The organism is Spirosoma migulaei, from assembly GCF_054776855.1.
In genome coordinates, this window is sequence record NZ_BAAHBG010000027.1 from 115344 (window position 1) to 165340 (window position 49997).

Consider the following 49997-nt stretch of genomic DNA (forward strand, 5'->3'; position numbering starts at 1 on the left):
GATGAAGAGAAAACCAATCCAGCGGTCAAAGATTTTGCGATGAAAACGCTGCCCACTCTGCAAAAGCATATGGATGCGATCAATGCAATAGATAAGAAGATGAAGTAATCCGGTAGTATTCAGTCCGGACTACCAACGAGTTCCAACGGCCTTTGTGCAGTATATGGTTCAACCGATACCGCGCAAAGGCCGTTAGCAATTCAGATGGTTTACCCCTGCGCTATTATACCCTGATCTGGATAAGCCAATCTATGTAGTATACATTAATTGCTATATATCTTTCCACAAACGGGCGTCTATTGGAAAAGCGGACGTTCGGGCTACGGTTATTTGTCCGAATGAAGCGTGTGCCGGGTGAAGCAGGTAGTTAAAGGAGTCCGGTACTACCGCAGAAGGAACCCCAATCGATAGCACATCAGGCTTGGCCAACCAGGTTGCTATTACCTGATGATTCACACTAAAATCCGCTTCGTCCCGCCACTTTGTCGGCAAATCTGATGCATCGAGCAGACGTGGGTGCTCAGGTATTTCCAGCGTCAGTAAAACTAATCGAGGTAAGTCACTATAGGGTAATGATCGTAAGTGGACGATCTGTTCAAGCAAGGCTAATTCGGGACTAGCTGAGGTGTAAAGTATACCCACACCAGGCGGATTCCAGCGACCACCTAATCGTCGCGCTCCCTCTGCCGAGAGTGGTGTACTCAGAAAGCGCTCTTTAATAAGCCGGTACACTCGCACCGGCGATTCAATTGAAGTCATGCCAACTATTAGGAGTAGATACCATGCTCAATCCGCCCCAGCACGGTATGGACCATATTAAAACCAACGGTAGTATCTAAGAGGGTAACGGGTGCCTGCCTACGGAGTTCAGGCAAAGGTCCGTGTAGCCAGCGGCCCAGTACGTCGGTACGCCCATCAAATACGTCTAGACCGTGCTTAATCAATACTTCCAGTAATAATAGTCGCTCTGAGGCATTGCTATCCAATCGAGCATCTGGCCGAAGCCGATGAAGCGTCCGCTCCGAGAGATTTAGAATACGTGCCATCTCTTTGTCCGTTAGGCCAATTGGGCGGGCCACTTCATCGGCTTTTAACCGGCTTAAGCCCGCTCGCGACTGTTCAACAATGGCAAAGCCATCCCCTGTCCATTCTGCATCTGTGAGTAACTCCATTAGCTTATAGTTTAATGTCACTAAGGTAACCGCCATTTGGCAGACATGCAATTGAGCGCTGTTTATTAATAAGAGTTATCATGAGTAAATGTCCCATTCCCGTGATACTACATCCATGTTAGATATAAACTTTTCGAGCACCGTTAAAAGACTGACCGAGCCAGCCTGTTTATAAGAACCATCAATTTATATTTGCCCATTACTCTGGCGAATGTACCCAGAATAGGTTACCTGCTCAACTATGTTAACAATTGCCATTCTAAGTGATATCCATGGAAATTTACCGGCTTTTACGGCTGTTCTAAACGATATTGACAGCAAAGGTGCCGATCAGATTTTTTGTTTAGGCGATTTAGTTGACTTTGCCCCCTGGCCCAATGAAGTCATTGACCTGCTCAGGCGTATGCGCATTCCCAGCCTATTGGGTAATCATGACGAGCGAATTGCATTTGACCTACCGATTGTTCCATTACAAAAACATACTGCCGCCGAAACACAGGCTCGCGTAGCGGCTATTGCCCATACGCGCCAGACAATCCGTCCAGAAAACAAACTCTTTTTAGCCAGCCTGCCACGCGAGTTTAGGTTATCGTTTTCCTTTAAGGACAAAGTCTTTACTATCCTGTTGGTCCATGCCAGTACCCGCTCTATTGATGAGTACATCTATGAATCCCATGATCAGGAGGATTTAGTAGCAATGATGAACGAGCGTAAAGCCGATGTGTTGATTATGGGGCATACACATCAGTCCTATCTCCGACCTATTCCGATTGAGGAAACTTCAACCAGTCCGGCTACCTTCAAAATGGCGATTAACTGTGGATCGGTAGGCCGAACAAAAGAAGCGACACCTACAGCTACGTACCTCCTACTGACGGTTTCAGACGATCAGGCATCCTATGATGTCAATTCGATCAGGTACGAGATCGTTCAGGTAGCCTACCCGATTGCCCAAACTATTCAGGGAATTCTGGACAGTGATATTCCTGACTTTTACGCAGAGTTTTTTAATAGAAAGTTGGTAGGTTTAGAACCGGCTTAACTTATTGATTTCAAAAATCATCAGCTATACAAATACTATTTATTGGCATAGTTGCACAAAAGAAATCGCAGTATGCCTAAAATTTACGAATACTTCACATTTAGCCATCGTTGAGAAATAGAAAACCGTGATAGTGCTCAATCAAAAACCCGCATTTGAAAAAATAACGCAAAAAATATAAAGCCTTCACTCAAGATAGTAGATGCAACTTTCCTCGGTGATTACCTAATCGACATTCACTTCTCGGATGGTAAGCAACGAATTGTGAATGTCGCGAATGCCTTTAGCCAATTACATAGAAATCCGTTACCCAACCTCTTAAGGCGATGGCAGGCTACCCAACTAACTGTCGAAAAAAGTTCAGATAGTGATCCGGTTCCTTTCCCTTGAAATCTTTAAGGCCATTGGCTGCTTTATACTCAAACGAATAGCCACAAGGTACAACCGTCAGATAGCCGTTGATTTGACCAGGGATCAATATCCATTCTTCGTCAGCTCGCAGGCCAATATCACACGAGTTGCCTATCCCATCGAGGTAGAGTTCATCAGGAAACTTACCCTTGAAGTTTTCCAAGACCGGCCGTAGTGGCTCAGTTCATCTGACGGTTTCCCAGATTTGTAGCCATGAACTATTTATTCTCTTAAAAACGCTGATTTTTCTAGCTGTCCAACCCAATCCGTACCATACGATTGTCGATCAACGACTTTATTTTTCGTAAACGATTAATACCGATGGAAACGAGCGTTTATTGGACAATCATGTTAATTCCATGCTATGAGAGAAAGTAGTGACAGTTGTATGTGAGTTGAACAAACCACCATTCTAACTCACTTACAAACCATGACCTTCCTGCTAGTGGCCTAACCCTTTTCAGGAAATGAATTCTTTCGTAACGCCAGAAACCTAAGTTCTGCGCTGGGTCTGAACAGCTTGGACCCATTCCGTTTGCTGACAGCGCGGACACGTATGATGACTAGCTGTTATCTGCTCGATCTGGCCGCAAGTTGTACACGCATATTGTCCCCCTTGACTTAATGAGCTGCTTTTTTTGTGGTACAGTTTGGGCAGCACTGGTAAACCCGGCTGGACGTCTTCGTCGGCGTAGTAAAAAAAACTAAGATTCCCGTTCGTTTCTAGAATAGCGGTTTGTACCTGCCCCAAGTGCTCAATGTTCTGTTGTCGCATCTCAGCAAAAAACTCGTCCTTGGCAAATGTATTCTCCCCCGAATCCAAGACAAAGACACCCTCCTCGATTACATAGACCGGATCGCCTTCCAACAAGGTTTCAAACTGTTCGTTTCGGGAGGCCATCCAGGTGATGCACCGATAAAATAGTAGAATAGTGGCAAAGACTATCAGGGCGGGTACAATGGCATTATCTGGATTGGCCATCGGATCGCCTGCAGCCGAACCCAGCCCAATGATAATAGCGACCTCAAAGATTGACAACTGGCTAACCCCTTTTTTGCCTGAGAGCCGTAAGAAAATTAGAATGACTGAAAACATGATTAAGGTTCGCAGAACAATTTGTAGAGCTAAACTCCAGTCTAAATCAGCCAAGAACACGGTTTTGAGATCAATCATCATAAGGGCGATAAAGTGCATAAGGTAGAGTATCAATGACAAGAAGAACGCTAGCGGTGTCCGCTACTCTATAAGCCAGTTAACCCCGTATGCAACTAGCTTAGTTTGATAGAAAGTAAAAAATAATCATCTTCTAAAACGCTCTATCCGTGCGATAACAGTTTACACTTTAGGCAAACGACGAGTTATCTCCCTTTCCGCAGAACTACCCTACTTAGTAAGCCCAATAGTAATGAAGATTTTGTAAAAGCAAAAAGCCCCCACCTTCACCGGCAGGGGCTTTCACTTTTTATAAAATCAGATCAATCAGGATAATCAAAAAAATCCCGGTTCTACTTCACTTCTTCGTACGGAACATCCGAGACATTGTCACCGGCGGGTTGGCCTTGTCCGGCACCATCGCCGTTTCCGCCGAAACCGGCACCATCGGTTGGGTTAGCACCTGCCCCATTGGTGGCGTTATACATTTCCTGCGAAGCCGTTGCCCAGGCAGCATTCAGGCCTTCGAGTGCGGTGTCGATGGCGGCAGCATCACGGGAAGCATGAGCGCTGCGGAGTGTCGTCAGAGCCGCTTCAATGGCCGACTTGTTACCTTCCGACAGTTTGTCGCCATATTCTTTCAGTTGCTTCTCGGTCTGGAAGATCATCGAGTCAGCCGCATTGACTTTCTCAATTTTCTCGCGTTCCGCTTTATCGGCAGCTTCGTTGGCTTTGGCTTCTTCACGCATCCGGTTAATCTCCGCTTCGGTCAGACCGCTTGAGGCTTCAATCCGGATCTTCTGTTCTTTACCCGTGCCTTTATCTTTGGCCGTTACGTGCAGAATACCGTTGGCATCTACGTCGAATGTCACTTCAATTTGAGGAACACCACGGGGCGCTGGTGGAATATCGGACAGGATAAACCGACCTAATTGACGGTTTTGAGCTGCCATTGGGCGCTCACCCTGCAGGATATTGATTTCAACGCTCGGCTGGTTGTCCGATGCCGTCGAGTAGGTTTCCACTTTCTTGCTCGGGATCGTCGTGTTGGCATCTACCATTTTGGTAAATACGCCACCCATCGTTTCAATACCCAGCGAGAGTGGGATAACGTCGAGCAACAGAACATCTTTTACTTCACCCGTTAATACACCACCCTGAATAGCAGCACCAATGGCTACGGCTTCATCGGGGTTAACGGCTTTCGAAGGCTTCCGACCGAATAGTTTTTCAACCTCTTCCTGGACTTTTGGAATCCGGGTCGAACCACCCACCAGAATGACTTCGTCAATCTGGTTAGCCGACAAACCTGAGTTTTTCAGGGCACGACGGCAAGGTTCCAAACTCCGCTGAATCAGCGAATCAGACAGTTGTTCGAATTTCGCCCGGCTCAGTGTCCGCACCAGGTGTTTTGGAATCCCATTTACCGGCATGATATACGGCAGGTTGATTTCCGTCGAGTTCGAGCTGGACAGTTCAACTTTTGCTTTTTCGGCCGCTTCTTTCAGGCGTTGCAGGGCCATTGGGTCCTGACGCAGGTCAATACCTTCGTCTTTCTTGAATTCGTCGGCAAGCCAGTTGATGATTACCTGATCGAAGTCGTCACCACCCAAATGAGTATCCCCATCGGTCGATTTTACTTCAAACACGCCATCACCAAGTTCCAGGATCGAAATATCGAACGTACCACCACCCAGGTCAAATACAGCGATTTTCTGATCGTGATTTGTTTTGTCCAGACCGTACGCCAGCGCGGCTGCGGTTGGCTCGTTGATAATCCGTTTTACATCGAGACCGGCAATAGCGCCCGCTTCTTTCGTGGCCTGACGCTCGGCATCATTGAAGTAAGCAGGTACCGTAATAACGGCTTCTGTTACGGTTTGGCCAAGATAATCTTCGGCCGTCTGCTTCATCTTTTGCAGAATCAGAGCCGAAAGTTCCTGTGGTGTATATTGACGATCGCCGATACGAACGCGGGGGGTACCATTCGGGCCGTTCTCAACGTCGTAAGCAACGTTTTTAATTTCGTTGGTAACCTCACCAAAGCGTTTACCCATGAAACGCTTAATGGAGGAAATCGTATGTTTCGGGTTGGTGATGGCCTGACGTTTGGCGGGAGCGCCTACTTTGCGTTCGCCGTTGCCGTTATCCATAAACGCAACAACCGATGGGGTTGTGCGGGCTCCTTCGGAGTTGGGGATCACAACCGGCTCGTTGCCTTCCATCACGGCCACGCACGAGTTCGTGGTGCCTAAGTCAATACCAATAATTTTTCCCATGACTGGTTTAGTTTCTTTTTAATATGCTGTGTGTATTCTGACAGACAGAACCTATCTATCAATACAAATGCCAGCGCGGAAAAATGTTTGAATTGCTGTCAGATTGGCAGAATTAGGTGAGCAATTGGGTCAGTATGTCGCGTTGGGTGTAGTCACACCCTTACGATGTGGCAGACTTCTCCATTACGTTGTGGCCCCGACGCAGACACCTACTTATCTATACAAAAGCCTCGTATCGAAAATCCACTTTGATCGGATTTGCAATACGAGGCTTTTGTACCTAAAGAATTATAGACGCCCGTTCCTACAAGTTATTTCCCGAACAGACCACCCAGCATACCACCGAGTCCACCACCTGCTCCCCCCTGCGTAGCTACACGGAGCAGATCATTCATATCGAGTTTACCATCGGCCATGGCTGAGCCAGCCATACCCATCCAGTCAACACCCTGTTGGCCAGTAGCAGTTCCTAAGATACTATTGCCATCAACACTCGAATCATTCGGGTCAGCTGCTTTGTTCATCAGTTTGCTCAGTACAATGGGGACCAATGTACTTGCTACTGACATCGCTACCTGAGGTGAAATACCTAATTTCTGCATTAAGCTTTCCTCAACATGGCTCTGAACGCCTTGGGTAACCGGGCTTTGCTGAACATTACCACCTCCATTAACAACCATACCCAGCAAATTACCCAGGCCACCACCCTGCGCCTGTTGACCCAGACCGCTCATAATGCTGCTGGCCACTGTCTGCATAACACTATCGTTTTGACTATTTGGGATGGCTGGGTTGTTAATAACCGCCTGGCCTGCCTGTTGCTGAACCAGATTCATCAATGTTTCTAACATGACTCGTTTGTTTTAAACTGTTAAACGGAATAGGTTTAGTTGATACCCCGCATTAAAATTAGATAGATTCCAATGGATACGTCAACCTGAATCGGTTAATTTGTCCCGAATCTATTTTCACGCTTATGACGAACCAAGACCCGAAAAGTAGCGCTCCTGAATCAGAAAATATAGTGTTTACAGAACAAGCCAAACCATTACTTACGGATTTACTCTATCCCAGCGAATCCGACGAACCTATTGATACGGTAACCTGCTACTTGAAGCAGGAAGAACCACTAACAGTAAGTCAGATTAAAGATTGGCAGATGTTATCCCCATCGGTGTATGTCGAAGAAATACCTGAGGCCGACTTTTGGGAACCCGTCATTACGGAACAGGATTGGTATAGCGACGACGAGAAAACACGCACAGCCAGCTTTCAGAAACTACACAAGCTAGTACAGGACACATTAACCGTTCGGCAGGTGTTTCGGGTGGGCGAGTCAGAAATGGATGTCTACCTACTTGGCCGTCAGAGCGACGGCGAACGGGCAGGCTTAAAAACGAAGATGGTGCAGACGTAGGCAGGAGAGTAATAGGAGCGAGGAGTGAGTACTAGGAGATAATTTGGCTGTAGCCGCTCCTAGTACTCACTCCTATTACTTCTTTTTCTGTTTACTTTACCTGTGCCACAACAGCAGCAAAAGCTTCCGGATGGTTCATGGCCAGATCGGCCAATACTTTACGGTTGAGTTCGATACCTGATTTGTTCAGAGCACCCATCAGGGCCGAGTATGATAACCCGTTAATCCGGGCACCAGCGTTGATCCGCTGAATCCAGAGACCACGGAAATCGCGTTTTTTAGCGCGACGGTCACGGTACGAGTAGCCTAAACCTTTTTCGACAGCGTTTTTCGCAACTGTCCAAACATTTTTACGCCGACCAAAATAACCTTTGGCCAGCTTCATTACTTTTTTCCTACGCGCCCGTGAGGCAACGTGATTGACGGAACGTGGCATTGTATGTTAGTTGTTTTTTGACGACAGGCGGGAAGATGAATGTATAATGTATAATGAATAAAGTAAAATGGACGTAGCCAGCTTCATTATTTATTCATTTTGCATTATTCATTATTCATTCCTCTTGTAAAGCCCGGCATCGGGTGAAACGTGAAACCAGGATGCGACCGCATCCTTTTTTGTCCTTTAAACGTTCAGCAGCGCTTTGATGCGACGTTCGTCAGGAGCAGCAACCGTCGTATCATGCACTAAATTGCGCTTCTGCTTGGTTGATTTTTTTGTCAGGATATGACTGTGGAAGGCATGCTTCCGCTTGATTTTTCCGGTGCCGGTCAGCTTGAAACGCTTCTTGGCCGCCGAATTGGTTTTTACTTTTGGCATTGCAGTAAACCGCTTTGTACGGAAATTTAAGTAAACAGGCCGCAAAGATACAAAAAAAATAGGAGAAAAGGGAGTAGCGGAACGAAATGGGGAAAGGATTTTACAATTTCCTTCTTCCATTTCGTTCCGCTACTCCCTTTTCTCCTAAACTTTATTTTTTAGGAACTACCACTTTCGGTGATAGGAACATACTCATCCGTTTGCCTTCAAGTTTGGGTTCAGATTCAATCTTACCATAGTCTTCCAATCCTTTGGAAAAACGTTCCAGCAATTGAAATCCGCGGTCTTTAAAGACAATGGCCCGGCCTACAAACTGTACGTAGGCTTTTACTTTGGCACCTTCTTTCAGGAAGTTAATGGCGTGTTTAAGCTTGAACTCAAAGTCGTGATCATCGGTATTGGGGCCGAATCGAATCTCTTTGATAACAACTTTCGTCGCATTCGCCTTGATTTCTTTCTGCTTTTTCTTCTGCTCGTATTTGAACTTGGAGTAGTCCACGATACGGCAAACAGGCGGCACAGCATTGGGCGAGACCTCAACCAGGTCGAGGTTTTGCGCCTTGGCCATCGCCTGGGCTTTATTTATGTCGTAGATTCCCTGCTCTACATTTTCACCAACCACCCGAACTTCGCGGACGAGGATGCGTTCATTGACTTTGTAGGGTTCTTCAACCACGCGACGGGGTGGTCTGCGCTGGGGTAATGCCATAGATTGTGTTTAGGGTAACAAATTTGTTTGAAAATGACTTTTATAGCGTTTGGTCAAAAGTCGCTTGGATAACGTAATGGGTTCTAAAAAGTTCGGGAAACTATCGAAAATACAGATGTGAAGCAAGTTTAAACAGTTTATGGTATTCAGTTTATGGTTTACGGTTAGCTGACGAATAGTTGCTTTCGCTGGTGTGTGCGGCTAGCCAACCGTAAACCATAAACTGAATACCATAAACCAAATTTACATTTTCACTTCCGCCTGAAACGTTTTTACGAATTCGTCTACGCTCATACTACCCAGGTCGCCCTGGCCTTTCCGGCGGACAGACACTTTGCCATCAGCCGCTTCTTTCTCGCCAACAATGAGCATATAAGGTACTTTATTCACTTCGGCATCCCGAATTTTACGGCCAATCTTCTCGTCACGCAAGTCGACAAAACCGCGAATATCCTGCTCCTGCAAGCTAAAATACAGATCGTTGGCGTAGTCTTCGTACTTTTCAGAAATCGGCAAAATCGCGATTTGATCGGGCGAAAGCCAGAGTGGGAAATTGCCACCTGAGTTCTCAATCAGGATCGCAATAAATCGTTCCATCGAGCCAAACGGTGCCCGGTGAATCATAACCGGACGGTGTTTCTGGTTGTCTGCACCAATATATTCCAGTTCAAAGCGATTTGGCAGGTTATAATCGACCTGAATTGTTCCCAGTTGCCATTTCCGGCCCAATGCATCGCGTACCATGAAATCGAGCTTGGGGCCGTAAAAGGCCGCTTCCCCTAACTCCGTGACGGTTGGCAATCCTTTTTCAGCCGCAGCTTCAATAATGGCGGATTCAGCTTTTTCCCACAAATCGTCGGAACCGATGTACTTGGTATTGTTCTCCGGATCACGCAGGGATATCTGGGCACTATAATCAGAAAACCCGAGTGATTTGAAAACGTACAGTACCAGATCGATCACCTTCATGAACTCTTCTTTCACCTGATCGGGTCGGCAGAAGATATGGGCATCATCCTGGGTGAATCCCCGAACACGCGTGAGCCCGTGTAACTCGCCCGATTGCTCATAGCGATACACGGTACCAAATTCGGCCAGCCGCAAGGGCAGGTCGCGGTAGGAACGTGGTTTCGTTTTGTAAATCTCGCAGTGGTGCGGGCAGTTCATGGGTTTCAGCAGGAACTCTTCATTCGGATCAGGCGTCTTGATCGGCTGGAATGAATCTTCACCGTATTTCTCCCAGTGACCCGATGTAACGTACAATTGCTTGCTGCCAATATGGGGCGTTACAACTTGTAAATAACCCGCCCTCGACTGCGCTTTCCGAAGAAAATTTTCCAGTCGTTCGCGCAACATAGTACCTTTTGGTAACCACAAGGGTAACCCCGCTCCTACTTTCTCCGAGAACGCGAACAACTCCAGTTCTTTACCCAGTTTACGATGGTCGCGTTTTTTAGCTTCCTCGAGCAAATACAGGTAATCGTCGAGTTCTTTCTGTTTCGGGTAAGTAACGGCGTAAATACGCGTTAACTGCTTATTTTTTTCGTTGCCACGCCAGTAGGCCCCAGCCACGTTCATCAGTTTAACCGCTTTTATAAAACCCGTGTTAGGAATATGGGGTCCCCGGCACAGATCCGTAAAATCACCCTGCGTATAAAAGGTGATGCTACCATCCTCCAGCCCTTCGAGCAAATCGAGTTTATAGGGGTCACCTTTCTCCTCAAAGTAAGCAACAGCCTCAGCTTTGCTCATTGGTTTTCGGATGTACTGCTGTTTCTGACGAGCCAGTTCCAGCATTTTATCCTCTACCTTTTTAAAGTCTTCCTGCGAAAACGGCTGTCCACCCAGGTCAACGTCATAGTAAAATCCCGTTTCGATGGCGGGTCCAATACCGAACTTTGTACCTGGGTACAGGCTCTCCAGCGCTTCGGCCAGCAAGTGAGCCGACGAGTGCCAGAAGGTAGCTTTACCATCAGTATCATTCCACGTCAGGAGTTGGATCGTAGCATCCTCCTCAATAGGGCGCGTAGCATCCTGAACAACGCCGTTTACTTTGGCAGCCAGTACATTACGGGCCAGTCCTTCACTGATTTGAGTGGCAATATCCAGCCCGGTGCTCCCTTTGGGATACTGTCGAACGCTGCCATCTGGCAGCGTCACGCGGATTTGTTCGTCCTGCGCAATCATACTTTACACTAATTTATTTGTGGGCACCCGCAGCTTACCTACAACTGTAAGCTACTTATTTTTATGTATGATGTATGACTTATCGCGAGTTAATCATACATCCTATATAATACATCATACATCAATTTTGTCCAATCGGTTTCACGGTTCGTTTGAGCGAATCGCTGGCATTGGTGGTTACGCGTGCCCTCGGCTGAATCGTCGAAATATGAACGCGTGTCGTATCGAGCACGGCCCGACTTCGGGTTGGAGTCAGTGGTTTGGCAGTGGTATCCGGCAAAAATAAGGAGTTATATGAATTTTGTGCGTATTGTCTTCGCTGCGATCGCCATAAACCCGCAACCGCCTGTTGATCCGTTGCATTTTGCGTGGTCGCTTTAGTATAGGCGGCAATGGCCTGTTCGTACTGTCCCAACTGTTCGTGGCAATAGCCGATGTAGGTATCAATTCGAGGAAATTGGGGCCGTAGCTCCAGAACACGCTGATAATTAGCGAGTGCCGAATAATAATTCCGGTATTTCTGATTGATCAGCCCCATCTGAAAGTACACCTGATAATAAGTTGGTTGCAGTTTTATCGTCTGCAGATAATAGACCATTGCGCTATCGAGCTTCCCTTCTGTATGGTAGATCATTCCCCGCCCATAATAGAGCTTGGGGTTGTTGGGGAAGTAACGCAAGGCCTGTTCATTGTAAACCAGAGCTGAATTCAGATCACCCAACGTTCGGTAAACGGATGCCAGTTGATTATAGGTCTCCAGATAGCGCGGCTTTAGTCGTAATGACTGCTCATACAGTACGAGTGCCTGCGCGGTATCGCCCTGGCGAGCGGCCATAAGTCCGTTGAAAAAATAAGCTTCTCCGTCGTAAGGAGCCATTTGCAGGGCCTTGGCAACATACAGTTTTGCTTTATCGAACTGGTTTTGCTGTTGGAGTAAATCACCTTCCAGCGTATACAGCTCCGGGGTATCGACACCTAGAATTTCAGCACGCTGAGCATTTTGAAGTGCTTTGTCCGGTTGCTGCAACGCCCGTAAAATTTGGGCACGGGTTAGGTAGAACGACCCGATATTGTCATTGCGATTGATCGCTTCATCAATATCAGCCAATGCATCGCTTACACGCCCCATAGCCAGCAGAATAACAGCTCGTTTGGCATAGGCCGACGAGGAGGAGGACTGATTAATTGCCCGGGTCAAGGCACGCAATGCTCCTTCCGTCCGGCTGCTGTCATCCGACTTGGGGAAATCAGGAATATGTGCCGTTTGCCGATTATCGTCACTACAGGCGAACAACAAGAGTAAAAGAGCGTAAGAATGAAAGAGCGAAAAAAGCTGACGCCAGTTTTTCACTCTTTTATTCTTACGCTCTTTTACTCTTTTGCTCTTTCGCTCTTTCATAGTGTTGATGCGAACCGATAAAATACCCCCAAAGGTAGCCGTTTTTGGGCCTGGTCGTCAACGACTAATTCGCCCCATTCTGTACCCTCAATAGTGCCAAACAAGGGCTGCATCAGATTGTCCAGAATGAGCGATGAGAACCCCAGAGAATAGAGATTGATGATAAAGAAAAAATCGGAACGGTCGAGCAGATCGGCACAGGATTTAAGCAGATCATTGATCTGTTCTTCAAGCACCCATTTTTCGCCATCGGGTCCGCGGCCATAAGCTGGCGGATCGAGGATAATACCATTGTAGTGATTTCCCCTACGAACCTCCCGCCGAACAAACTTCACCGCATCCTCTACTACCCAGCGGATGTTATCCAGCTCGCTGTAGTCCATATTTTCACGTGCCCAGCTAATGACGGGTTTTACGGCATCAACGTGGGTTACGTCGGCCCCGGCCTGACGAGCGGCCAGCGATGCCCCACCTGTATACGCAAACAGGTTCAGCACTTTGGGTCGAGCAACGTTAGCCTTTAGAGCCGTTACTTTCTTATGGATATAAGCCCAGTTATCAGCCTGTTCGGGAAACAGTCCAACGTGCTTGAAGGTTGTCAGCGCAAGTTTAAATTTCAGACTTAATCCCTCCTGGCGGAAAGACACGAACCAGGGATCTCGCATCTCGGGTTTGGTTTGCCAGTCACCCCGTTCCGGCGATTGGCGGTCACGGCGAAAAATGGCATGAGCCTGACGTTCCCAATCCTGATCAGACAGTGATTTATCCCAAATAGCCTGCGGTTCGGGTCGGGCCAGAATAAAATCGCCGAACCGTTCCAGCTTCTGAAAATTTCCAGAGTCGATCAGTTCATATTCCGGCCAGGGTGCGGGCGTAATTAATTGTACGTTCGTCATTGATTAAATGTAAAATGGATAATGGGTAATGTAAAATGCGGGTACTGAATTCATCATTCTACATTACCCGTTATTCATTTTACATTATTCATTTCCCAGCTGTCCCATTTTTAGAATTAACTCAAATTCATCGGATCGAACGGGCATGACCGATAAACGGGATTGTCTGATAAGGCTGAGATTTGCCAATAATGGCTCGGCTTTTATCTGAGTCAGTGAGACCGGAATTTCTAACGCCATTACAGGCTCTAATTCAATGACAACCCAGCGTACATCATCAGGTGAAGTTGGATCAGGATAGGCCTCTTTAACCACCTTTGCCAGTCCAACAACACCAATGTTCTTTACACTATGGTAAAACAGCACCTGATCGCCCAGTTGCATGGCTTTCAGGTTATTCCGGGCCTGGTAGTTACGAACGCCATCCCAGACAGCACGCCCCTGTTCAATAAAATGATGCCACCCGTATACATCGGGTTCGGACTTTACAAGCCAGTAATTCATGGTAGTTTCGTGCAGAAAGTGAACTAGGTGGAGTGAGTGCAGTATATGTAGGATATACCTATTCCACTCATTACACTTACTCCACCTACTTCACTACCGATCAATAATAATCGTCGTGTTCGTGGCTGTTGCCGAAGGGGGACCCATATTCGTCAATATCATCATCCGCAAAACGCGAGCCAGCGCTTTTAAACGACAACGCTTTCCGGAGAATCATAATCTGGCCAGTGTGGTACATATCGTGGTTGATAATGCCATGCAGCATGTCATAATATGTATAATCCCGACCCGGAACAATATCTTCCAGGAACTCATCATCGTCTCGTTTGTCGAGTTCGTTAATAAGTTCTTCCTGGCTCAGGCTCAGTTCCATTTCGAGGGCTTCCCACTCGAAATCATCAATTTTATCGGGAAGGGCACCAAAATTTTTGTCAGGAGTCGTAATATCAAACGTCTCATCGCCCTGCATCTTTTTAACACAGAATATTCGCCAGCTGGTCATGTGAAAGACGAGTTCGGCAATACTGTGCGTGTTCGGTGCAATCCGCTGTCCGGCCATATCGGGCGTAACGCCCCGCAACACATCAACTACCGATGGGCCATGCCAGGCTTCCTCGCCTTCATATGTCGTATTCAGAAGGTCAATGATGCGGATCAGTTCGTCGTTTGGTACCATAGTTCAATGAATGGTTGAGTGATTAAATGCAAAAGATAGAGCCGTACGTAGGCTACTTATCGTCACAAATAGAGCCTCTACCCATGGAATATGTTTATTGGTTAAATTTTGTTAGTTGGCTTGCTCAGATTACGTTCTGCTGGCGCCCTCGCGTTCACGTTAATTTGTAACTCAGGTCGAGTACGGTGTTCACAAGCAGCCTGCCTCTATCTGATTGCATCAGCAAAGGTAGCCAATATTGATGGCCTTCCGAAAAAAACCAATCAAACACACGATCAACATTGCCTAATTCATGTATGAAGATCAATAAATAAGAACCGCGACTAGAGTGGCATGTTTTATGTACGCAACTAATTAAGAATTTTTGTCGATACAAAGTGACTCCATGCAAAAAGTAAAGACTCAAGGGATGAAGAACTAGATTTATGATTCCATTTAGTACAACACGTCTGCTTTTCCCTTGCCTACTATGGGTATCTTTCTGTTATGGTCAGGTAGATAAACCACTACGGTATCGCACGGAAGTGGGTACTTATTTCGCCACATCCGGTCAAACCCCATTCTGGCTTCGGGCCAATCAATACGGCATTGTTCCGAAAGATCAGGCATTTCTGACCCTTAGGCAGGGATTACGGGTTGATTATCATGATAGCCCCAAAACGAAACTCGATAGCCTTCGGGCTGCCAATCGACGAATTGACTGGGGATGGGGTGCCGAAGCCGTACTGAATGCAGGCTATGCGTACAAGTTACTGATTCCGGAAGCCTATGTAAAAGTGAAGTTTGGCAAAAGTCTGGAAGTCTGGGCGGGTCGCCGTCGGGAACTCATCGGCCTGGTCGACTCTACCCTCACATCGGGCTCTTATGCCTGGTCCGGGAATACCCTGCCGATGGCGAAAATTCAGCTTGCCGTTACCGACTATCTACCCCGGAACGGATTATTCGGCTTCAAAGGGTTTTACGCACATGGCTGGTTTGAGGAGGAACGCTTTATCAATAATGTAATGCTTCACCAGAAAGCGCTTTATGGCCGATTTGGGCGGCCTCATTGGCGGTTGAAGCTTTTTGCTGGCATTAACCATGAAGTAATGTGGGGAGGTAACACAGAACGATTACCTGGTTCAGTTATAAAAAATAATCAATTACCGAATCAGTTTAGTGATTATGTCAATGTGGTAACTGCTACTACGCTGGGGAACCGCACTGATATCGATACAAACCGGGTTAGTGAGTTCGACCGGAAGAATCGTATTGGAAATCATCTGGGAACGGTCGATCTAGCCTTTGAGTACACAGGCCGTTCATTTTCAATCTTTGCCTATCGGCAAAATATCTACGAAGATGGATCGCTCTTCCATTTCACAAACCTTCAGGACGGTTTAAATGGGCTCCGCATCCGTAATCGCAGGCCCCCTAATCCCAATGGCCTGCAGGTTCAGAACATTCTGCTGGAGTACCTCTACACGGAAAGTCAGGGAGGAGATTTGTTTTTAGAAACGGATGCCCAGCGGGGGCGCGACAATTATTTCAATCATTCGCAGTATCAGGATGGGTGGTCACGCTATGGCCTGACCATGGGAACCCCGTTTATCAGCCCAACGGTTGACAGTCGAAGTAATTTACCCAGGTATGCGTTCACCAATAACAACCGGGTATCCGTAATGCACCTGGGTCTTTCTGGACAGGTACTCGATTTCTTTCGGTTTCAACTGAAAGCCTCCTACAGTGAAAATCTGGGCACCTATGAGATACCATTTGATAAACCGGTTCGTCAATTTTCGTCTGTACTTTCGGTTTCGGCTCCACTCGCTATCCTCAATGGGGTAACGGCCAATGCGTCTGTAGCCGCCGATATTGGTGACCTCTACGACAATAGTATGGGATTTTTTATCGGGATTCGGAAGGAAGGCCAGAGTAAACGCCGGAAACCGGTTGACCCAGAATAAGAATTTCGCTGATCGACCAGCAATGGCTATTTGCGTTTTCGCTGCCAGTTTCCCTTCTCCGGTTGCGGACGGAATATATGCACATCAAGGAGTGCATAAGGGCGGGCCAGATACTCCCGAACAAGTGTGCGAAGGGAATAACCGTCGGGTACGTCCTGAGCAGCAAATGCAATGGCTTCCATACCCTCATGGTTTCCGATGTAGAGGGCACGGGCATTGTGGAAATTTTGAGAGATAATCGTAATCTTTTCCTGGTTGAACTCGTCCTTGCATCGGACCACCGAATCGAAGGTCCGGAAACCTGCATAATCCAGTTGCATAACTGACGCAGGCACGCCGAGTTTGACCAGGGCCCGTTGCATATCTACCGGTTCATTGTAATATTCAGAGTCGTTGTTACCGCTTAAAATGAGGTACTTCACTTTTCCCTCTTTCCAAAGTCGGGCGGTAGCCTCCATCCGATATCGAAAGAACAGGTTTTCTTTACCCGTACGCACAAACTTACTCGTACCTAACACCAATCCGAAATCATTGGCAGGCAACTCATTGATATCAAAATAAATCTGGTCTTTCGTATTATAAACAACCCACCAGTTACTTAGCAACACAGCCATTGCCCCAGTAAACAGGAAACCAATCAGCACTTTGATCACACGCTTGGCTACACGAACACCAGCCGCTTCGCGGTGTATATCGTCGCTGTAGTCAGTAGCCAAGGTCGTGTTCATCTATTACAAACTAAAATGCGGATTCTCAATTAAACCAACCACATTCCCGAAGGGATCATGGATTGAAGCAACTTTGATCTCATCCCCCACATCCTGTATCTCAGTATGAGAGGTAGCTCCCAAATCAAGTAAATGCTGCATGCTAGCCTCAATGTTGGAAACACCCCAATACGTTAGTGTACTTCCCTCAACAAGCTGCGCATTGGGATCAAGACCCAGTTCATAGCCGCCAATATTAAAACCAACATAGAAGGGCTGATCGAAATACGGGGCAATACCAAACGCCTTCGTGTACCACTCTTTGGTTTCGCTAAGATTGGGAGCAGCATAAATTACCGTCCGTAATCCTAAAAATTTCGTATCTGCCATTGCTAAACGTAATCTATTAGGTGGTATTCGGTTTACGTTTTTTGGTTTACGGTAGGCTGACGCAAGAATAGTTTAGTTCATGCGTCAGCCTACCGTAAACCAAAAACCGAATACCTTATGAAAACAAGCCCAACTGCACTGATTCTTTCTCGTCGGTCTCAGCGGTGCCAGCGTCAATCGACTCAAGGAGTGGCGCAACTTTCACGGCCTCTTTGACGATCTTAGGTGCCAGGAGTTTAACCTCTTTAACTTTGGCGAACGGCAATTTATTACCCAACGCCTTCCAGCCCCGAACATCAATAAACCCTTCTGGCTCCAGAATCATCTTTTCCAGCGGTCCCCGGTCTTTTACCTGATGAATAACCTCAATGCGTGGATGCCGATCAGCAGTAATGGTCAATGACTTCGACCCTTTGGTATCACCAATAAAACTGAATTTCTTATCCAGCGTGCTCGTTTCAACCTTAAATCGTTTTACGTACCAGGCTTTCTGATTCGCTTCATAATACACCGCCGACAGTACCGTTTCAGGATCAAACTTTATGAGAATACTTATATCATTCGGTTCGTAACGGTTTGTAAGGTCAAAACTGGTCAGTTCGTACTGGCCATCTTTGTAGACGACCAGAATACTGTCTTTTGCATCGAAATTCCCCAGCAATTTACCCCGTTCGTCGCGATTGAGTCGACCCAGGTGCTCATCGTACCAGATATCAACTCCGCCGAGGGTAGAAACACCGCCCGTTTTCTGGGTGATTTTCCGAACCGGATACTTGGTCAGAATATTACCCTGAGCCGAGCGATTCTTAATCCCGACCGAAGCAAAGTCATAGTCGAACTGCTTGATCTTCGCCGAACTTTGTGCTGTCAGGTTAATGGTTATCACTTCGGCTTCCCCATTATCGTTTGCACTAAAATACGTTACTTTCGATTTGGGATTTCCCATCGTCAAGTCATACTCGCGGTCGCGGGTAACGCCAGTCACGGGGAATCGCTTGGCCATCGAAATGCCTGATTTCCCATCCAGGTAAATCAGGTTATAAATCTTGCGTTCGTCGTTTTTCTTGAATACCGACACATGTACAATATCCTTGCCGACAAATACCTTATCCTGAATTTTCGTGACCATGCATTTGCCATCACGCCGAAATACGATGATATCGTCGATGTCGGAGCAATCACAAACATATTCTTCTTTCTTCAATCCGTACCCAATAAATCCACCTTCCCGGTCAACGTATAGTTTCTGATTGGCGGCTGCTACCACGCTGGCGGCAATTGTGTTAAAGGCCCGAATTTCCGTTTTTCGCTCCCGGCCTTTGCCGTACTTCTTCTGCAGATCCTTATAATAGTTAATGGCGTAGCGGGTGATGTTAGCCAGGTTATCTTCCGTTTCGGCTAATTCCTGCTCCAGTCGGCGCATTAACTCCTCCGCTTTGAATCCATCGTATTTTGAAATCCGCTTAATTTTGATCTCGGTCAAACGGATCAGATCATCCTGCGTAATAGCCCTATAAAATTGCTTTTTAAACGGTTTGAGTGCTTTGTCAATGGTTTCCAGCACCGCTTCAAAGGTCTCACACTCTTCAATTTTTCGGTAAATGCGGTTCTCGATAAAAATCTTTTCGAGCGAGCTGTACAGCAACCGTTCCATTAACTCACTACGCCGTATTTCCAGCTCGCGTTGCAGCAACTGAACGGTTTGGTGGGTGTTGACCCGGAGAATGTCCGTTACGCTAACGAAATGGGGTTTGTCGCCAATGATCACGCAGGCATTGGGGGAAATAGACACCTCGCAATCTGTAAAGGCGTAGAGCGCATCAATGGACACATCGGGCGAAACACCCGGCTGTAGGTGAACCAGAATCTCAACATCCTTCGCTGTGTTATCAACCACAGCTGCCACGTTTCGGCTCGGGGCTTTAATCCGAATTTTACCCAGCTCAGCTGCCTTAACAATCGAGTCGATCAACTGCGAGGTTGTGATCCCATAGGGCACATCTCGGATAGCCAGGATTTTTTTATCGATTTCTTCAATTTTAGCCCGCACCCGCACCTTACCCCCTCGGTGTCCGTCATTGTAATTGCTAACATCAATATGACCTCCCGTCTGAAAATCGGGAAAGAGCGATACGGGTTTGTCTTTCAGAATCTGAATGGAAGCATCAATCAGTTCATTGAAGTTGTGAGGCAGGATTTTGGTCGACAGACCAACCGCAATGCCCTCAACGCCCTGAGCCAGCAACAAGGGAAACTTTACGGGTAGTGTAACCGGTTCGCGTTTACGCCCATCGTAAGATAGTTGCCACTCGGTCGTTTTATCATTGTAAATGGCATCCTGCGCAAACTTCGACAGTCGCACTTCAATATATCGTGGGGCCGCTGCTCCGTCGCCAGTGCGCACATCTCCCCAGCTCCCCTGGGTATCAAAGAGGAGTTCCTTCTGACCAATGTTGACGAGGGCTTCGCCAATGGACGCATCGCCATGGGGGTGGAACTGCATCGTCTGACCAATTACATTGGCCACTTTGTTAAACCGCCCATCGTCCATTTCTTTCAGGGCATGCAGAATCCGGCGCTGAACGGGTTTCAACCCATCTTCCACGGCAGGAACGGCCCGTTCAAGAATAACGTAAGATGCGTAATCGAGAAAGTAGTTTTCGTACAATCCTGACACAACGGTCTGATCATGCAGGACTTCATTGGTAGGTTCAGTGAGTGGTTGTTCCGACAGAGGACCGTCGGTCAGCTCGGTTCCATCGGCAGATGGAAATCCTTCTGGTTGCTGGCTATCGTCCTCAATCGGCTGTTCATTTTCTTCGTTTGTCATTGACTTGCTTCAGGAACTGTTCCAGTGGATAAGTACGCAAATTAACCGAACGATTCACTACTCGTTCGGCTCCTTAAATATACAAAAAAAACTTGAAAAAACGGGCATAGTAGCCATTAAAAGGCTAATCCCGCAAAATAAGTTTAGTGTCCATCTCAATAACCCCGCCCCAGTTCCACGGCAGTTTCAACGGGCTTACCAGCCAGAAAAAGCGCCAGATTCCGGAGGAACTGATCGACCTTTCCGGCATCTTCATTGGGTTGCCCACCGCCCGTATGCTGAGTGAGAACCACATTCGGCAGTGTCCAGAGCGGGTTATCTGCAGGAAGGGGTTCGGTTGCCGTGACATCAAGTACAGCCCCCCCCAGATGGCCCGACTGTAGCGCGCTTATCAGGGCTGGCTCGTCGGTGGTACTGCCTCTGCCCACATTTGCGTATAGACTACCGGGTTTCATTGCGGTGATCAGATCGGCAGAGAAAAAACCGGTTGCAGTACCGGGCAGGCAATTGACAACAATATCAATCTTTGGCAGGAGCGCTTTGAGTTCATCGGCCGTGTGTAAATCGGCTTGCGGATCGGTACGGGCCAGCATGTACAGTTCGCACTGAAAACCGGTTAGCATCTGGCGCACGGACTGACCAATGGTTCCGGTTCCCAGAATGACCACTCGCTTCTTCCACAACAAATTAGTGCGGGCCCGAATGGGAGCACCCACCCATTCAGAGCGAGCTTGCAGTAGTGTCAATTCGGGTATACACCGATAGACCGCCAGAATGCCGGCCACCATTGTTTCGGCACAGGGGAGTGCAAAATAGTTACCCATGTTGGCGATGGTGGCCGTAAGCTGAACCGATTTATACCCATCGAACCCTGCGGAGTCCAACTGCCAGAATTTTAGATTGGGTAAGGCCTTGGCAAACCAGGCCGCCGGTGGATTACCCATGATGAGGTTTGCCGACTGCAAGGCCGCTTCCTGTTCGGCTTTAGGGAGTTCATCCCGATATACAATGGTTATTGGTTTCGCTCCGGCAAATTGGTCGGAAGAAAGTTGCTGTTGAAGTTCCGCTTTAAGCGTATCGTTGAGGTTGGAATTGACAAAGAGTTGCATAATGTTTAAACGCAAAGAGCGCAAAGGACATCGCAAAGAACGCAAAGAATTTATAGCCTTGCGACCTTGGCGATGTCCTTTGCGCTCTTTGTGTTTAAATAAATTCTTACTTCCAGCCTTTTAACTGCGCCAGCAGCCAATTGGTCATTTTCTCGGTTTCTTCAGGGTATGTCCAGTGTCCAGTGTCGATAAACGATATATCCAGCGTTTTCTGGCCAGGGATCACATTGTAAGCAGCGTACATCGAGGTGGGCGGACAGGTTTCGTCGTTAAAGCCCCAGGCATATCGACCCGGCACGTTGACCAGCCGGGCAAAATTAACTACATCATAATAACCCGTTGTTTTAATGCGATCAGGCTTGTTATTGAATGCCAGCTCATTTCCGGTGAAGAGATGCGGCCAGCCGCCTGCCCGCCCGTTAAGGTAGCCGGTTACATCGGCCAGAGCCGGATAGAACGCCCCCAACCATTTGATACGCGAGTCCAGGCCAGCGGTTACAATTGACAAGGCACCACCCTGACTTCCGCCCGTAACGGCCAGATTCTGCCCATCATATTGCGGCATACTCGTCAGAAAATCCACGGCTCTCACGCAGCCCAGATACACCCGCTTATAATAATACCGGTCGCGGTCATCAAGATTAGCCGATTGGTAGCCGTTAAGTGGGCCACGCGCCAGGTTTTCATACACAATTGGGTCCATAGTAACAGGCACTCCGTGAATACCTACTTCGAGGGTTATAAATCCCTTCTCGGCTTCGGCAATCATACCATTATAAGGCCGGACACCTGCCCCTGGTACCCGTAGAATAGCCGGGTATTTTCCCTCTTTCTTCGGTACACACAAAATTCCGTAGAAGCGGGAGTTGTTAATGTTCTGTAGATTCAGGTGGTACACGTTGGTAAGTTCGGTGCATCGTTCGGGTAAGAGCGTCAGGCGGGCATCTATGGGCACCTTGGCTAAATCGGCCTTTGCATTGTCCCAAAAGGCCTTAAAATCGGCTGGATTTGCTACGGTAGGCTGGATTGTTTGTGGTTCAAAACCAGCCGTTGTGAGCCCCCGATACTCCTTTCCATCCAGTTCAACGGTAGCAATGCACCGCAGGAAGCCCCCAGTTTTCATCGAGCCGCCCTCCAGTGCCAGCGTCCCATCTTTCAGTGTGACAGTTTCTTTTTTAGTTGGCTCCATTTTCTCCGGGCCGACTTCATAACGAAGTTTTGCCCCGCGTAACAGCACATTACTCTTGTAAACCGAAATCGTAAATTTGACGGGTTCACCAATTTTATAGAGCCAGTCGGCATGGTCGGGGGTGACAATCACTTTTACGAGCCGCTCAACAGGTTGAGCCAGCGCGTTTGTAAACCAAATGACCAGTAAACCGGGAAGAAATAGTTTTTTCATGGAATGTAGCGCGAAGGATTTTCGATCATTCACATAAAGCAACTTCTACGGGAATTATAACCAGCCCGATTCTATCAAAAAACATAATCAGGCAACCCGCATGGGCGTTTTCTCTTTTCGCCAGGCGGGTTGCATATTGACAACGCACCGGATCAACAGCGTTAATGGGAAAATCACATCGAAACCGCCTGGTATCTTCGATAACACCATGCCAAGCAGGAGCAGAACAGCTGTAGCACCAAAATAACGTGTCCGGCGCTGGGCAGTAGCTGTTGAACGGGTAGCCCAGTAAATCAAGGGTAAGTGTAAGGGCACCAGGTACAACAGGGTTGGATTCCAACCCGTAACACCGTCATCCCGTATCATCCATAGTACTAACAAAAACCAACCCAGAAACCCAGAAACCCCAAACAGGAGCCGATCAAACCAGCGATCAACTTTGCCGGCTACAACGTATCGCCGGATGGTAAATAGGGCAACCAGAAGGCCCAATACAGTAAACACCACGTCGGGATCTAAATACAGGGGCACTTGCTGCCGAAAGGTTTTTTGAGCCGCAAATATAGTCTGTTCGCTTTGCACCAACGGAATCGACTGTCCATTTGCCTGACGAACTGTAGCGTGGGCAAACTGGTCGTGCACCTGGTCGGGCAGGTACATGGCTAGCCAACCGTCGGTCTGTTCATTAGCTGGCCAGCCAATGGCAAGATTCATTCCTAATTGATACCAGGGCTTTTCATTCAGATAATCGTTCATCAGATCGCGGTACGATTTACCGGTCATCAGCGAACGGGATGGAATTGTTAAGCTATCCCCACAAACATCGGCAATCATGTCGCGGGGGCGAGTGGAGCAATTATCGTAGTAGAATTTATACCGATACTCCCGGTTCTGGGGCAAATAGTTCTTTTCCAGAGCCGCGAACAGTCGTTGCCGCTGTATAGGCGACAGGTTCAACTGCTGCTCCCGGACACTGCGGTTGGTTTGCTGATAATAATAAATGACCTGATATAGGTTATGAACCGTCAGAAAATAGGGCAGCGTACCTCGCAAAAATTTAAGGATAAAATAGTCTGCCCGGTAATCAAAGCCACCGTAACTATAATCCCGATCCATACCCAGCATCGGATCAACAAGTCGGATCTCCGTATGCCCAAACGCCGACGATATATCATCATCCCCTGATCCATACGTGATCAAACTAACCCGTGCGGCCGGGGAGAGCGTTTGACTGAATGATGAATGATGGCTGATGACTGATGAATAAAAAACAAGGAGTAGGCAAATGAACCACTTTTTGCTCCCCTGCTCCCTGCCCCGAGCCCCGAGCCCCGCGCCCCGCGCTACCTGCTCTCTATTCGTCGTCATCCTCTTCATCAACATCATTGTCATACACTCGTTTGGCCTTGGCTCGAACCGGTTCTTTTCCCTGAACACAGATGACTAGTTCGCCTTTGATCGTTTTTTGGGCAAAATACGCAATAAGTTCGGACAATGGCCCGCGCTGATTTTCCTCGAATAATTTGGTGAGTTCGCGGGAGACGCTGGCTGGTCGGTCAGCACCGAACAGATCAGCAAATTGCTGAAGGGTTTTCAGCAGCCGATGGGGCGATTCGTAGAAAACCATCGTACGCTCCTCCCCTGCCAGTTCGGCCAGCCGCGTTTGACGGCCTTTTTTATGGGGTAAAAATCCCTCGAAGGTAAACCGGTCATTGGGTAATCCTGAATTAACCAGCGCCGGCACGAATGCCGTAGGGCCTGGCAAACATTCAACGGGAATATCGTTTTTAATGCACTCCCGGACAAGCAAAAAGCCAGGATCCGAGATGCCCGGCGTGCCCGCATCCGACACGAGTGCGAGTGTTTTCCCCTCTTTCAACTGGCTCACCAATCGTTGTACGGTTTGGTGTTCGTTAAAAATATGGTAGCTATGAAGTGGCTTACTGATGTTCAGGTGGCGTAATAACACACCCGATGTACGGGTATCTTCAGCCAGAATGGCATCAACGCTTTGCAAAATTTTAATGGCTCGTAGCGTGATGTCGTCAAGATTACCGATAGGAGTCGGCACGAGGTACAATTTCATGCCGCAAGATAGTTTACAGTTTTCAGTTTACGGTTTATGGTTGGCTGACGCATCACCAACCTTATGCGTCAGCCAACCATAAACCGTAAACTGAAACTATAGTTTATCAATCGCTGCTGCCAGTTTGCGATCTTTATCGGTCACGATATTCCCCGCATCATGCGTGGAGAGCTTGATTGTGATTTGATTATACACATTTGACCACCAGGGATGATGGTTCATTTTTTCAGCAAGAAGTGCCACGCGGGTCATAAACGCAAAGGCTTCGCTAAAATCAGCGAACTGAAAATCACGAGTGAGTTGATTATCCTGTTCCTGCCACATAGGGTATAAAGTTAGTAGTTTATGCTCCTGTAAGAACCGCTTTGCCCGCTGACTGTTTTGAAAAAAAGATTGGCTTCTCGTCCTCTTAAACCTATTCCATCAAGATGAACCTTAAGCGCTCCTAACCCCTACCTTCTGACAGCCTGACCAGCTATTTTAAAAGGCAAACGAACTTGTGAGTAAACGTAATGAAACAAAAAACGCTGACCCTACCAGTGCCAGCGTTTAGATACCCCTTTTTCCAGCCGTTCTCATCGGCATGGTAACAAATTAGATTTAGATATTATCAATTGGTAACTTATTGATTATACGGTTCCATTTCCTCATCATCTAATCGCTATGCTAACCAGATCTCATTACGGCAAGTTGATTGATGAGTACAAGTAATTACGGTGGGTGCGTACAGCCGTCGTCTGCTTCGATGGCGGCTGTTTTTATCACCAATGACCTACTAATTAATCAATTGCCTTACCAACCCTTCCGTTGTTCAAAAAAAACGCCGACTCTAGTAGAGTCAGCGTTTCCTGTTCTCAAATTCTAATCATTGCACAAACCATTTGCTGGATTGCACTCCACCAAATTCAGATACGCTTACTGTTGAACAAGCGTTGCAGTGTACGTCGCGGTTACTGTTTAAATTAGACACTGTTGTTGATTTAGTTCTTATGCCAGCTCCTGAAAACTCCTTTTTTAACGGGTAATGGCTGGTTTATCTGGTAATGCTTCGCTTAACTTTTCATACACGATTCGAAGCCGCTCCTCGATCTGCGGATCTTTCGATTCGAAATAGAATCGGTTCTCATTAAAGTTGGCAATGACCCTGATTGTTGTCCAATCGAGGGTTGGGTCCTTCTCCGATAGTACTTCCTTTATTCGTTCAATAAGCTTGTCACTGGCATACCTGTTAAACTGACTTATCATCTCTTCTGGGTCTACCATGTTGATCTATGTTGAATTCAGTTCTATTGAGAAGCTCTTAAGGTTCTCAAATCTACCTCTTCCTGAACCATTACCAACCGAAATCAGGTGAATTAGTAGTTACATAAACCCGCATACGGCAGCAATTGAGTACAATTTGTAGCTGGAAAGTACATTGCATTAAAATGTTGAGCCGTCCTAACCACTTAAGCCTAAAAGCTTTGTTTGTTTCAATTCAACAAGGATTGATATTGATCCAATAAAGCAGGGTTCTCCAATGGCGGGGAAGCAGACCATGGTATACTACCTCTGTAGCTGTAAGCGTCTTTATATATTCCTTGAGAAGAGTTTGACTGGTATTATTGAGCATGCTGGCAAGGGGTTCTCTACTCCACGTATCGCCCAAAAGCTTGCCAATCAGTAATAAAAAGTAACAGAATTGGCTACCAGGACCAACCCATCCAGACGAAGGCCTATTTGGTGAAGTATTTCGGTAAATTTGTCGAATGAAACTCACCTGGACATTTTACCCTAAAGGAGAGCAATCCATAACGCTCTCAGTCATTTATTTACCCAAGCTGGATACACTTCAGCAGGCAGGTGTTCTGGATCAGGATACGAATGTGGCTTTTGTGAACTGGCGAAGCTTTCAGGTCTTTAATACAGGGGATGTTAAAGACAAACGCGCCTTATTCAATTCACTGACAACCCTGGATTCACTTGCCAGGGAACAAGGCTGGAGTGAAACCGCAGTGAAAGGCTGGTTAAGCGAACCCGGCTGACGGTCTTGTTACTCAGCTCAATCAGTGCAAAGGTTAAAATTTGGACAAGCTTTCAAGACCATTTGAAGTCATGAGGGCGAACCAGATAAGGACTCACCTAGCTTATATACCAAAATTAGCTATACACATGTCTTATGTTACCTTAGATTTCATATTCAGCTCAATAAAATTCCTTATGTAATCTAAATATCATAACAATATAATTTTTATTAATTTTAAACCCTAGGTAAATTGAACATTTGATAGCTTAAATGATGCAATTGTAAGCTCAACTAACCTACTAAAAGCGACCTTCAATTCATTGTCAGGTTAGTAATCATGATCTCATTTACTAGTGTCAAAGCACATATTGCCAATATAATCACAGTTGTATTTCCCCCTAAAAGATGGTATAAAGCGGCATACTTGGCGTCCGGTATGCTCGCGTTTTTGCGTCCACAGGAAAAATATACGTATAAAAACACGCTCGCCATTAGTCGTGCAGGCAAGTTAAATGGCTTATTAGCCATTATGACTCGTAAGGGCAAACCTTTTCCGATTCCTGTTCTCGCTCAAGGATTAGAGTTGTTTCTTAAACACAGACCTAATGGGTTAATTCTTTGTTCAACCCATATCCCTCTTTCGAAAGTAGCTTTACGTTACTTAATAGAGCAAGGCTTCAAACCAACCGTCGCCATAGCCGGTAATCCAGGTGTAATCGATTCTATTGCTGTTTGGGGGAGTATCGAAAAGATACCGGCTATTCGTACAGGGCCTTTTGTCTTGCAGAAGTCCAAATCGGTATTGCAACAAGGAGGGACCGTTGTTGTCCTGGTTGATAAGTTACTGGGTGGACCTTATTCACCCAATATTTTCATTTTGGGCGAGAAACTTAACAGCGATATTATTTTTTTTAATGCGGCATTGCAAAACGATGGAACTATAGTAGTTAATTTCCATGAATCAGAATGGAATGGCAGTGATTGTAAAATTCGGGTACACCAACAGATGAATGAACTCTACCAGTTTACAACTGCCCTCCTTAAACATTATGGTAACTCTTACTATCTCAGGGCTCCATTAGAAGTACAACTACAAAAAAATATCCCTACAACTATCTGAAAAATCAGTTAATTGTAGGGATTTTCGCAGAGAGGAAGAGATTCGAACTCTCGATACGGTTGCCCGCATACACACTTTCCAGGCGTGCTCCTTCAACCACTCGGACACCTCTCTAAAAACGAAGTCAGCAAGTAGGTTTGCTGACTTCCGGCAGAGAGCGAGGGATTCGAACCCCCGGTACCCTTGCGAGTACTTCTGATTTCGAATCAGACCCATTCGACCACTCTGGCAGCTCTCTTTGGTATTTGGTCGTCCGACGCGAATCGGAGTGCAAAGATGTAGGATTGCTGATAAAAAAGCAACAACTAGCCTAAAAAACGCTGATTTGCTCAACTAGCTAGTCACTCAGTTCGCCACTAAGTGACTGAGTTAGAAGTGTCCGCAAGCGATTTATGGCTTCAGGTCCACGGTCATTTTCGCTGCCTAGCAACACCATCAGTTTGGTAATAGCGGCTTCTGTGGTGATATCGGCTCCACTGACAACACCAATTTGCAGTAGTTGCTTACTGGTTTGGTACTGCCCCTGCGTAACCCGCCCCCCTTCGCACTGCGACACGTTGAAGATCAACACACCCCGATCAATAGCCTCCTTAAGCGTATCCAGGAACCAGCTATCCGTCGGGGCATTTCCGGCTCCAAATGTTTCGAGTACGATACCCCGAAGGTTGGGAATGTTCACGATAGATTCCACAACGGGTTGGGTAATACCCGGGAAGAGTTTTAATATCGTCACATTCGGGTTTAAGACCGTCCGGATACGCAGTGGTTGATTCGGCTGATAGGGACGTATAAAAGGGCGGTTGTAGTCGATACGAACGCCAGCTGTTGCTAAATGAGGGTAATTCTCCGACGAAAATGCATTGAACTGAACGCTTTCCCGCTTCGTAGACCGGTTTCCCCGCAACAGCAATGAATTGAAATAGACGCATACTTCGGGCACCATTGGGCGATTACCTTCCTCACCTGACGCAGTCGCAGTAGTTGAGTCTACGGCCGCCGTGGATTCGGCCGCCGAATCCACGGCGGCCGCTATTTCAAGGGCTGTGATAAAATTCTCACGGGCATCACTACGTGCTACCCCAATTGGAAGTTGCGCTCCCGTTAGAATGACTGGTTTGTTTAAGCCAACCAGCATAAAACTCAGTGCCGAGGCCGTGTAGGCCATCGTATCCGTACCATGAAGAATTACAAAACTGCTGTACTGGTCGTAATTTTTCTGGATAATTCGCGCTAACTCAACCCAGATAGCGGGTGTCATATTCGACGAATCAATGATCTCAGGTAAGGTCAATAAGGTTATCTCGAAATCAAGTCGATTGAGTTCTGGGAGCCGGTCGAGTACCCGCTCGAAATCGAACGGGACAAGCTGACTGGCCTGTGGGTCATAGACCATCCCGAATGTTCCTCCGGTATAAATAACTAGTACGGATGCGCGAGAGCTTTTGACCGAAATCGGATTTATACGAATGGTTCTGTAAGGCATTGACTTTAACTGGATAATGAATACTGTAAAATGGATAATGAATGCCTTCACCTATTCTATTTCACATCATTGATCGTACATTTTACAGTATTCATTGTACATTATTCTTTTTCATCCTGGCAGCAAGTTCGCGTACAAGGCAGGTAGTAGCGATAGGGCGTTGGCAGTCGTATGACGTGCTACATCGTCAATACCCACCTCTTTGATATCAGCGATGCGCTGTGCAATGAGTCGCAGGTAAGCAGGTTCGTTGCGTTTGCCCCGGTATGGTACGGGTGCCAGATATGGAGCATCAGTTTCGAGAACGAGGTGTTCTAAACCAATATGAGGCAGCACTTTATCGATACCACCATTTTTAAATGTTGATACGCCCCCAATACCTAACTTGAAGCCCATCGAAATTGCCCGATGGGCTTCATCGAGCGTTCCAACGAAGCAGTGAAAAATGCCGGTTAATTCAGGCAACGCAAGCTTCTCAATCAGGTCAGCGGCTTCAGCAAATGCATTCCGATCATGACCGGAGCGGGTGTGCATGGACACAGGTAAGTTTTGTTCAGCCGCCCAGCGTAGCTGTGTTTCAAAGGCCATAAACTGCTGATCTACGAAGGTCATGTCCCAGTAGAAGTCAAGTCCTATTTCACCCACGGCCATGAAGGCACGTCGATTAAGCTGGTCCTGAACCACAGCCAGTTCTTCCTCAACCGTATCGGTAACATAGGCTGGGTGCAAGCCCATCATGGGCAGGCATCGATCCGGGTATTGGTCGGCAAGGGCCATCATACCCGATATTGTTTCGCTGGCGCAGTTTGGCATCCAAATCTGACTGATTTGTTGTGCTTCGGCCCGCTGAAGCATGTCTGTCTGATCATCGGCAAACTGTGCGTCGTAAATATGGGCGTGGGTATCGATAAGTGTCATCGTGCGGTAATTAAGTGGAATGAGTGGTCTAGGTGAGATAAGTGCAGTAGGTGAAGTAAGTGAGCTAAGTGGAGTAGGTCGTGTAATCGGTAGTTTACCAACGGACGGCCTACTGCACCTATTTTTACTCATTTCACTCACTCCACTTACTTCACATACTTTCTTCCTTTCCACTCAATCGTCGTTGGAAACAGGTAATACAGGACAGCTAACGGACCAATAATAAGCTGGTAAATTTCAAACAGCAACGCATACGCCCCTAACTTGGTTTGATTTAATCGGGCTAATCCAACTGAAAGTACCAACGTTTGAATCAATAGTTTACTCAGATAGAGTGCCAGGGCGAGTACAGGCGCAAACCATCCCAATGCGAGCAAGAGTGGACCAGCCAGATACTGTATATAGAGCATAATCACCATCCAGAGCGGCAAATTAATTGCGCCACGCATCCAGCGCTTGCGCTGTTGAAGGAATGCGTTACTGGTCTCAACAGGTTTTGTGTGGGCCAACACCTTCTGGTCCAATAGATTCTTAAACCCGAACCCCTGCTTAACAATAGCCCGAAACAGTGCATAGTCTTCGGTAATTGAGAATGGTATCGACTCATAGCCGCCAACAGCCTCATAAGCGGTTCGGCTCACCGCCATGTTGTTACCCATAGCTGTGACGGGAATACCAACACTACTGACCAAATGCGTCAATGTCAGATTATATAGCCAGTCAATTTTCTGGAGTTTATGGAAAAGCGATGGGCCTTCAGGAAGCGTAACCCCCGTAATGATGCCTGTATTGCCCGTAAAACTCCGCCCAATTTCGACAAGCCAGTCGGGTGGCACTTGTGTATCGGCATCCGTAAAGAAGAGGGTCTGTCCTCGGGCCTGTTGCGCTAATTGGGCCAGTACATTGGCTTTACCCCGTAATCCAGCAACAGGTTCCGTGATGGTTAGTAACCTAACATCGGGGTGGTTCTGACTAAAAGCAGAGACAATAAGACCAGTCTGGTCAGTAGACTGGTCATTTCCAATCAGAACCTCAACGGTGCCGGGAAGGTACTTGAGTTGGTCAATAGCCTGCAGGCAATCCAGCATAGTAACTTCTTCGTTGCGGGCGGCAATCAGAATACTAATCAACGGCTGTTGCGGGTCTGGCTGGTCAGTATCCAGCATAAACAGGTTGAGGAACAGCCCGGAATGAGTAACCCCGTTCCGCAAAATGAGTTAACATTCGGGGCAATACATACCGCATGGTCGGCCAGGCTTTCAGGCTATCATGAAAGACCACAATTGAGCCAGGCTTGGTGTATTGAAGGGTTTTCTTCAGGCACACATCAGCGGGTAGCTTACGGTCAAAATCGCCCGTTAAGACATCCCACATCACGATTGAATAATTTTCCATGACCTGGGCTACCTGTGTCTTTTTAATCCGACCATAAGGCGGACGAAACAGCGATGTTTCAACGCCTAGCTGCTCCTGGCATTTTTGGATATTTTCCAGATAAACTGAATCATCCGTTTTCCAGCCATTGAGGTGATTAAACGTATGATTGCCGACCATATGTCCCGCTTCGAGTACTTTATAAAGCATATCCCGATGCTTACGAACATTGTCACCAATACAAAAAAACGTTGCCTGCGCTGAAAATTTATCCAATTGGCCCAGCACAAACTCTGTCACTTCGGGAATAGGCCCGTCATCGAACGTCAGATAAATCGTCGGTTCGCTCTCCTCTTCGATCTTCCACCAGCACTCAGGGTAGACCGTTCGGAGCAGAAAGTTAGACTTGTGAAGAAAAAATGACAAAATAGTTTACGGTTTATAGTTTACGGTTTACAGTTAATGGCTTTTTGATAAACCGTAAACTGAAAACCAAACCTGTTCAGCTCAACTTGCGATCTTTCCAGATGTACCCTTTCCCCTGAGCGGCCAGGCCGAAGAAAAGTACATAGAATGGATAGATTAACTGTGTCAATGGAATTACCCTTACCGACGATTTTTTTTGTAAAAAAACAAGAATCTGTCGTAAAAACAAAAACTCAGGTATTGCTTTTAATCCTATAACTACAAGAGTAACATTTCCGTTTAAAAATCCTGCCCACCAGGCTACTACAGCCACTACCGGGGCGGCATTGCTCAAAAAAACGAAGATGGCCAGTAGCGAGGGCAAATAGCTCTCGTAGGCCCGCCACTTACTAGCCCATCGTTTGCGCTGATTATAAAATGCACGCAACGACCGATGGGACTGTGTTCGAACAATAGCATCCGTACTTTTTAAAAACCGAACCCCATCTGGGTACCGACTAGCAATCTTGTGCATCAGAAATTCATCGTCGCCCGAAGCCAGATGATCGACACCCGTAAAACCGCCTACTTCGCTAAATACCTCCTTTACGTAGCAAAGGTTAGCACCGTTGCACATGGTTGGAAAACCAAGCGACATAGTACAGGCACCCGTGCCAATCAGGCTGGAAAATTCAACTGTTTGTAAGGAGTCAAAAATCGTCTGTTCGGTTGTAAAGGTTACCGGCCCAGAAATCAGCCGGGCATCCGTTTGCTGGTAAAAAGCAGCAATTGCAGACAGCCAATTGGGACCAACCCGACAATCGCCATCGGTTGTGACAATAAGATTACCCGTTGCCAGCGCTATACTTTGGGTAATTGCCCGCTTTTTGGGGGAAGCCGTTTGTTCATTGGCTAAGGGCAAAGGGTGGAGGGCAAAGGGGGCATGTTGAGCGTATGACTGAATAATTTTCCAGGTATCATCGGTCGAGGCATCATCGGCAACAATTACCTCAAACTGGCGGTAGACCTGTTGACTCAGGTCATCCAGCAATTTCTCGATCTTTCCAGCCTCATTACGCACTGGAATAACAACGGTAATAAATGGCTTATTAGTTAACAGGTCTTCGCTCTGAACCAAGGGAATCCTCAGCCAGGTCAGCCAAAGGATGAACGTAAAGAGTGCATACAGGAAACTAACCGTTAATAAAATAATAGTCATTGATTGTCATTGATTGACATTGATGGTCATTTTGTGTTAGTCTATCGGGGTTTACGCCAAGAATGACGCCATGCGAATGATAAAAAATGACTATAAATGCTTAACCTTAATTTTCCATACCCAGATTAATCCAACCAGTACAGGAGTCAGAATATTAGCAAACCAAAGGGTCAGCGTTGCGGTAAGCAGTACAGGAGCCGCAACCAATCCATCGCCCTGGTCAAATGGCGCGAATACCCACAAGGATGCCGCTTCCCGAACGCCCAGATCACTCAACAGGTTGAAGGCAGGGGTTACGGTTTTTACCAGAAAAACCAGTCCAATACCCGAAGCTGAGCTATCTAGCGGCAACAGGATACCTACCAGTCGTAGGGCGAAGTAGAACTGCACTGCAAAAACCAGGTACCGAACCGTTGCTGCGCTCAGGGCAAACCCAATTTCTGAGTCTGAATACATACCGGCCACCTGCCAATAGGTTGCAAAGCGCGCCAATGCTGGTCGGGTGGAAACCCATTCAACCAGTCTGCGACGAACCAACCCAAACCAGACTCCTCCTAACGACAGTACACTCAAAATAATAAGCAGCCACTGCCCGGTTGGCGTATTTCGCTCCGGTGCAACCGTCAGATGGTGCGCCCAGGCGACAGCTCCAAATACCAGGGCGACATAGAACTGCATACCACCCGACACCAAAGAAGCACCAATTGCTTCGGCTCGATTGGAACGAAGCGACAGAACCCGTCCGGCCGTATCGCCTAATTGGGCGGGCAAGGCAAATCCTAATGTCAGCCCGGTTAAAACGCCCTGGTAAGCCTCCCAGAATGATATTTTTTCAACCCGTTGGAGTAGAATCTGCCATTTTATAGCCTCAAATCCCCAATTAATTGGGGTTAATAACAGTAGACCAGCTACCCAGCGTTCAGGGTTCTCAACCGAGCGAAGTTGCGTTTGAACCGTCTCCCAATTGAAGGGTTGTTGCCGTACTACATAACCGATATAGGCTACGAGCCCGGCAAAAACGACGATTTTGGCCCAAAAGATGATTTTTTTATCTGGTTTAAGCGACAAAACGTAGGAGAACACGTTACTTTGTACAAGAGCCTAACGCCCAATTCATGATTATCACGCCTATTTCATCTACCTTCACCAAAGAAAAAATTATTCTTGGTGTCGATCCTGGAACCCAAGTTGCTGGTTATGGCATCATTTCGGTGAAAGCAGGCGTCATGACCATGATTCAGTATGGTGTGGTTCAGTTGTCCAAATATAGCACCTATCAACTGAAGCTTCAGAAACTCTACGAAACCATCATCCGGTTGATTGAGGAATACCACCCGGATGAGATGGCAATTGAAGACCCGTTTTTCGGCAAAAATGTACAGGCCATGCTCAAGTTGGGTCGGGCGCAGGGCGTAGTGATGGCCGCTGCATTATCCCGAAATATTCCCATTGTGGAGTATGCCCCGAGACGAATTAAACAATCCGTGACGGGAAATGGAAACGCCACCAAAGATCAGGTTTCTCAAATGGTTGGTCACTTACTGAAAGAAAGCTTAGACCCTCAGTTCTTCGATGCTACGGATGCACTAGCCATTGCCATTTGCCATCACTTTCACGAAAATGCCCTACCGGTTGCTCCTGGCAAAAAGACCAAAAAAGGGGCCTGGGGTGCCTTTGTCAGTGAGAATTCAGGGCGGGTGATGTAATTGATTGTTCTATTTACCGGCACATTCTGCCCTCTTGCCCCAATTCCGATTACTATGTAATTGATTTAGCTGATTCAGGAGTAATTTCCCTCCATGAATACCCGGATTTCGCGCCTTGCCATTCACCTGCTGGGTTGTCTAACCTTTCTGGCACTCCCTTATATCTTTGCATCGAATGGGGTTGCAAAACTAACCGAGCTCCCCCACAATCCGCACGAGCAGCGCAATCTGGTCTCGTACCTGCTGACGATTGCCTTTTTTTACGCCAATTATTATATCCTGATTCCAAAGCTATACTTTCACCGGAAGTACAGCCTCTATGCCCTCGGCTCGTTGGGTTGTTTTCTACTCATTGAGAGCGCGCTGGTCGTTATTAATCGAAATGGGTTAGTACCTCCAACCCAGCAACCAGGTCCGCCACCTTATCAACTGGAGCACAGGCCACCACCTTCGTTTCCAGATGGGCCACAACCGCCCATTCCAGATGGCAATGATCAGGGGACAAGGCCCGAACAACCGGGGCTACCATCAGAACTCAGTCAAACGTTTTTTTTGACGCTGGTCGGCTTTCTCCTGGCGCTTGCCCTGCGTGTAAATAACCGTTGGCGCGAAACCGAACGGGAAAAAATTCAGACACAGCTCTCTTATTTAAAGGCACAGATTAATCCTCATTTTCTGTTTAATACGCTCAATAGCATTTATTCGCTGGCTATCATCGAATCGCCCCAAACGGCCGATGCTCTGATCAAACTATCCTCATTTCTGCGATACGTCATTCAGGAATCGCAGGAAAATCAGGTTTCGCTCATAAACGAACTAGACTACATTGGTCAATATATTGCTTTGCAACAACTGCGCTTGGGTGATACCGCACAAATTGATTTTACGGTCGAGGGACAGGCCAATGGAAGGCAAATTGTCCCACTCCTTCTGATTTCCTTTATCGAAAACGCATTTAAATACGGCGTAAGTCCCGAAGAGCCCTCCACCATTCAAATCCACATCTCGATTACTGGTGATGAACTTCACTGCCACGTAGCTAATAATAAGGTTCGGGTATTCCAGCCAACGGCGGTGGCCAGTGGCATTGGGTTAACCAATACCAAAGCTCGTTTGCAACTCCTCTATCCTGAGCGGCATCAACTGGTTATCAGCGACAAACCCGATACCTTTACCATCGATTTATCCATTACCTTGTCATGATCCGCGCCATTGCTCTAGATGATGAACCCCCGGCCTTACGGGTCCTGGCCCACTTCTGCCAGCAAGTGGACTTTATTGACTTACAAAAAACCTTTACGCGCACCGATGAGGCCCTGAAGTACCTGGAGCAATTCCCGGTCGACCTGTTATTTCTGGACATCAATATGCCTTCCATGTCTGGGATTGATTTTTATAAAGCCATTGGGTCTACATCGGCAAATGAGTCGCAGCCGCTGATGGTTATTTTTACGACGGCGTACGCTGAATTTGCCGTAGAAGGGTTTACACTGAACGCGGTCGACTACTTATTGAAACCGTTTACGTTTGATCGTTTTTTACAAGCTGCCAATAAAGCGGCTGATTTATACCGGTGGCAGCAACGTTCTGACAAAGCCAGCGAAGCCTATTTGTATGTTCGGGCTGACTATAGCCTTCACAAGATTGCCTTAGCCGATATTCTGTTCATTGAGGGCTTAGATGATTATGTTAAAATTCATCTCCGGACCGATAAAGACGGCCGGAACCAGGCTAGTGTGCCCCGCCCACTTGTAGCCCGCATGACCCTGAAAGTGATGATGGAACGGCTTCCCAGCCATGAGTTTAGTCGGGTACATCGTTCCTATATTGTGCCCTTGACACGTATTGAGGCCATACGGAACAAAACTATTCTAGTAGCCGGGCATGAGATCCCGATTGGTTCTAGTTACGAGGCCGACCTGCTCAATCGATTAGGCCAATAAACGTTTTATTTACCGACACAATCCGTGCGTTTACCGCAAACCCCTCTGGAAAAGCAACATTCGCCCGGACCGTTGCGTACAAACTACTATACATCAAATCCCTGTTTTCTCTTTTAGTATGGAACGCAACGAATTTTTGAAACGTGGTTTCGGTAGTTTACTCGGCATCGCAGCCGTTACACCACTCGTTGGTGGTTGCTCATCGTCGACAGTTGATCCGGTTTCAACCACAACAACTGGCACGTCAACATCAACCGGTTCAACCAATGGCAGTTCGTCCAGTAATTGTTCCGTTACCCCCAGTGAAACCGAAGGGCCTTTCCCAACAAAAGTGCCTGCCAATTTCGTACGGAAAGACATTACGGATGGTCGGACAGGAGTCGCGTTTACCATGAACATCACCATCAAAAATGCGGATAGCAGTTGTGCGGCTTTATCGGGTGCATTGGTCGATGTCTGGCATTGTGATAAAGACGGCTATTATTCAGAATACGGTGGAACGGGTATGCAGAGTGTGAATTTCACGACGGTCGATTTTCTACGGGGTCGGCAGACGACCGATGCCAATGGCTTAGCTTCATTTACCTCAATTTTTCCGGGCTGGTATTCGGGCAGAGCCCCGCACATTCACGTTCATATTTATAATTCCGCCGGGAAGTCGCTGTTGGTTACACAAATAGCGTTCCCGTATGATATAACGACCACGGTGTATACAACAGCCCAGTCGTATGGCTATACGAAAGGGGTACAGGATACGAAGAACGAATCTGATAATGTATTCTCGGATGGTTTCACCACGGAGTTAGCGACCGTTTCGGGGAGTATCTCTGGCGGCTACACACTCACCCATACAATTGTTGTCAGCGCGTAATTACGTTAAACACTGAGTCATAGAGAATACAGAGTTTTTAGACTATTTTTTCAGTGTTCTCTGTGCCGTAACGACGGACCGCTCTGTGGTTAGACATACCAGATGGTGTCTCTACTATGATAAAAGGACTTATTCGCCTGAGTTATCGGAAAATCATTGACGTAACCTCCCACAAACCGTGGGACAAGTTCGTTTTTGAGGATACCTACCTGGAGTTTTATATGCAGGCTCAATTCTATAATCAGGAAAACAAATACAGTACGTTTCAGGAATTACTGGATAACGTCCCCAATGCCGACCGACTCCATCACCTGACCAGTGGGGCTGCTATTGGCTACATTCGTCAGTTAAACAAACTCATTCCTGATATGGCCAATAGCTCCGGTAAACTGTGCCTTCCTTTTACGCAATTCAAATTCGAGATTATACAGTCGCACGTGCAGAATAAAAATGCCCACAAAATTGCCATCATCTTTTACAGCGAACCGCTTACCTGGATCGATACCTTTTCCGATCGGCTCCTGATTGCTTATGGCGACCAGCTTGATGCCTTACAGGCTGGCAATGAAGTGGAAACCGACCTGATTGCGCTACAGCCTTATCTGAGCATTTCGTCTTTGCAGTTACCGAATTTTTCAAAGTAAGACGCTATGGATACACAAACTCAGGCTCAACTGTATTTATCCGACCAGCGAGGCTGCTCACAAGTTGATTATTTTCGAAGTTTTCACGGCTTTAATTTTGGCACCTATCTTGAGGAAAGCAGAACGCCTTTCGGCGCATTGCACCTTCTGAATGATAACACCCTTAAAGCTGGCTATCGTATCGGCATGCAGGTTGAGCAAAATACCAATGTTATCCTTCTTCCGCTAGTTGGTGGTCTGGAATACAATAGCCCTGTTGGAACTGGTTTTCTGGAAGCGGGACAGGCTCAGACTTTATCGCTGTCGGCCGCAATGAAATACGAAATCAGTAATCCTTACGAGACTGAGCTTATCAATTTTTTAGAGATTTGGCTCACCAATCAGTCAAGCAAGTTCACCCCTGAAGGGCACCAAACTCAGTTTGACCTCACCAATAAAAATAAACTCCTCCCCCTTTTCTCAATACACGAAGCAGGTCAGCATGGATACGCTCAATGGCATAGCTTTATTGGTACGTATGATGGCAGGAAAGACGATGTTTATTCCATGACCGATACAACAAATGGAGTTTTTGTATTTATTCTGAGTGGTGCTTTTGAGGTTCAGAACAGGCTTTTACACGCACGGGATGGTCTGGCGTTGACAACTATAGACAATGGAGAAGTGGAGTTCGAGGCTCTATCCAACGATGCGGTACTTATGATACTGGAAGTTCCTCTTTAAACAGCCTCTGTTACATTCGATAGAACAGATTATACTGAATCCCCCCATTTGTTCTGAATATCGTCATGATGCAAGTCGATGTAATCGTTTTGCCGTCATTGACAGCGGGTTTCCAGTTAAACTGATCGGGCATCCATTCAGGCATATTACGAATAATCTGCTGTACATAATTCCCGATTATCGGGACCTGACTTTCAGCATATGGCGCCGTATAAACGGACACACTCACCCGAATGACCTGCCCAATCTCGTTGATTGTTAATGATGCATTGACTCGCCGGACACGCTCCCCATCCAGAACTGAGCTTAATTTCTGATTTAAATACGCCTGTAGATCCTGTGTTTTACCCAGAAATTTAGCGGCCTGATAAAAGGGTTCACATTTTTGTATATTCCCCTCCAGCGAATAGCACTGACTCCGACTAAGGCGACCATGTCGGTAGAAATCCTTACGCTTAATAGTACCGTCCTCATAAAAGGCCATAAAAGGCCCATGCAGTATATTCTCTTTATATTCGCAGCTTACATATACCTGACCCGACGGGTACATGATTTTAGTTGGCCCATGATGAGCAATCCGGCTGATACTATCTAATTGAAACCCATTTGAGAGCGTTTTGGGTAATACGATGTAGGAGTCGGTTCGGAACAACACGCCATTTTTTCGATAAATCCGAACGGTAAAATACTGATCATGTTTACCGTAGTACAAAATCTCTTCGTCATAATCGGCAAACTCATGACGCACCGTATAGGCAAGTTTGCTACGTATTGTAGTATCCGCCTGTGCGTGAACGTATGGATGGAATAAACAAAACAGCAGGAAGTATATGATGGTCATCAAGCACTTCCCAAAGGGCATAATCCTCATTTTTTCAGAAATAGAAGCCTTCTGGAATGACAAACTGATTGCTCCCTAAGATAGTTATTCTTCCACAAATGAACTACTCCCCTTTCCCATGACGATCATTCAACATACGTTTCATTTACCACCCTACCCACGCGGTTTCCACTTGATAACTCGTAGTATTGAACGGGAATTTACGGACTTACAGCAGATTCGAACAGGGATATTACAGGTCTTCATCCAGCATACATCGGCCAGCCTGACCATCAACGAAAATGCTGACCCAACGGTAAGAGGGGATTTCGAGCGATTTTTCAATAAGACCGTACCAGAAAATGCACCCTATTACCAGCACGACTATGAAGGCTCCGACGATATGCCAGCCCACCTGAAAACGGCCATGTTGGGCCATTCAGTGACGATTCCAATCACGAATGGACGGCTGAATTTAGGGACGTGGCAGGGAATTTACCTCGGCGAGCACCGAAATGATGGCGGTAGCCGGACGCTGGTTTTGACGGCCTGGGGAGATTTGATGAATGATGAATGATGAATGATGAATGATGAATGATGAATGATGAATGATTTTACAAAATTCATTTCTTTTTTGTTGACATCTTAACATGTACATGCCCAAGGTTCCTTGTCAAGGGTGCCTTGGGCATGTACATATCGTTAGTCTAGCGTTCAATAGTTTTCATACTCAAAATACAATGTCTCCACCACGCTGTTGCCAGTGGCCGTAACACGCTTGGTTGGCAGATTAGCGGCATTGTAAAGATATGAGTAAAGAGTAACGACCCCGCCGGTTATAGCCGAGGCCACATTGTTCTGGCTAAAGTTAAACTGATTATCAATGCCTCCGTAATAGGTGTAGAAAGGCCCAAATGATCCCACACCGGCAGGAGGAAGAAATACGCCCGGCGCGGGAATGACAAATGCGCCATAAAATGGATTTATTTTCTCATCGAATGCATAGGTAGTACTGATCGACCTATTGTAAACCGGTATGTTAGGCCCTCCTAAGCGGATTATAGAAAATACATCAGTAGACGAAGTCAGGTTATTTCCCGTAAAGGTGAACGAACCACCTCCGCTGGATTGAAGACCACCCACATTTATTCCTTTATTATATGTGATCTGATTAGGGGTGTTGTATTGGAGACCTACACCAAATGTGGAGGGCGAGTTACCAATTCCCGACAACTGGCCTGCTGCATTATAAGCAAGCGTGTATGTTTCAGATCTTGATCCACGTCGAACTTCCGAGTGCAGAGCCTGGGTCAGTCGATTTTGGCCATCGTATTGAAAAACTGTGTTCTCAACGGGTGTGGTGCTGCTATCAGGTGCCTGATAGCCGATAATCAAACTCAGCCGACCCTGTGAATCGTAGTTGAACGCACTGATCTTCGATGTGCCGTTTGGCCCTTCCTGGGTTATTGTTTTAACCCGTAAACGACTGGCTCCTGGCGTAACAACAGGAATTCGGTGATCTGTGCATCCCCAAAAACCAACAATAAGCAGTAAAATGCTCAAGCCTTGACGTAAACGTGTAGTATTCATAGGGTTGTGGTAATAAGCTATTATGTTTGAACTTGGGCCTGTCTCTTAGTAGTTTTCATACTCAAAGTATAAAGTTTCCAAAACACTATTACCAGCGGCCGTAACGCGTTTGGTTGGCAGATTAGCCGCGTTGTAGGTATACGAATATAAGGTGACTCCTCCCCCACCATCTATGGCAGAAAGTATGTTATTCTGGCTTAACGTTGACAGAAAACGAAGTCCCCCGAAGTAGGTGTTGTCATTAAGACTTGCGCTTGGTGGAAACGCAAACTGCGCAAGCTTAGGAATGACAAATACCCCATAGAACGGATTTACATTCGTGTCAAATGCATAGGTTGTTGTGCTGGTGGTGGTGAAGGGTGTGTTTCGAAAAAGCGTTGATGTCGTAGTGACGGACGTTATATTGTTGCCGGTGTAGACGTACGAACTATTACTCGTAATTGTAACCCCAGGGATATCAAAGAATTCAGAACTGCCCACCGCTTTGTTGGCACCATTATATTGAAGAGTCGCATTCCAGCGAGTGACAGCGCCCATGCTGCTTGAAGAGAATCCAACCCCATCTACCAGACCAGCTCCATTATAGCCATATCGGTAGAGTTCAAACGGATTTGGTGAACTGTTTGCTCGTCGGACAACCTCACGCCGTGCCTGGGTCAGTCGATTTTGGCCATCATATTGAAAAACCGTGTTCTCTACGGGTGTGGTACTGCTATCAGGTGCCTGATAGCCGATAATCAAACTTAGCCGACCCTGTGAATCGTAGTTGAACGCACTGATCTTCGAAGTACCGTTTGGCCCTTCCTGAATTACTGTTTTAACCCGTAAACGACTGGCTCCTGGCGCAACCGGAATTCGATGGTCTGTACATCCCCAAAAACCAATTAGCAGAAATAAATAAGCAAAGCAATGGAGTAAACGTGTGGTGTTCATAGCGTTATAGTGATAAGGTACTATTGATAAATCTAACAATCAGCAACTTGGCAACTAAAAGACTAATAATCAATACTATACATTATCTCCCTTTAGTTAACCCGTACTATGCTAAACCGCCATGAAGGTATTTTCCATTCTATTAATTTCCTATTTTCATCACAACAAAAACTTGGAATAATTGTATGAATTTATAAAACGGTCATATTTTAATGGAAAATTAATGTAGCATCTGCCATACCTCTGCCACACTGGTAACCGGTAACTGACAAGCCCTATTGTAACAGACGTATATAGCCGTTTGTCCATCAAGCATGTTTCGTTGGTGTAATAAGGGTAATTCACTCGTACCGGCAGTACCGCAGAGCACTTTATTAGGGTAATACTCAGCATCTAGTTCGGCTCTGAACTGATCTGCTTGGGGGCCGACAATAGCGATTTCGGCAGTAGGACGTGCCCGAAGGGCAAATTGAGCGGCCCAGTTGGTCAGGTAATCGGCGTTTTGCTGAACCAGTGGTTGTACCCGCCCCAGCATCTGGTCGGCACGGTCAGCATAATTGGGTCGTTCCAGTAACAAACTCAGCGTGTACAGGTTTTCGGCCATCATTGAGTTCGATGCAGGAATCACATTATCGAACAGCTCTTTGCGCCTGGCAATAAGCTCCTCTCCATTTTTGTCGGTAAAGAAAAAGAGCGGTTCCGGGCCGGTCAACTCATCGACTGTATCATCGCTAAAATTAGCCAATACATACTGCATGAGCTGGTCTGCTTCTGTCAACCAGCTTTCGGTGAAGGTGGCCTGATAGAGTGCCACCAGTCCATCAATAACCGCGGCATAATCGTCCAGGAATCCGGCCTGGCGGGCTCTGCCCAGTTTATAGGTATGCCAAAGTCGGCCATTTCGACTGTCCCGCATCTTTTTCAGCAAAAAGAACGCCAGCCGTAAAGCGAGGGTTAAAAACTCTGGCTCGCCAAAAACCCGATACGCCGTAGCCAGCCCTTTTAGCATCAGACCATTCCAGGAGCACAGAATCTTGTCGTCTAATCCAGGCCGAATACGTTCAGTGCGGACCCTTAACAGTCGGGTGTGCGTAGCATCCAGACGTACGTTCAGCTCAGCAAGTGACCAGCCCATACGTTCGGCAAATGATTCATCGGACTCCGTGCGGTGCAGAATGTTCAGTCCGTGTTCCCAGTTACCCGCTTCTGTCAAATTATTGAGTTCGGCAAACCAGTCGTACTCGCCCCCCAGAATCTCCTGTAGCTCGGGTGTAGTGAAGGTGTAAAATTTACCTTCTACACCTTCACTATCCGCATCGAGAGCGGAATAGAATCCGCCTTCGGGACTCAATAATTCACGCTGAGCAAAACCAATGGTTTGATAAACAACATGTTTGTAGAGCGGACTTTTGGTCAGACTGTACGCTTCAGCGTAAAGCGTAAGAAGTTGACCATTATCATACAGCATCTTCTCAAAATGGGGTGCGAACCAATCAGCATCCGTCGAATAGCGGGCAAATCCCCCGCCAAGCTGATCGTAAATTCCACCCAGTGCCATCCGATCAAGCGTCAGTTTGACTTGATGTAGGGCTGCTTCGTTGCCAGTGGCATCGTAGTAACGAAGTAAAAATCGCCAGATGCTCGGCATTGGAAACTTTGGGGCACGACGCATGCCCCCCTTTTCATCATCGGCCTTAACTGCTACTTTTCGGTACAGTACATCTACCGTTTCAGGCGCAAAAAGTGGGTCATTTTGCGTCAGTCCATAGCGTTCGGCATCGGATAGGTTCAACTCCCGCGCGAACCCATCCGCCGACTGGACAAGATCCTGTCGGTGTTCGTCGAAAGCAGATCGAACGCTATCCAGCAAATTCATCCAGTTCTTTTTAGGTAGGTATGTGAGTCCATAAAATGGCTTGGCATCAGGCATCAAAAACACATTGAGCGGCCAGCCCCCCTGCACACCCATTGCCTGAACGGCGTCCATGTAAATGGCGTCAACATCCGGGCGCTCCTCACGGTCAACTTTAATACACACGAAATGCTGGTTCATCAACAAGGCTACGTCTTCCTTTTCAAACGACTCCCGTTCCATAACATGGCACCAGTGGCAGGCCGAATAGCCAATGCTAACCAGAATTGGTTTATCTTCTGCAATGGCTTTAGTCAGGGCTTCATCGCCCCATGGATACCAGTCAACAGGATTTTCGGCGTGCTGAAGCAAGTATGGGCTGGTTTCGTATTGGAGTTGATTGGGCATGATAGGTTGTGCTCAGTAGGAATGACCACCTAATGACTCGTAATGACTATTTTTTTCGTTTGGCTTCCGGTTTCATTTTGGATTCGGAGCACATAGAGCCCGGCGGGTAAATGCGTCACGTTTATGTACTCCTTAACACTGTTAACCACTCTCCTAACGACGGATTGGCCGTTTGTGTTTAATAAAACAAGGCTTGTTGCTGATGTGGGTAATTGCCCGAACGACACCGTTAGGATTGTTTGAGCTGGATTGGGAAACACGCTAACATCAGCTAAAGCGGGTTCGTTAGCAGTCACCGTGCCTATATCAAAACGGCATAGATACACCTCACGGCCGGTAAGCTCAATGGTCTGTTGCCAGGTCTTATACCGTACTGTCAGGCTGGTTTTCACGCCATCGGCCGCGTAAGGGTTTTGCGCGGCTATCAGGATTTTGTTTTCTTTGGCAACCCCCCGCCAAACTGGCAGTTGCTTATCCATTAAATCCCGGGCGGAGGTCTCAATCACGAGTTCATAGTTCCCCTGAAACATATCGGCAAAGTGTGATAGCCGATACAGTCCATGCGTAAAGTATTCATAGGCGGCATAGGTATCGGTTCGGGTACCTGTCAGGGTAGGATTTTCCCAAAGCCACAAGCCGGATGCCCCCGAAAAAAAAGGGAATATAGCCGTAGCCTCCGCCATAAAGGGCTGGATGAAGTTTGGGAAACTACTCGAACTATCATGGTACCGCAGCCAGACCCAGGGGACCACTGGTTTCGTACTCCAGGCCCGATTCACTTCGATCTGAAACAGCAGATACGCCAGATAGTCTTTCGCCAGTGGGTTCGGATAGTCGTAATAATAATAGGCTGAGGGCGACAATGCGTCTAATTGATCATAGTACGGGCCACCTATACCGCGCCCAAGTGAATCCTGGACCATGTAATTTGTCCGGCTGAGGTTGGTCGTCCAATCAGTCCAGGTGAAAGTTGGTACGTTCAGGTAGGTATTTAATACGGGAGTATCGGCGTAACTACTCACGCTGATACCGGTCAGATCGGCATGCTGGCGAACATAGCGTAACCCTTCCGCGTAGAGGTTGCGCATTGCTTTTTTATAGGTGGCCACAAAGTCGGCGTCAGAAAGGGCCCGGTAGATTTCGGGAACACGGGTATCGGTTTTGATTTTCAGAATCCGGCTATCCGTTTCCAGAAATCGTTCAATATCTAAGGAGAGCCGGTTTACCGGGAGAACATATAAGCCAGCCGAGTTTTTCTGTCCCCCGGCCAAATCCGACAAAAAGCGATCCCACTTGGCACGGTAGGCTGCCAGGTCATTTGCCCAGGGGCTTTCGAGGGTTTCCCACGGCTGATTCAGCCCTGTTGCAAACCCGTAATACACCAATGCACGTTGCTTTGCCTGTACCAGTGAGCCGTATTCACTATCTTTTACATCAACCAGATGACTAAATCCATGCCGTAATGGGCTCGCCTGTACATCGGCAAACCGGGGACCACCATAGATAATAGGAAATGGGAGTGTAAAATCCGGAAATTTACTCCACTCAATCTGATTAGGCTGACTAACGGGCGTAAAAATGAGCCGATCAGCACACTCCTGAGCGCTGGCTACTGGATAATAATTCAGCCAAAAGCCAACGACCCAGACAAACAAACTGCCAAATGAACCCTGCATTGCTTGAAGTTTCGCCAAAACTACGGAATTTTAGGGGCGTAAAGCGACCCGGTTACTAAACGAATTGGCAAACGCTTCTCGTTATTCATGTAAACAAGTACGTACAAAACGGCTTTATCTCGTTATGAATCCAATCCGACTTCTGCTGGTGTGTACCACGCTGCTACTAACGCTTACCCATTGTAAAAAGGACGATGGCAACAACCCAACGCCTACCGAGGCATCACAAACCGAATTGCTAGTAGCCAATAACTGGCGAACCGTTCAGGTATCGACACCCGATGGACAGGCCGTCAACAAAAGCCGCCTGAATTTAGCGACCCAGGTTTTGTATGACCTCAACATGCAGTTTAGAAATGATGGTACCGTCCGCGCTCTTGACCCAAAACAATCCAATTCCGTTATCAATGGCGGCACCTGGACACTTGCTACCGACAACAAATCGATCGATGTAGATGTATCTGGTTTCAAAGGCAACTTCCCGATTATTCAGTTGACCAAGAGTAAACTCATCCTTCGGCAGCGTGCACCCGTGGATGGGAAAGATGCTGATATCAATCTTGAATTTGACCCTACCTTATAATAAGGTCCTCAACTCTCCAGTCAAGACGCGAGTATTCGTATTAGCTCGCGAATCTAAATAAGTCAAATCCCCTTAGCCATTAATCCGTGTCACAGGTTCTGCTTGTGACACGGATTAATGGCTTTTACTTTTCGTCTGGTATTCAGTTTCGAAGCGGTTCCCCAGAACTTGCCAGTATCTGATTGCATGGGTGGCGAATCTATACCCTTCAATCGATACAGCATCCAGATTAAAGCCTTGTCGTCGATCTTAAGCGTGTATAGAGGTCAATTCTCGTTGGTTCAAGTAGGACTTTATTCTTCCCTTAGTATCCAGAATGATCTGTATAAAAATTGATTATAGTAAGCTATCTCCCAAGTATATATTATCTACCAACAGACATACTAGCACAGTAGTGGCCAAATTGATCAGTTACCATATGCCTAAATAGCGTCTAAAAGCTATTTATCCCATCCTGCTAAAACATGTATACACTTAATTACAGTAGAAACAAAAAATGATTATTCATTGGTATAAATTTTGCTTGATTAAGGCTACTTCATGGTTAAATTACTAGCCGTAGACAAGCATTCAATGCTCTACTCTCATTCCTGCTGCTGAAGCACGTCTACCCTGATTTAGCTTTTTAGCCAAGAATTTATTTTGGGAATGCTGAGTCTGGAAAATTTTTACCCGTTTATGATTCACCTCTGTAACAACCCTCTGAATACGAGTAACCGTTGGGCTTTAAGCATCCCTACAAGCCATATGTTCGTTGTTATAGCATGTTTTTGCGGAGTTTGCTTCGGGGAATTGAGCTGTGTTTCGTCTAGGCAAGTCGTTTATTTTCAGGACAATTCCGGTGCAAAAGGCAGTGTCCCAATCGCCGAATCCTATGTCCCCCGTATTAAACAGGGTGATGTACTATCGATTCAGGTGAGTAGCCTCAATGCCGATGCCTCCGCTTTTTTTTACCCGCACGCTCTCACCACACTCTCAACTGGGCGTACGCAGCAACAAGCCAACACCAGCGGCCTTCCCGAAATGGCAGGTTATCTGGTAGCTGCATCGGGCGAAATTGAATTACCCTTAGTAGGTCGGCTCTCCGTTGGTGATCTGACCGTTAGCGAATGTAGTGCGCTCATCAAGCAAAAATTGAGCCCTTTTTTAAAAGAGCCGACGGTGAATGTGCGTAATCAGAATTTCCGAATTTCAGTTTTGGGCGAAGTAACGCGTCCAGCCCTCTTCACAATTCCCAACGATCAGGTTACCTTAATAGAAGCCCTAAGTTTAGCGGGCGATGCAACCATTTATGGTCGGCGCGATAATGTGCTGGTTATCCGGGAAGAAAGCGGCAAAAAAACATTTTCGCGCGTTGACTTAACCCAGCGCAATTTGTTTCGGTCGCCCTATTACTACCTACATCCAAACGACATTGTATATGTGGAACCAGGCAAAGCACGGGTGGCAAATGCAGATCGGTTTTACCTGATTGTTCCCACCGTACTAAGTGCGTTATCATTCATTGCAATCCTACTCACCCGTAATTAAATCAATCCGAGTCTGCTATGTCTAATTCATCCAACTATTCCTACATACCCTACCAGGTGATGGATACAGACAGCGCCTTCCGGACCACCCTGCTCCGTTATGTTCGTCACTGGTATTGGTTCCTGATAACCCTCGGCCTAATGCTGTTGGCCGCTTACGTTTATTTGCAGTTTAAGCAACCAATCTATCTGAGTCAAAGCAGTTTGTTGATCAAGGATGAAAAGAAAGGGCTGGACTCCGACAATATTTTAAAAGACCTTGAAATTTTTGCGCCTAAAAAAATTGTCGAAAACGAGATTGAGGTGTTCAAATCGTACACCCTCATGAATCAGGTCGTTCAGGAACTCGGTCTGGATGTAACGTATTTCCATGATACACCTTATGGCCCACGGGAGTTATTTCAGCAGTCCCCCATTCGACTGATTATCGAGCAACCGACCAGCGCCCTGTATCAGGAGAAGCCATTTACGATCCAGTTTATCGACAACAACTCCATTAAAGTAGAGAATAAACTGTATCCACTGAATACGAGTATTCAGACTTCAATGGGCAGGTTGCGCTTCTTTCCCCGACAGGCAATATCGGCCAGTACTGAGCCCCTGCTGATTCAGATAGCTCCCCGCCATAAAACTGCCAAAAACTACCTCAGGGTACTGAAAGCCGAGCCAACCAGTAAGGCGTCCACAGTCATCATGCTTTCAATAGAAACGGGCGTTCCCGATAAAGGAGAAGCAATTTTAAATCGATTAATCGACCTGTATACCAAGGCCTCCGTATTAGATAAGAACCGGGTGGCTTCCAATACACTGAATTTTATTGATGATCGACTTCAGTTGGTGTCAGGCGAATTGCAAACGGTTGAAAAAGGGGTAGAGACCTATAAATCATCGGAAGGAATCACAGACCTGGGCCTTCAAGCGAAGGGTTTCCTTGAAAGTGCCCAGCAAAACGACACCGAACTGAGTCAGGTAACCATTCAGTTACAGGCGCTGAACGACGTTCAAAAGTACGTGAATAGCCAACCGGCGTACCGCAGTGGCACACCAGCCACACTCGGCTTGA

At 46.9% G+C, this 49997-nt stretch carries 49 protein-coding genes, 2 tRNA genes and 1 pseudogene (1 of these 52 only partly in view); 16 read left to right on the top strand and 36 right to left on the bottom strand.

Annotated elements, in window-relative coordinates; translation table 11 throughout:
* On the top strand, positions 1 to 108 hold the 3' portion of the coding sequence (locus tag ACYVGO_RS25260; protein WP_142773205.1) for a DUF4142 domain-containing protein. The gene continues 471 nt to the left of window position 1, outside the view; the window shows 108 of its 579 coding nt (coding positions 472-579); its start codon lies off the left edge, out of view; the stop codon is at positions 106 to 108.
* 162 nt (positions 109 to 270) lie between these two features.
* Here ACYVGO_RS25260 and ACYVGO_RS25265 read toward each other — a convergent pair whose 3' ends face one another.
* Positions 271 to 759, bottom strand: coding sequence for an RES family NAD+ phosphorylase (locus ACYVGO_RS25265; protein ID WP_460971651.1), 489 nt, complete (start codon positions 757 to 759; stop codon positions 271 to 273).
* A gap of 8 nt (positions 760 to 767) precedes the next feature.
* Positions 768 to 1172, bottom strand: a complete 405-nt coding sequence (parS, locus tag ACYVGO_RS25270; RefSeq protein ID WP_460971652.1) for a type II RES/Xre toxin-antitoxin system antitoxin — start codon at positions 1170 to 1172, stop codon at positions 768 to 770.
* Positions 1173 to 1413: 241 nt separating this feature from the next.
* On the opposite strand from parS, the gene ACYVGO_RS25275 reads away from it, so the two are divergent.
* Positions 1414 to 2214, top strand: coding sequence for a metallophosphoesterase family protein (locus ACYVGO_RS25275; protein WP_460971653.1), 801 nt, complete (start codon positions 1414 to 1416; stop codon positions 2212 to 2214).
* A 334-nt stretch (positions 2215 to 2548) separates the two neighbouring features.
* Here the strand turns inward: ACYVGO_RS25275 and ACYVGO_RS25280 are convergent, their stop codons facing one another.
* From ACYVGO_RS25280 to ACYVGO_RS25295, 4 genes are all read right to left on the bottom strand, one after another.
* The gene (locus ACYVGO_RS25280; RefSeq protein WP_460971654.1) at positions 2549 to 2788 is read right to left on the bottom strand and encodes a hypothetical protein; all 240 of its coding nucleotides are present in this window, start codon (positions 2786 to 2788) and stop codon (positions 2549 to 2551) included.
* A gap of 330 nt (positions 2789 to 3118) precedes the next feature.
* Positions 3119 to 3820, bottom strand: a complete 702-nt coding sequence (locus tag ACYVGO_RS25285; protein WP_460971655.1) for a DUF421 domain-containing protein — start codon at positions 3818 to 3820, stop codon at positions 3119 to 3121.
* Positions 3821 to 4131: 311 nt separating this feature from the next.
* Entirely contained in the window at positions 4132 to 6057 is a 1926-nt protein-coding gene (gene dnaK, locus ACYVGO_RS25290; protein WP_460971656.1) for a molecular chaperone DnaK, read from the bottom strand.
* 311 nt (positions 6058 to 6368) lie between these two features.
* On the bottom strand, positions 6369 to 6908 hold the full coding sequence (locus ACYVGO_RS25295; protein ID WP_460971657.1) for a hypothetical protein: 540 nt from the start codon (positions 6906 to 6908) through the stop codon (positions 6369 to 6371).
* 125 nt (positions 6909 to 7033) lie between these two features.
* Here ACYVGO_RS25295 and ACYVGO_RS25300 point away from each other — a divergent pair, with 125 nt between their 5' ends.
* Positions 7034 to 7474, top strand: coding sequence for a nuclease A inhibitor family protein (locus ACYVGO_RS25300; RefSeq protein ID WP_460971658.1), 441 nt, complete (start codon positions 7034 to 7036; stop codon positions 7472 to 7474).
* Between the two features lie 91 nt (positions 7475 to 7565).
* Here the strand turns inward: ACYVGO_RS25300 and rplT are convergent, their stop codons facing one another.
* The 8 genes from rplT to ACYVGO_RS25340 all read right to left on the bottom strand — a co-directional run bounded on the left by rplT (position 7566) and on the right by ACYVGO_RS25340 (position 14662).
* Positions 7566 to 7910 carry a 50S ribosomal protein L20 gene (gene rplT, locus ACYVGO_RS25305; protein WP_142773191.1) on the bottom strand — a complete coding sequence of 115 codons (345 nt, stop codon included), beginning with the start codon at positions 7908 to 7910 and terminating at the stop codon, positions 7566 to 7568.
* 186 nt (positions 7911 to 8096) lie between these two features.
* Entirely contained in the window at positions 8097 to 8291 is a 195-nt protein-coding gene (gene rpmI, locus ACYVGO_RS25310; RefSeq protein ID WP_142773190.1) for a 50S ribosomal protein L35, read from the bottom strand.
* 151 nt (positions 8292 to 8442) lie between these two features.
* Positions 8443 to 9000, bottom strand: coding sequence for a translation initiation factor IF-3 (gene infC, locus ACYVGO_RS25315; protein ID WP_142773189.1), 558 nt, complete (start codon positions 8998 to 9000; stop codon positions 8443 to 8445).
* 243 nt (positions 9001 to 9243) lie between these two features.
* A complete protein-coding gene (gene thrS / locus ACYVGO_RS25320) occupies positions 9244 to 11187 on the bottom strand; it encodes a threonine--tRNA ligase (protein ID WP_460971659.1) in 1944 nt (647 codons plus the stop codon).
* Between the two features lie 121 nt (positions 11188 to 11308).
* Positions 11309 to 12586, bottom strand: a complete 1278-nt coding sequence (locus tag ACYVGO_RS25325) for a tetratricopeptide repeat protein (RefSeq protein ID WP_460971660.1) — start codon at positions 12584 to 12586, stop codon at positions 11309 to 11311.
* Entirely contained in the window at positions 12583 to 13482 is a 900-nt protein-coding gene (locus tag ACYVGO_RS25330) for a class I SAM-dependent methyltransferase (RefSeq protein ID WP_460971661.1), read from the bottom strand. Before ACYVGO_RS25330 ends, ACYVGO_RS25325 begins: the two co-directional genes overlap by 4 nt.
* 84 nt (positions 13483 to 13566) lie before the next feature.
* The gene (locus ACYVGO_RS25335; protein WP_460971662.1) at positions 13567 to 13986 is read right to left on the bottom strand and encodes an EVE domain-containing protein; all 420 of its coding nucleotides are present in this window, start codon (positions 13984 to 13986) and stop codon (positions 13567 to 13569) included.
* Between the two features lie 100 nt (positions 13987 to 14086).
* The gene (locus ACYVGO_RS25340) at positions 14087 to 14662 is read right to left on the bottom strand and encodes a DinB family protein (protein ID WP_142773184.1); all 576 of its coding nucleotides are present in this window, start codon (positions 14660 to 14662) and stop codon (positions 14087 to 14089) included.
* A gap of 425 nt (positions 14663 to 15087) precedes the next feature.
* Here ACYVGO_RS25340 and ACYVGO_RS25345 point away from each other — a divergent pair, with 425 nt between their 5' ends.
* Positions 15088 to 16608 (top strand): capsule assembly Wzi family protein, encoded by a 1521-nt coding sequence (locus ACYVGO_RS25345; protein ID WP_460971663.1) that lies wholly within the window; start codon positions 15088 to 15090, stop codon positions 16606 to 16608.
* 26 nt (positions 16609 to 16634) lie between these two features.
* On the opposite strand, the gene ACYVGO_RS25350 is transcribed toward ACYVGO_RS25345, so the two are convergent.
* From ACYVGO_RS25350 to ACYVGO_RS25390, 9 genes and pseudogenes are all read right to left on the bottom strand, one after another.
* Entirely contained in the window at positions 16635 to 17336 is a 702-nt protein-coding gene (locus ACYVGO_RS25350; RefSeq protein WP_142773182.1) for a SanA/YdcF family protein, read from the bottom strand.
* Positions 17337 to 17339: 3 nt separating this feature from the next.
* Complete coding sequence (locus tag ACYVGO_RS25355; protein WP_460971664.1) at positions 17340 to 17705, bottom strand: VOC family protein; 366 nt, start codon at positions 17703 to 17705, stop codon at positions 17340 to 17342.
* Between the two features lie 115 nt (positions 17706 to 17820).
* Positions 17821 to 20535, bottom strand: a complete 2715-nt coding sequence (locus tag ACYVGO_RS25360; protein WP_460971665.1) for a DNA gyrase/topoisomerase IV subunit A — start codon at positions 20533 to 20535, stop codon at positions 17821 to 17823.
* A 155-nt stretch (positions 20536 to 20690) separates the two neighbouring features.
* Positions 20691 to 21644, bottom strand: a complete 954-nt coding sequence (locus ACYVGO_RS25365; protein ID WP_460971666.1) for a D-2-hydroxyacid dehydrogenase — start codon at positions 21642 to 21644, stop codon at positions 20691 to 20693.
* Positions 21645 to 21750: 106 nt separating this feature from the next.
* Positions 21751 to 23046 (bottom strand): acetylxylan esterase, encoded by a 1296-nt coding sequence (locus ACYVGO_RS25370; protein WP_460971667.1) that lies wholly within the window; start codon positions 23044 to 23046, stop codon positions 21751 to 21753.
* Positions 23047 to 23133: 87 nt separating this feature from the next.
* Positions 23134 to 24414: an Lnb N-terminal periplasmic domain-containing protein gene (locus ACYVGO_RS25375; RefSeq protein WP_460971668.1), complete on the bottom strand. Its 1281-nt coding sequence runs from the start codon at positions 24412 to 24414 to the stop codon at positions 23134 to 23136.
* The gene (rsmI, locus tag ACYVGO_RS25380) at positions 24401 to 25132 is read right to left on the bottom strand and encodes a 16S rRNA (cytidine(1402)-2'-O)-methyltransferase (RefSeq protein WP_460971669.1); all 732 of its coding nucleotides are present in this window, start codon (positions 25130 to 25132) and stop codon (positions 24401 to 24403) included. Before rsmI ends, ACYVGO_RS25375 begins: the two co-directional genes overlap by 14 nt.
* Positions 25133 to 25228: 96 nt before the next feature.
* Positions 25229 to 25468 (bottom strand): annotated as a pseudogene (locus tag ACYVGO_RS25385) (4a-hydroxytetrahydrobiopterin dehydratase); the annotation flags it as partial.
* A gap of 678 nt (positions 25469 to 26146) precedes the next feature.
* Positions 26147 to 26395, bottom strand: a complete 249-nt coding sequence (locus ACYVGO_RS25390; RefSeq protein ID WP_142773174.1) for a hypothetical protein — start codon at positions 26393 to 26395, stop codon at positions 26147 to 26149.
* A gap of 485 nt (positions 26396 to 26880) precedes the next feature.
* Between ACYVGO_RS25390 and ACYVGO_RS25395 the strand changes: the two genes are divergently transcribed.
* Both ACYVGO_RS25395 and ACYVGO_RS25400 read left to right on the top strand, forming a co-directional pair.
* Positions 26881 to 27156, top strand: coding sequence for a hypothetical protein (locus ACYVGO_RS25395; RefSeq protein ID WP_460971670.1), 276 nt, complete (start codon positions 26881 to 26883; stop codon positions 27154 to 27156).
* A gap of 318 nt (positions 27157 to 27474) precedes the next feature.
* Complete coding sequence (locus ACYVGO_RS25400) at positions 27475 to 28257, top strand: hypothetical protein (RefSeq protein WP_460971671.1); 783 nt, start codon at positions 27475 to 27477, stop codon at positions 28255 to 28257.
* A gap of 27 nt (positions 28258 to 28284) precedes the next feature.
* Here the strand turns inward: ACYVGO_RS25400 and ACYVGO_RS25405 are convergent.
* From ACYVGO_RS25405 to ACYVGO_RS25440, 8 genes are all read right to left on the bottom strand, one after another.
* Positions 28285 to 28371, bottom strand: a tRNA-Ser gene (locus ACYVGO_RS25405).
* Between the two features lie 37 nt (positions 28372 to 28408).
* A tRNA-Ser gene (locus ACYVGO_RS25410) sits at positions 28409 to 28495 on the bottom strand.
* A gap of 99 nt (positions 28496 to 28594) precedes the next feature.
* Positions 28595 to 29740, bottom strand: coding sequence for an asparaginase (locus tag ACYVGO_RS25415; RefSeq protein WP_460971672.1), 1146 nt, complete (start codon positions 29738 to 29740; stop codon positions 28595 to 28597).
* A 111-nt stretch (positions 29741 to 29851) separates the two neighbouring features.
* Entirely contained in the window at positions 29852 to 30658 is an 807-nt protein-coding gene (locus ACYVGO_RS25420) for a TatD family hydrolase (RefSeq protein ID WP_460971673.1), read from the bottom strand.
* Positions 30659 to 30804: 146 nt separating this feature from the next.
* On the bottom strand, positions 30805 to 31824 hold the full coding sequence (locus tag ACYVGO_RS25425) for a glycosyltransferase family 2 protein (RefSeq protein WP_460971674.1): 1020 nt from the start codon (positions 31822 to 31824) through the stop codon (positions 30805 to 30807).
* Entirely contained in the window at positions 31811 to 32458 is a 648-nt protein-coding gene (locus ACYVGO_RS25430) for a polysaccharide deacetylase family protein (protein WP_142773162.1), read from the bottom strand. The genes ACYVGO_RS25425 and ACYVGO_RS25430 overlap by 14 nt, the downstream gene beginning before the upstream one ends.
* Positions 32459 to 32534: 76 nt before the next feature.
* The gene (locus tag ACYVGO_RS25435) at positions 32535 to 33656 is read right to left on the bottom strand and encodes a glycosyltransferase (protein ID WP_460971675.1); all 1122 of its coding nucleotides are present in this window, start codon (positions 33654 to 33656) and stop codon (positions 32535 to 32537) included.
* Between the two features lie 90 nt (positions 33657 to 33746).
* The gene (locus tag ACYVGO_RS25440; protein WP_460972109.1) at positions 33747 to 34724 is read right to left on the bottom strand and encodes a lysylphosphatidylglycerol synthase domain-containing protein; all 978 of its coding nucleotides are present in this window, start codon (positions 34722 to 34724) and stop codon (positions 33747 to 33749) included.
* A gap of 47 nt (positions 34725 to 34771) precedes the next feature.
* On the opposite strand from ACYVGO_RS25440, the gene ruvC reads away from it, so the two are divergent.
* The 6 genes from ruvC (at position 34772) to ACYVGO_RS25470 (ending at position 39543) form a co-directional block, all read left to right on the top strand.
* The gene (ruvC, locus tag ACYVGO_RS25445) at positions 34772 to 35362 is read left to right on the top strand and encodes a crossover junction endodeoxyribonuclease RuvC (RefSeq protein WP_460971676.1); all 591 of its coding nucleotides are present in this window, start codon (positions 34772 to 34774) and stop codon (positions 35360 to 35362) included.
* Positions 35363 to 35455: 93 nt separating this feature from the next.
* On the top strand, positions 35456 to 36565 hold the full coding sequence (locus tag ACYVGO_RS25450; RefSeq protein WP_460971677.1) for a sensor histidine kinase: 1110 nt from the start codon (positions 35456 to 35458) through the stop codon (positions 36563 to 36565).
* Positions 36562 to 37305, top strand: a complete 744-nt coding sequence (locus ACYVGO_RS25455; RefSeq protein ID WP_460971678.1) for a LytR/AlgR family response regulator transcription factor — start codon at positions 36562 to 36564, stop codon at positions 37303 to 37305. Before ACYVGO_RS25450 ends, ACYVGO_RS25455 begins: the two co-directional genes overlap by 4 nt.
* 118 nt (positions 37306 to 37423) lie before the next feature.
* On the top strand, positions 37424 to 38176 hold the full coding sequence (locus ACYVGO_RS25460; RefSeq protein WP_460971679.1) for a dioxygenase family protein: 753 nt from the start codon (positions 37424 to 37426) through the stop codon (positions 38174 to 38176).
* Between the two features lie 116 nt (positions 38177 to 38292).
* The gene (locus ACYVGO_RS25465; RefSeq protein ID WP_460971680.1) at positions 38293 to 38820 is read left to right on the top strand and encodes a hypothetical protein; all 528 of its coding nucleotides are present in this window, start codon (positions 38293 to 38295) and stop codon (positions 38818 to 38820) included.
* 6 nt (positions 38821 to 38826) lie between these two features.
* On the top strand, positions 38827 to 39543 hold the full coding sequence (locus tag ACYVGO_RS25470; RefSeq protein ID WP_460971681.1) for a pirin family protein: 717 nt from the start codon (positions 38827 to 38829) through the stop codon (positions 39541 to 39543).
* 10 nt (positions 39544 to 39553) lie between these two features.
* Here ACYVGO_RS25470 and ACYVGO_RS25475 read toward each other — a convergent pair whose 3' ends face one another.
* Positions 39554 to 40384 (bottom strand): toxin-antitoxin system YwqK family antitoxin, encoded by an 831-nt coding sequence (locus ACYVGO_RS25475; RefSeq protein WP_460971683.1) that lies wholly within the window; start codon positions 40382 to 40384, stop codon positions 39554 to 39556.
* A gap of 118 nt (positions 40385 to 40502) precedes the next feature.
* Between ACYVGO_RS25475 and ACYVGO_RS25480 the strand changes: the two genes are divergently transcribed.
* Positions 40503 to 40940, top strand: a complete 438-nt coding sequence (locus ACYVGO_RS25480; protein WP_460971685.1) for a secondary thiamine-phosphate synthase enzyme YjbQ — start codon at positions 40503 to 40505, stop codon at positions 40938 to 40940.
* A gap of 137 nt (positions 40941 to 41077) precedes the next feature.
* On the opposite strand, the gene ACYVGO_RS25485 is transcribed toward ACYVGO_RS25480, so the two are convergent.
* From ACYVGO_RS25485 to ACYVGO_RS25500, 4 genes are all read right to left on the bottom strand, one after another.
* Positions 41078 to 41953 (bottom strand): hypothetical protein, encoded by an 876-nt coding sequence (locus ACYVGO_RS25485; protein WP_460971687.1) that lies wholly within the window; start codon positions 41951 to 41953, stop codon positions 41078 to 41080.
* 45 nt (positions 41954 to 41998) lie between these two features.
* Positions 41999 to 42886 carry a hypothetical protein gene (locus ACYVGO_RS25490; protein ID WP_460971689.1) on the bottom strand — a complete coding sequence of 296 codons (888 nt, stop codon included), beginning with the start codon at positions 42884 to 42886 and terminating at the stop codon, positions 41999 to 42001.
* A gap of 220 nt (positions 42887 to 43106) precedes the next feature.
* Positions 43107 to 45146, bottom strand: coding sequence for a thioredoxin domain-containing protein (locus ACYVGO_RS25495; RefSeq protein ID WP_460971691.1), 2040 nt, complete (start codon positions 45144 to 45146; stop codon positions 43107 to 43109).
* Between the two features lie 29 nt (positions 45147 to 45175).
* The gene (locus ACYVGO_RS25500; protein ID WP_460972110.1) at positions 45176 to 46822 is read right to left on the bottom strand and encodes a T9SS type A sorting domain-containing protein; all 1647 of its coding nucleotides are present in this window, start codon (positions 46820 to 46822) and stop codon (positions 45176 to 45178) included.
* Positions 46823 to 46946: 124 nt separating this feature from the next.
* Here ACYVGO_RS25500 and ACYVGO_RS25505 point away from each other — a divergent pair, with 124 nt between their 5' ends.
* The 3 genes from ACYVGO_RS25505 to ACYVGO_RS25515 all read left to right on the top strand — a co-directional run.
* A complete protein-coding gene (locus ACYVGO_RS25505; RefSeq protein ID WP_142773148.1) occupies positions 46947 to 47405 on the top strand; it encodes a hypothetical protein in 459 nt (152 codons plus the stop codon).
* Between the two features lie 747 nt (positions 47406 to 48152).
* Positions 48153 to 48935 carry a polysaccharide biosynthesis/export family protein gene (locus ACYVGO_RS25510; RefSeq protein WP_460971693.1) on the top strand — a complete coding sequence of 261 codons (783 nt, stop codon included), beginning with the start codon at positions 48153 to 48155 and terminating at the stop codon, positions 48933 to 48935.
* Positions 48936 to 48952: 17 nt separating this feature from the next.
* Positions 48953 to 49997, top strand: a 1045-nt coding sequence (locus ACYVGO_RS25515) for a Wzz/FepE/Etk N-terminal domain-containing protein (protein WP_460971694.1), incomplete at its 3' end; no start/stop codon positions are given.

Excerpts from the sequence above, each read along its gene's own strand:
- dnaK (WP_460971656.1), bottom strand. The coding sequence starts at position 6,057 with ATGGGAAAAATTATTGGTATTGACTTAGGCACCACGAACTCGTGCGTG.
- ACYVGO_RS25365 (WP_460971666.1), bottom strand. The coding sequence starts at position 21,644 with ATGCAACTCTTTGTCAATTCCAACCTCAACGATACGCTTAAAGCGGAA.
- ruvC (WP_460971676.1), top strand. The coding sequence starts at position 34,772 with ATGATTATCACGCCTATTTCATCTACCTTCACCAAAGAAAAAATTATT.
- ACYVGO_RS25475 (WP_460971683.1), bottom strand. The coding sequence starts at position 40,384 with ATGACCATCATATACTTCCTGCTGTTTTGTTTATTCCATCCATACGTT.
- ACYVGO_RS25400 (WP_460971671.1), top strand. The coding sequence starts at position 27,475 with ATGATCTCATTTACTAGTGTCAAAGCACATATTGCCAATATAATCACA.
- thrS (WP_460971659.1), bottom strand. The coding sequence starts at position 11,187 with ATGATTGCGCAGGACGAACAAATCCGCGTGACGCTGCCAGATGGCAGC.
- ACYVGO_RS25295 (WP_460971657.1), bottom strand. The coding sequence starts at position 6,908 with ATGTTAGAAACATTGATGAATCTGGTTCAGCAACAGGCAGGCCAGGCG.
- rsmI (WP_460971669.1), bottom strand. The coding sequence starts at position 25,132 with ATGAAATTGTACCTCGTGCCGACTCCTATCGGTAATCTTGACGACATC.
- ACYVGO_RS25470 (WP_460971681.1), top strand. The coding sequence starts at position 38,827 with ATGGATACACAAACTCAGGCTCAACTGTATTTATCCGACCAGCGAGGC.
- ACYVGO_RS25425 (WP_460971674.1), bottom strand. The coding sequence starts at position 31,824 with ATGCTGGATACTGACCAGCCAGACCCGCAACAGCCGTTGATTAGTATT.
- ACYVGO_RS25420 (WP_460971673.1), bottom strand. The coding sequence starts at position 30,658 with ATGACACTTATCGATACCCACGCCCATATTTACGACGCACAGTTTGCC.
- ACYVGO_RS25275 (WP_460971653.1), top strand. The coding sequence starts at position 1,414 with ATGTTAACAATTGCCATTCTAAGTGATATCCATGGAAATTTACCGGCT.
- ACYVGO_RS25335 (WP_460971662.1), bottom strand. The coding sequence starts at position 13,986 with ATGAATTACTGGCTTGTAAAGTCCGAACCCGATGTATACGGGTGGCAT.
- ACYVGO_RS25435 (WP_460971675.1), bottom strand. The coding sequence starts at position 33,656 with ATGACTATTATTTTATTAACGGTTAGTTTCCTGTATGCACTCTTTACG.
- ACYVGO_RS25370 (WP_460971667.1), bottom strand. The coding sequence starts at position 23,046 with ATGAAAAAACTATTTCTTCCCGGTTTACTGGTCATTTGGTTTACAAAC.
- ACYVGO_RS25285 (WP_460971655.1), bottom strand. The coding sequence starts at position 3,820 with ATGCACTTTATCGCCCTTATGATGATTGATCTCAAAACCGTGTTCTTG.
- ACYVGO_RS25455 (WP_460971678.1), top strand. The coding sequence starts at position 36,562 with ATGATCCGCGCCATTGCTCTAGATGATGAACCCCCGGCCTTACGGGTC.
- ACYVGO_RS25330 (WP_460971661.1), bottom strand. The coding sequence starts at position 13,482 with ATGACGAACGTACAATTAATTACGCCCGCACCCTGGCCGGAATATGAA.
- parS (WP_460971652.1), bottom strand. The coding sequence starts at position 1,172 with ATGGAGTTACTCACAGATGCAGAATGGACAGGGGATGGCTTTGCCATT.
- ACYVGO_RS25355 (WP_460971664.1), bottom strand. The coding sequence starts at position 17,705 with ATGGCAGATACGAAATTTTTAGGATTACGGACGGTAATTTATGCTGCT.
- ACYVGO_RS25485 (WP_460971687.1), bottom strand. The coding sequence starts at position 41,953 with ATGAATACTACACGTTTACGTCAAGGCTTGAGCATTTTACTGCTTATT.
- ACYVGO_RS25450 (WP_460971677.1), top strand. The coding sequence starts at position 35,456 with ATGAATACCCGGATTTCGCGCCTTGCCATTCACCTGCTGGGTTGTCTA.
- ACYVGO_RS25360 (WP_460971665.1), bottom strand. The coding sequence starts at position 20,535 with ATGACAAACGAAGAAAATGAACAGCCGATTGAGGACGATAGCCAGCAA.
- rplT (WP_142773191.1), bottom strand. The coding sequence starts at position 7,910 with ATGCCACGTTCCGTCAATCACGTTGCCTCACGGGCGCGTAGGAAAAAA.
- ACYVGO_RS25395 (WP_460971670.1), top strand. The coding sequence starts at position 26,881 with ATGAAACTCACCTGGACATTTTACCCTAAAGGAGAGCAATCCATAACG.
- ACYVGO_RS25465 (WP_460971680.1), top strand. The coding sequence starts at position 38,293 with ATGATAAAAGGACTTATTCGCCTGAGTTATCGGAAAATCATTGACGTA.
- ACYVGO_RS25390 (WP_142773174.1), bottom strand. The coding sequence starts at position 26,395 with ATGGTAGACCCAGAAGAGATGATAAGTCAGTTTAACAGGTATGCCAGT.
- ACYVGO_RS25300 (WP_460971658.1), top strand. The coding sequence starts at position 7,034 with ATGACGAACCAAGACCCGAAAAGTAGCGCTCCTGAATCAGAAAATATA.
- ACYVGO_RS25490 (WP_460971689.1), bottom strand. The coding sequence starts at position 42,886 with ATGAACACCACACGTTTACTCCATTGCTTTGCTTATTTATTTCTGCTA.
- ACYVGO_RS25325 (WP_460971660.1), bottom strand. The coding sequence starts at position 12,586 with ATGAAAGAGCGAAAGAGCAAAAGAGTAAAAGAGCGTAAGAATAAAAGA.
- ACYVGO_RS25480 (WP_460971685.1), top strand. The coding sequence starts at position 40,503 with ATGACGATCATTCAACATACGTTTCATTTACCACCCTACCCACGCGGT.
- rpmI (WP_142773190.1), bottom strand. The coding sequence starts at position 8,291 with ATGCCAAAAGTAAAAACCAATTCGGCGGCCAAGAAGCGTTTCAAGCTG.
- ACYVGO_RS25375 (WP_460971668.1), bottom strand. The coding sequence starts at position 24,414 with ATGACGACGAATAGAGAGCAGGTAGCGCGGGGCGCGGGGCTCGGGGCT.
- ACYVGO_RS25510 (WP_460971693.1), top strand. The coding sequence starts at position 48,153 with ATGTTCGTTGTTATAGCATGTTTTTGCGGAGTTTGCTTCGGGGAATTG.
- ACYVGO_RS25345 (WP_460971663.1), top strand. The coding sequence starts at position 15,088 with ATGATTCCATTTAGTACAACACGTCTGCTTTTCCCTTGCCTACTATGG.
- ACYVGO_RS25460 (WP_460971679.1), top strand. The coding sequence starts at position 37,424 with ATGGAACGCAACGAATTTTTGAAACGTGGTTTCGGTAGTTTACTCGGC.
- infC (WP_142773189.1), bottom strand. The coding sequence starts at position 9,000 with ATGGCATTACCCCAGCGCAGACCACCCCGTCGCGTGGTTGAAGAACCC.
- ACYVGO_RS25350 (WP_142773182.1), bottom strand. The coding sequence starts at position 17,336 with ATGAACACGACCTTGGCTACTGACTACAGCGACGATATACACCGCGAA.
- ACYVGO_RS25500 (WP_460972110.1), bottom strand. The coding sequence starts at position 46,822 with ATGCAGGGTTCATTTGGCAGTTTGTTTGTCTGGGTCGTTGGCTTTTGG.
- ACYVGO_RS25415 (WP_460971672.1), bottom strand. The coding sequence starts at position 29,740 with ATGCCTTACAGAACCATTCGTATAAATCCGATTTCGGTCAAAAGCTCT.
- ACYVGO_RS25505 (WP_142773148.1), top strand. The coding sequence starts at position 46,947 with ATGAATCCAATCCGACTTCTGCTGGTGTGTACCACGCTGCTACTAACG.
- ACYVGO_RS25340 (WP_142773184.1), bottom strand. The coding sequence starts at position 14,662 with ATGGTACCAAACGACGAACTGATCCGCATCATTGACCTTCTGAATACG.
- ACYVGO_RS25265 (WP_460971651.1), bottom strand. The coding sequence starts at position 759 with ATGACTTCAATTGAATCGCCGGTGCGAGTGTACCGGCTTATTAAAGAG.
- ACYVGO_RS25495 (WP_460971691.1), bottom strand. The coding sequence starts at position 45,146 with ATGCCCAATCAACTCCAATACGAAACCAGCCCATACTTGCTTCAGCAC.